Below are 57,671 nucleotides of genomic sequence, written 5' to 3' on the forward strand. Positions count from 1 at the left end.
CAGGGACTCTAAATGGTGAACATGATACATAATTTAAACCTGTATTGTGGAAAAACTCCACTGATGAAGGATCTCCTCCATGTTCTCCACATATTCCTAGTTTAATATCTGGTCTTGTTTTTCTTCCAAGTTCACAAGCCATTTTAACTAGTTTTCCTACTCCAAATTGATCTAATTTTTGGAATGGATCAAAATCATATATTTTCTTATCATAATAATCATTTAAGAATTTCCCTGCATCATCCCTTGAAAAACCAAATGACATCTGTGTTAAATCATTAGTTCCAAAAGAGAAGAAGTCCGCTTCTTTTGCTATTTCATCTGCGGTAATAGCAGCTCTTGGAATTTCTATCATAGTACCCACATGATACTTTAATTCCATTCCTGAATTAGCTATTATTTCATCTGCAGTACTTACTACAATTTCCTTAACAAATGCTAATTCCTTTATTTCCCCTATAAGAGGAATCATAATTTCAGGTACTATATTATATTCCTTTCTCTTTTTAACATCCAAAGCAGCCTCAATAACAGCTCTAGTTTGCATCTCTGCTATCTCAGGATATGAAACCGTCAGTCTACATCCCCTATGACCCATCATTGGATTAAACTCATGCAAAGACTCCACAGTAAGCTTTAAATGTTCGAAGCTTATTCCCATATCCTTAGCTAATTCTTCTATATCTTCATCTTCTGTTGGTAAGAATTCATGTAATGGCGGATCTAAAAATCGTATAGTTACAGGTCTATCTTCCATTGCCTCATATATACCAATAAAATCCTCTCTTTGCATAGGTAAAAGTTTCTCTAATGCTTTTCTTCTCTGTTCTTCAGCATCTGCTACTATCATCTCTCTAACAGCTGGAATTCTATCTTCATCAAAGAACATATGCTCAGTTCTACAAAGTCCTATACCTTCCGCTCCAAATTTAACAGCTTGTCTTGCATCTCTTGGAGTATCCGCATTAGTTCTAACCTTCATAACTCTTAGTTCATCAGCCCATCCCATAAATGTTCCAAAATATCCACTTATCTCTGGATCAACAGTTTTTATAGCTTGACCATATACATATCCTGTTGTTCCATCAAGAGATATATAATCACCTTCATTATATGATTCACCATTAACTTCAAAAGTCCTTTTAGCTTCGATTACCTTTATATCACCACATCCAGCTACACAGCAAGTACCCATACCTCTTGCTACAACAGCCGCATGAGATGTCATTCCACCCCTTACAGTAAGTATACCTTCTGCAGCTACCATACCTTCTATATCTTCTGGTGAAGTTTCTTGTCTAACAAGTATAACTTTCTCCCCTAATTCATGGTGTAATTTTGCTTCTTCAGCTGTAAAATACACTTTACCACAAGCTGCTCCTGGTGATGCTGGAAGACCTTTTGCTATTACCTTGGCGCTTTTTAGTTCTTCCACATCAAAGTTTGGGTGCAATAACGTGTCCAACTGTTTTGGATCAACCTTTAAAATAGCTTCTTCCTTGGTAATTAGTCCTTCACTTACCATATCAACTGCAATTTTTAACGCTGCTTGAGCAGTTCTTTTACCATTTCTAGTTTGTAAGAAATATAATTTCCCTTGTTCTATAGTAAACTCCATATCCTGCATATCTTTATAATGATTTTCTAAATTACTTGCTATGTTAATAAACTGTTCATAGCATTCTGGTAAATCTTCTTTTAACTTTGTTATAGGTTGAGGTGTTCTTATTCCTGCAACAACATCTTCTCCTTGAGCATTAATTAAATATTCACCAAATATGGCATTCTCCCCTGTAGCTGGATTTCTTGTAAATGCAACCCCAGTTCCTGAAGTTTGTCCCATATTGCCAAATACCATACTTTGAACATTTACAGCAGTACCCCAATCTCCAGGTATATCATTTAGTCTTCTGTATACAATTGCCCTTGGGTTATCCCATGAACTAAATACAGCTGTAATAGCTGCTATTAGCTGTTTTCTAGGTTCTTCTGGGAAATCTTCTCCCATTTCTTTTTTGTATATCTCTTTAAATTTATTTACTATTAATTTTAAATCAGATGATTTAAGATCAGTATCAAATTTAGCTCCTATAGATTCCTTAACTTCATCTAAAACATCCTCAAATTTTCTTTTATCTATTCCCATAACAACATCTGAGAACATTTGAATAAATCTTCTATAAGAATCATAAGCAAATCTTTCATTATTAGTTAATCTTGCTAAACCTTCAACAGTCTGATCATTTAACCCTAAATTTAATATTGTATCCATCATTCCTGGCATAGATACTCTTGCACCAGATCTTACAGAAACTAATAGTGGATTATCTATACTTCCAAACTTCTTTTCTGTTACTTTTTCTAATTCATTTAATGAATTATAAATTTGATCTACTACTTCTTCTACAAGTTTTTTCCCATCTTCATAATACTTTGTACATGCTTCAGTACTTACTGTAAATCCTTGTGGAACAGGTATTCCTAAATTAGTCATTTCTGCTAAATTAGCTCCTTTTCCTCCAAGTAAATTTCTCATTGATGCATTACCTTCCCTAAAAAGGTACACATATTTTTTGCTTTCCATAATAACATCCCCTTTGTTAAATTGTCATTTTTATGTAAAGAGTTTTAACCCATTACACTTATCATTTTAGGAATTTTCGCCCATCTTAACTAGTAATTTAGTTATATTAGTTTTTGACACCTTGCCTATTATTTTAAATGAATCCTTTTTATCTGAATCCTCTTTAACAACTACTGGTAAACTATCAACTTCATGTTCTATAATTTTTATTGCTGCTTCATAGGCATTTTCTTCTTCGTCTACAAATACTATATTAGGCATTCTAGTCATAATAATTCCTACAGGAACTTTATGCATATCAGTTCCACCCATTGCAAATTTTAAGAAATCTTTTCTTGAAGTAGCACCCACAAGTAATCCATTATTTTCAACAAATATTGTACCAACATCATTTAAAAACAAATTTAAAATAGCATCGTAAACCGTAGTAGCTTCATTAACTACCACAGGCTTTGACATAATATCTTTTACCTTTATATTCCTTATATGATCATATATCAAACTATAAGAGGGCTTTTTAGAATGTATGTATCCTACTTTAGGCTTTGCCTCTAATATGCCTGTCATAGTAAGAACTGCTAAATCTGGTCTTAAAGCTGCTCTTGTAACTCCAATCCTTGATGCTAATTGTTCACTTGTTATTGGTTCATGTTCCTTGACTAATTTTATAATTTTTTCTTGCCTTTGTGATAGCTTAATTTTAGTCACCCTCTTTCCAAAAAGATAAATATTCTTCAATTTGTGTTTATTATATCATTATATTTACATTAATAGTATAACACTTTTATCTTATTATGCTTATTTATTTGTAATCATCTTTACCTATTTATCTTTTTCTTTTTCATACGTTATTTTTCATATTATAGTAAGTATAATTTAGTTATGTAATAAAGTGGCATTATAATAATACTTTTATTAATACTAATATAACACATTTTCATAATTTTTACTATTTTTTATATAATTTAGTTTTTTTCTTAAATAAATTAACTCTATGTTATTATAGGTAAAATCTAAAAGTCAGCAGATTTATTCTGCTGACATAAATACCTATTGTTTTTCTTTCTTATCTTCATCTTCATTTGATTCTTCAAAATTTACCGTGTATGAATATATACTATCTTCCTTACTATAACTTTCACCTTTTTTAAACTTATCTTTCATATTCGAAGTAGTTTCATGAACCTTTTCTCTTACGTCATTTACAGTGGTTTTTATTATCTTATTTACCACCTCAACTGAGCCATCTGATTTAGTTATTTCAACTGTAACTTGTGTTAAAGCTGCTGCAAATAATATTAAGGTTATAAATGGTGATACAATAAGTGCAGTTAAAGTTACTAATGCACCTGCATTTACAGGTATGTCAATTACAACTTTATCCTCTTTTTTCACCTTAATCCTACTTATATTGCCCTTATTAACTAAATCTTTTAGCCAAGCAATAAATTCATCTTTAGTTACATATGGATTTTCTTTCTTTTTCTTTTCTTCTATATAAATTAGTGCATCTACTACATTTCCATTGCAAACATCCAATGCTTCTTTAGCTTCCGAATATGTAGCACCTGTTCGTTCTCTTATGATATCAATTTTCTCTAATGTTGTTTCATTCATAATTCTCACTTCCTTTTATAAAATTTAATGTTTCCAAGCTTTTAGGTTTTCTAAAATAATTTTGGGAAATTATAGTAGTTAATATCCTTCTTATCTCATATTTTAAATTTTCTGGAATAATTATTCTATAGGATTTATCTATTTGTATATTATTTAAATATTTTAATATATTATAACCACCATAACTAATAGGTATACCCTTAATCTTTTCACAAGTATCACATACACCACCAATATATTGCAAGCTCATATAATTAGAGGATTTTAATTTTCTCTTACATATACAACACTTATCTAAATTTAATCCATACCCAGTAGCCTTTAATATTTTTAATTCAAAAATAACACTTAAAGTTTCTAAATCTACCACATTATTTCTCATAAGATAAAATGAAGTTACAAATTCTTTGAATAGCTGCCTATTACTTTCTTCTTCTTGTATAGCAATATCCACAAGCTCACAAAAGTATGATCCATAAGTTATAGTTTCCAAATCACTTAGCATATTTTGAAATGAATCTATAATCTCTCCCTCATTTAAAGTATACATACCTTTTCCTCTATACACCATATAATTTCCATAACAAAATGGAAGGGTACTAGAAAAAAATTTACTCCTATTTTTTTTAGCTCCTTTAGCTATTACAGATATTTTACCTAATTTTTCAGTAAAAAACCATACAATTTTATCCCATTCTTTATAATCTTGGGTTTTTATAACTATAGCTCTAGTATTAAATATAGCCAGATGACCATCTCCCTATTAATGTATAATTATTTATATCCTAATTCTTTAAGAAGATTACTACTATCTCTCCAATCCTTCTTTACCTTAACCCAAACCTCTAAAAAAATCTTAGTTTGTAAAAACTCTTCTATATCCTGTCTAGCATATTTGGATATTTTCTTTAGCATGTTACCATTTTTGCCTATTATTATACCTTTGTGTGAATCTTTTTCGCAAAGCATATTAGCACTTATTTGATAAATTCCTTTTTCGTTTTGTTTCATACTTAGTATTTCTACTGCTATACCATGTGGAACTTCTTCTTTTAAAAGTCTTAATGCCTTCTCCCTTATTATTTCTGAAACAATAAATCTTTCCTGTTGATCAGTTATCATATCCTCAGGATAATATTTAGGTCCTTCAGGTAAATTTTCCTTTATAAGATTAATTAATTGGTCAACATTTTTACCTTTAACTGCTGATATTGGAATACATTCTAAAAAATTAAATTCTTCTGAATAATTTTTCAAAGTTTCAGCCACTCTCTCATTTTGATTCTCATCTATTTTGTTTACAACTAAAAATACTGGTATATTAGCTCTTTGAAGTTGCTCTAATATATACCTATCACCTTTTCCTATTTCCATATCAGGTGTAGTTAAAAATAAAACAACATCTACTTCTTTCAAAGAATCCTCTGCTATTTTTACCATATATTCGCCTAACTTATGTCTAGGCTTATGTATCCCTGGGGTATCAACAAATACCAACTGGTAATCTTCTCCTGTTAGTATAGTTTGAATATTATTTCTTGTGGTCTGAGGTTTACTTGATACTATAGATAATTTTTCTTCCATTATTGTGTTTAATAATGTTGATTTTCCAACATTTGGTCTTCCTATTATTGTAACAAATCCTGATTTAAACATATTTCCTCCTTATTTTTCCAAATCCTTGTTTGTAAAAGCCCCTGGTAATATTTCTTCAAAAGTTTTTACAATATATTCATTTTCATTTTTTGCAATTATTATTTTAATATCCTCTGTACAAAATTCACTTATTACCTGTCTACAAATTCCACAAGGGAAAGTAAATTCTTTAAAACTTCCTACTACAGCTATAGCCTTTAATTTTCTTTCTCCTTCTGAGATGGCTTTAAATATAGCAGTCCTTTCTGCACAATTTGTAGCCCCAAAAGAGGCATTTTCTATATTACATCCAGTAAATATTTTATTATTATCCGCTAATATAGCCGCACCAACTTTAAAATTTGAGTAGGGTACATATGCATTTTCCCTTGCCTGTAATGCTTTTAAAATTAATTCCTTATAATCTATGTTACCCAATTACAGTTCCTTCCTTTCACTTTATTAAAATTTACTTTGTAAATAAAATTATAACATTAATACATGTTCCTGCAATAATTATTAGTAATTTTATAATTATATTATTTAAAATAATTTATCCAAAAATATTAAATAATACTATAGTTAAAATGACTCCTAGTAGTGCACCAGCAACTACTTCTTTAACAGAATGAACTTTAGAATCCACTCTACTTTGTGCAACAATTGTAGCTAAAAAATAACTAAGTATTATGGGAACTGTATCCTCTGTTATTAATGCTATGGTAGTTGCTATAGAAAAAGAAATAGCGCTATGCCCACTTGGCATACCACCTTTTAAAGGTGTCCCCTCTCCATATATAGCCTTTATCACTAAAGTAACTATGCAAACTATAAATAGTATTATGAATATCATATATGGATCTGAATTTTTTATTTTCTTTATAACTATTAAATTTATATCTTGTAATTTCTTCCAAAATATTATATATCCTACTGCAAATGCATTAATTGCAGTAACTAATACTGCTCCTGCAGCTACATTTTTAGCTATTTTTACTAATGGATGATAATAATTTGTAGTGGCATCAATAGCAAACTCAATAGCAGTATTTATAAGTTCTGCTGTAATTACCATAGTAATAGTTATTAATATTATTAATAACTCACCTTTACTTAAATCATAAAAAAAACATGCAGTTAAAACCAACAATGTTGCAATCATATGTATTCTCATATTTCTTTGAGTTCTTACTGCATACACTAGCCCTTCTATAGCACAATTAAAACTATCTATTAATTTTTTCATAATTCCACCCACTTTGTTAGATTATATATTTAATGAACAGTTTATAAATAAACTGTTCATTAATTTACTTAAAATCTAATATCTTATGAGCCTATCTTTTTAAATTAAATTTATCCATTATCTCTTCTTCTCTTCTTCTCATTAAATTTTTATCTTCATCTTTCATATGATCATATCCTAAAAGATGTAGTACTGAATGTACTGTTAAATAAAAACTTTCTCTTAAAAAAGAATGACCATATTCTACACTTTGTTCCTTTGATCTTTCTAATGATAAAACTATATCCCCTAATACTAATCTATTTTCATCTAAATCCTCATCTTTAAATTCATATCCCTTATAAACTTCTTTAAATACCTTTCCTTCTGGATAATTAAGCATAGGAAAAGATAACACATCTGTAACTTTATCTATCCCTCTATTATCTCTATTAATCTTTTTTATTGATTCATTATCTACAAATATCAAGCTAACTTCATAATCTATCTCTACTTCCTCAATTTTTAAAACATAATTAATAATATTTTCTATACTTTGCTCAAAACTTTCATCTATAATTATTTTTCCCTGCCTATTATCTATATATATCATTCCTTATGATCAGTCCTTTCACTTTTGTTAACCCATTTATCTGTTGGATATTCTATTCTTTGATGATATATTCCCATAAGCACTTTTGTAAAAGTATTTCTTATTTTATCCAAATCCTTTAAAGTTAAATCACAATTATCTAATTGACCTTCATTAAGCCTATCTTTTATTATTTTGTTTACCATTTCTTCTATTTTTCCCTTAGTAGGCTCACTTATAGACCTTACAGCTGCTTCTACTCCATCTGCTAACATAATTATTGCAGCTTCCTTTGTCTCTGGCTTAGGTCCAGGATATCTAAAATTTTCCTCTTTTACTTCCTCAGGATTTTCACTAGAATTCTTTACTGTTAAATAAAAGTATTTAACCAACGTAGTTCCATGATGCTGCTCTATTATATCCCTAATTGCAATAGGTATTTTATGTTCCTTCGCCAGTTCTACACCATCTTTTACATGAGAAATTATTATAAGTGTACTTAAATTAGCAGTTATATTTTTATGAGGATTGTCATTTCCTATTTGATTTTCTTTAAAAAAGTAAGGCCTTTTTATTTTACCCACATCATGATAATAAGCAGCTACTCTAGCTAACACGGGATTCCCCCCCACTTCTTCTGCAGCTACTTCCGCCAAATTTCCTACTAAAACACTATGGTGATACGTACCCGGAGCTTCTACTAAAAGTCTTTTTAATAACTTGTTATTAGGATTTGATAACTCTAAAAGCTTTATAGTAGTAACTATATCAAACGTACTTTCAAAGAAAGGCAAAAATCCAATAGTTAAAACACCAGATACTACACTACCTATAAATGCAAAAGAAGCTTTTTTGGCAACCTCTATTGTATTATTACTAAGTAAAATTCCTGCAGAAAAAGTTAATAAAACATTTATTATCGCAATATAAACTGCTGAATATAAAATATCATTTCTCTGTTGCATTTTCTTTAAAACTATAGATGCCATAATAACATTCATTATAGCCAATATAGTTATTTCCACATTAAATTCCACAGCACAACTTATGAGTATACAATTTAAGCCATTAATTATTAACGCCGATCTATTATTTATAAGAAGATTAAACAGCATAGGCACACAAGCTAATGGTATTAAAAATGCCTTTATACTAAACACTCTAGCTAAAGTTATAGAAATACAGGTTAATATATTTACCAATATAAGTTTACTAAAATCATTATATATTTCTTTATTATGTTTATATAAATATAACCATTCTATTAAAAGAACTAAGCTTATTAAACCTGCTAAACTTATATATATAAATATCTGTGGTTTATCATTATTATTTAGTAGTCCTAACTTATCAAGAATATCTATCTGAGCCTTAGTTACAGGTTCCCCTTCTTTTACTACAATCTGATCCTTTTTTATAGTAACGGGAGGCTTTTTCTTAGCTTCTTCTCTAAGTTCCTCAGTTTTTTCTTTATCATAAAAAAAGTTAGGTTTTATCTGAGAATAAGCTATATTAGTAGCTAAATCTTTCAAAACCTTTTTAGGGAGCTTAGATGTATTTACACTTAACTGTATAAATTCCTGAGCTTTTTTTATATCTTCTCCATTGTTTGTTTCTTTTGTATCATTTATATTTACAGTATCATATAATTGGGACATAATATCTATTAAAAAGTTATTTAAAGTCTTTAAATCTTCTTTACTCAAATTTAATAAAATTGAATAGTCTTCATCATATAATCCTATTTTAGATTGTTCTTTTAATTTACCTACCTTTTCTTTAACTTCACTATTAGAATCTTTTAACTGAATTAATTGATTAAATAAGGAGTTAATATTATCCATTACACTAGTTTTTATTTCTTGATTCTTATTATATTGAAGCGGTACCGCTTCAATAGCCTGTTTAATCTTAGCTTTTGTGGCAATATCATCTACTATTTCCCTTGGAGCTTTTATATCTACTCTAGCAATATCACCCTCTCTTAGGCTATATTTTTGCGTCACCAATGATGTAACCAATACACCATACAAAAATATAAATGTACAAACAAAAACAGCCCCTCTTTTTATAGCATGATTTTTAAACATTTTTTCTAAAGTATTTTTTCTCATAAATACCATCCTTCTGTTTAACTTAGTAGCGCTACTCTATTTTTTAGCTTCTGCTATATTTTCCTCTGCTACTACTAACACTCTTACAGTTATAGTATCATTTTCCTCTTTATAGTCAATAATTTTATCCACTATATTTACACTTTTATTAAAATTTAAGGATATTTTATTTATTATTTCCTTAGAAGTATTATCTATTAATTCTTTTTTATCAGCATCATATTTTTTTTCCTTTACTTCATAAAATTCTTCTATTATAATAGGTCCTTTATTATTTTCTATTTTATCATACTTACTAAAATTATTCACAGATTTTTTTATTGTAAGTACCTTATTCCCTAGTTTAATATATATATTTTTAATTATTTTTCCCGTTCTCTCTCTCTTTATTTTATACTTTTTTACATCTTTTATTTCTTCATGAAAAGTCCTAGCTATTACATTTCCCTTAGCATGAACTGGATACAAATTATGTTCTTTTCCTTGCTCTCCTTTTACAAGAATATCTCCCTTTTTTACTATATCTCCGTTTTTAACTATAGCAGTTCCTGATACAGTATATACTCTAACTACTTCTCCATCACATCTTGCTACTAAATCACAAGTTTCATCTTCTGCAACTGTTTCTGGTGGTATTCTTCTTTCTGATGCAGTAATTTTAAGAGTGGCTCCTTCTATTCTGGCCCTAATCCACATTATATTATTATTATCATCAAGTAATTTTTCTTCCAATGAATAAACATCTAAATTCTTTTTATTTACCCCTTCTTTTATTCCATAAGAAATAAGCTTTCTTCTTATTTCATAAGGCGATAAATTTTTCTCTGTTTCTATATCTATTTTCCATATAAATGTTGATAAATAATATATTATTAATGCAAAAATTAATATACCAAAAATTAATGCTCTTCTTTTTCTTATTTTTAAAAAGAAAAAAGCTATTCCATTTCTTTTTATAATTTTTACTTTTGTACCTGTTTTTTTAGATATATCATCTATTTTAAAATAATCTTTAAAATTTACTTCTAATACAACTGTAGTAATATTCTTTTTCTTTATATTTTTTACATATATATTATTTTTCCAAAGCAAGTTTATAAATTTTTCTGGTATCAATGAATGTATTTCTAGGGTTACAAAACTATTTTTATACTTATTTAAGTTTATCTTACTCATTTCCCTCATACTCTATTGATTTAAATCTTCCTTTTAATGTTATAGTACTTCCCCCTAGAAACAATATCTCAAAATCTTTTCCATATATGGATACCAGACCTATTCTTGAATTAATTTTAACTACTTTTTCATCAAAAACCACTATGCCTTTATGGTTTTCAATTATTATTTCTCCATCTCCTGTTACTATAATTTTAGGTAAATCTAATACTACATCCCTTGGCAAATCTAATTTTTGTGCTAAATTAACTTTAGCTTTATCTAATTTTTCCTCCAATTTCTCACCTTTAAAAAAGTACTTTCATACTAATTTATGAATTTCTAATAATATAAATGACAACCAAATAAAAAAAGACTGAGTTAAATCAGTCTTTATTTTAGAATTAATTATTTAAATTTCTTTTTACTATTTCACTAACAAGCTTACCATCTGCTCTACCTTTAAGTTCTGGTACAACTATAGCCATAACTTTTCCCATATCTTTTATGCTGTTAGCTCCCACTTTATTAATTGCCTGACAAACAAATTCAGTAATCTCTTCTTCTGTTAATTGCTGAGGAAGGTAACTTAACAAGATTTCTATTTCAGATTGAGCAGTTTCCACCAAATCCTGTCTGTTTCCTTTTTTGAATTCAAGCATAGCTTCACGTCTTTGCTTAACTTCCTTAGCTAAAATCTCAATGATTTCATTATCATCAAGTTTTCTTCCTTCAGTTTTTTCTACTAAAAGTATTGCTGATCTAGCCATACTAATAGTACTAGCTTTTAATTTATCGCCTGCCTTTAAAGCTTGCTTCCAATCTTCCTGCAGTCTTTCTTTAAGGGCCATAATTTAGTACCTTCTTTCAAAAGTTCTATTTTATTTAAATTTTCTCTTTCTTGCAGCTTCAGATTTTTTCTTTCTCTTTACGCTTGGCTTTTCATAGTGTTCTCTTTTTCTTACTTCTGAAAGCACACCAGCTCTAGCGCATTTTTTCTTAAATCTTCTTAACGCGTTTTCTAATGATTCATTTTCTCCAACTTTTATTTCTGACATTGATATCCCTCCCTCCGCTAGCTCAATTTAATTAATAAATTAAACAGGCAATGTGGGTTACTACATAGCACATAGTTTATTATATAATAATAGAGCAGATGCTGTCAACAATTTCATTAATTGTTTTAGTTTATTAGGTTAGCCTGGTGGCCATCGCAATGTTCTTCCTCCTAATAAATGAAAATGAATATGTGAAACTGTCTGTCCCCCATCTTCACCACAATTACTTACTATTCTATAACCTGTTTCAGCTATATTAAGTTTCTTAGCTATAATTTTCGCCACAGAAAACACATGCGAAATAACCTTTGCATTATCCTCATTTAAATCATTTATACTTGATATATGCTGCTTTGGTATTATAAGCACATGGACTGGAGCCTCAGGCTTTATATCTTTAAAACTTAACACTAACTCATCTTCATATACCTTTTCTGAAGGTATTTCTCCCTTTATAATCTTACAAAATAAGCATTCTTCCATGATTTCACCTCCTTTAAAAGGATGGAATATAAATATAATTCAACAAATCAATTAATTTTCCTTCTATAATTATTTATAATAATTTTCTTAAATCTATATAATAATTCCTTCTGAAAATCCCTCTTCTACTTTAACAACCGTTGTGTCTAATATTTTACCAGTGATATCTTCATTACATTTTGATATTACTTTTATATAATTTGGTGTATAACCTTCATAATAGCCCTCTTTATCATTATATGGTTGATCGTATAATACTTTTACCTTATCTCCTATAAATTTATTCATAAACTCTTTTTCATTTATCTTATTTAACTCTATAAGCTTATTGCTTCTTTCTTCTTTTATATTTCCATCTATTTGATCATTCATACTTGCAGCCCTTGTGCCTTCTCTAGGACTATATTTAAAAATATGCATCTTAGAAAGCTTAATGTCCTTAAGAAATTTATATGTTTCTTTAAACTCCTCATCAGTTTCCCCCGGAAAACCAACAATTATATCAGTAGTTATAGAGACATCAAGTATATTTTTTCTTAATGATTCAACTATTTTTTTATACTCCTTTGCCGTATAATGTCTATTCATTCTTTTTAAAATTTCATCACATCCACTTTGTAATGACAAATGAAAATGGGTACACAACTTATTTAACTTTGATACTCTTTGTATAACATCTTCAGTGAAAAATCTAGGGCCAATAGAGCCTATTCTAACCCGTTCTATCCCATCTACTTTATCTATTTCCTCTAATATCTTTACAAGGCCCCAATCTCCTTGTAAATCAACGCCATATGAGGATATCTGTATGCCTGATAAAATTATTTCTTTAAATCCATGTTGAGCAAGTTTTTTTACTTCATCTAATACTTTTTCAGGTGATTTACTACAAACAGGTCCTCTTGCAAAAGGTATTAAGCAATATGAACAAAAACTATTACAACCATCCTGTATTTTTAAAAATGCTCTTGTTCTATCTTGATACTCTTCTATATTAAGTTCTTCAAAAACACTATTCTTAAGAACATCCCTTACATCTACAATTTGCCTCTTTTCATCTACACTTCTCTTTACAAGTTCCACAATTTGGCCCTTATTTTTAGTACCTATTACCACATCCACTCCAGGTATCTTGGCTACCTTATCTGGAGCAACTTGTGAATAACACCCTGCTACAGCTATTACAGATTTATTATTAATTCTTCTCGCCCTTCCAATCATCTGTCTTGACTTTTTGTCTCCCATATTAGTTACAGTACAGGTATTTATAACATATATATCAGCATACTCATTAAAATCTACTATATTGTATCCTGCCTTTATAAACTTTTCAGTCATAGCTTCTGTCTCATATTGATTTACTCTACAACCAAGAGTAGTAAAAGCAACTTTCATTAAATATTTCCTCCTAAATCTCCTAATTCGTACATTAGCACTGAAACGGCTGTAAACCCAGCAGTCTCTGTTCTTAAAATTCTTGGACCCAAAGTTACTATATAAGCACCCAAATTTTTTAATAAATAAATTTCTTCTTCTTCAAATCCACCTTCTGGACCTATTATAACTGCTATATTTTTTATGCTTTTATTTTCTATATTCTTTATAACATTTTTTATGCCATAGCCTTCCTCATTCTCATAAGGGACAATTACTAAATCCATTTTTTTTAGTTTCTCTAAAAGAGAAGAAAATTTAATAGGCAAATTAATTGTAGGTATTATGCTTCTTTTACACTGTTTACAAGCCTCTAAAGCAATTTTTTCAAGTCTATCAATCTTTTTGAATTCTCCCTGTTCACCCTTAACAATAACTCTATCAGTTATTATAGGTGTTATTTCTTTCACACCTAACTCACAATTTTTTTGAACAATTAAATCCATTTTACTTGATTTAGGCATCCCCTGAAAAAGATACATGTTTATAGGGCTTTCATTGTTTATTTCTAAGCTTTCTTTTAATTTTACTTTTACCTCTTTTTTATCAATGCTATATATTTCTCCTAAAAACTCTTCTCCATTACAATTATTTACACCAATAATTGTACCTTCACTAAGTCTTAATACTTTATATATATGCCTTACATCATCACCAGTAATTACAACTTCATCATTAATAATATTATCATAAGGTACAAAAAATTTATGCATAGTTTCCACTCCTTAATTTAGTTTTGATACTACACAAACCCATTCACCATCAACATTTACCTCTTCTATGATAAACCCACAACTTTCAAGTTTTGAAATTACTTCGTCTTTTCTGTCCTTAATAATACCTGATGATATAAAATATCCACCTTCTTTAATAAAGGCCTTAACATCTTGTGCTAATAGTATTATTATATCCGCTATTATATTTGCTACAACTATATTTACCTTTCCTTCTACAACCTCCATTAAATTGCCATGAAGTATCTCTATATTATCTAAAGTATTAAGTGCAACATTTTCCTTAGCAGATTCTACTGCCACTGGATCTAAGTCTACACCAATTACTTTTTTAGCTTCAAGTTTTGCTGCAGAAATAGCAAGTATGCCTGAACCTGTCCCTATATCAAAAACTGTGGTATCTTTACTTACATATTTTTCTAATGCTTTTATACACATTCTTGTAGTTTCATGAGTTCCTGTTCCAAAAGCCATTCCCGGATCTAAGTCTATTACTATCTCATCTTCTTTTTCCTTATAAGGTTCCCATATAGGTCGGACTATAACTTTATTCCCAACCTTTGTAGGCTTATAATATTTTTTCCAATTATTTTCCCAATCCTGTTCATTTACTTTGGAATATGTAACTAGTCCTTTACCTTTATTTATACCAAAATTATGTAATTCTTCAATGCTCTCTTTTATATATTTAATGTATCCTTTAAAACTTTCATCCTCTTTATAATATCCTTTTATTATGGCTCCATCCTTAATTTGGAGTAAATTTTCATCAAAATAATCCCAGTCCCCTGGATGTTTCTTTTTAAATTCAACATCTTCTGGATCTTCAATAGATACCCCTTTAACCCCTGTATTATATAATATGCCTGATACAGCCTCTACTGCCTCACTGCTTGTAATTATAGTAACTTCTATCCAATCTTTTTCTGTGTTTTTCATTACATTTCCTCCAATCACTTTTCCCTTGCTAATTATACATTATAACCCATAACTTTTGAATAAATCAAATAAAAAGAATTTGCCTTCCTTAAGGTTAGGAGGGCAAATTCTCATTAATGTTATTTAAAATTTTTCTTTATTTTTTCAAAAAAACTTGCTTTTTCTGAAGGTTCAATTTCTCCACTTGCTTCCATAAAAGCTAATATTGCGTCTCTCTGTTTATGATTTAATGTTTTAGGTATATCCACAACTATTTGAACATATTGATTTCCTCTTCCTCTTCCATTAACATATGGTACACCTTTTCCTTTTAATCTAAATACAGTTCCTGGTTGAGTTCCTGCTGGCACCTCATATTTCACTTCTCCATCTATAGTCTGAACCTTAAGTTCAGTACCAAGAGTAGCCTTAGAGAAACTTATATGTTCATCTATATAGATGTCATTTCCTTTTCTTTTAAATATTTCATGAGGAGCTACTCTTATATTAACATATAAGTCACCTGACGGACCACCATTTGTTCCAGCTTCTCCTTGTCCTCTTATAGGAATCACATTACCTGTATCTACACCTGCTGGTATATTAACTTTTATACTCTTTCTTTTTCTTATAGTACCTTTTCCTTTGCACTGTGGACATGGATTAGAGATAACACTTCCTTTACCTCCACACATATCACAAGTGTTTACACTTACAAAACTTCCAAATGGTGTGTTTCTCTGAGTTTTTACTTGGCCTGTTCCACCACATTTAGAACATGTTTTTGCACTACTTCCTGGCTTAGCTCCAGTTCCTGAACAAGTGCCACATTTTTCACTTTTAGTAAGACTAACTTCTTTTTCAGCTCCAAATACTGCTTCCTCAAAGGTTAAATTTATTGTATATTCTACATCCTCACCCCTTTGAGGACCGTTTCTTCTCTTTCCACCTGTAAAACCACCACCAAAAAAGGATCCAAAGATATCTCCAAAATCTAAATCTGAAAAGTCAAATCCACCAAATCCACCATCAAAACCGGAACCATTAAAATCAGTAGTACCGAATTGGTCATATTGAGATTTTTTTTGTGGATCTGATAATACTTGATATGCTTCATTTATTTCTTTAAATCTTTCTTCAGCCTCTTTATTCCCAGCGTTTTTATCTGGATGGTATTTTATTGCTAGTTTTCTAAAAGCTTTTTTTATTTCATCCTCACTTGCACCTTTTTGTAGTCCAAGAATCTCATAATAATCTTTATTTGCCATCCTTTCACCACCTAATACTTAATTATACAATAAATTAGAAATTCATTCCTCTTTATTACTATTAACTTAAAATTAAGGGAAGAGTCTAAACTCATCCCTTAATCCTTGAATTTTCTCAACTATAATATTATACACTATTTATGCTGATTTAGTTAATATAATTATTTATCATCTTCTACCTTGTAATCTGCATCTACTACATTATCATCTTGGTTACCTGCTGCCTCTTGATTTGGTCCTCCCATATTATTTGGATCAAATCCTTCTGCCCCTTGGGCTCCTGCTGATTCTTGGTAAATTTTTGATGAAATTGCATAAAATGCTTGAGTTAAATCTTCAGTAGCTTTTTTTATAGCTTCTAAATCTTCACCATCTTTTACAGATTTAAGAGCATTTAATTTTTCCTCTATAGTTTTCTTATCTTCATCAGATACCTTATCTTTTAGTTCTTCTAATGTCTTTTCTGTCTGATAAACAACCTGATCAGCATTGTTTTTAACTTCTATTGATTCTTTTCTCTTCTTATCCTCTTCTTCAAACTTCTTAGCATCATTAACTGCCTTATCTATTTCATCATCTGATAAATTAGTTGAAGCTGTGATTGTAATATTAGCTTCCTTTCCTGTTCCTTTATCCTTAGCAGAAACATTTACTATACCATTTGCATCTATATCGAAAGTTACTTCTATTTGTGGAATACCTCTTGGTGCTGGAGCTATTCCTGATAAAGTAAATCTTCCTAGAGTCTTGTTATCTGCTGCCATTTGTCTTTCACCCTGAACTACATGAATTTCAACTGAAGTCTGACCATCTGCAGCTGTTGAGAATACTTGACTCTTTCTTGTTGGAATAGTTGTATTTCTTTCTATTAATGGAGTAGCAACTCCACCTAAAGTTTCAATTCCAAGAGTTAATGGTGTTACATCTAGAAGTAATACATCCTTAACATCTCCTGTTAAAACACCTGCTTGAATTGCAGCACCCACGGCAACACATTCATCCGGATTAACTCCCTTTGAAGGATCTTTTCCTGTAAACTCTTTAACAGCATCTTGAACTGCAGGTATTCTTGTTGAACCACCTACAAGTAAAACTTTGTCTATCTCATTTATAGAAAGACCTGCATCATTTAATGATTTCTTCATTGGCTCTAAAGTAGCCTGAACTAAATCATGAGTTAACTCATTAAACTTAGCTCTTGTTAAATTCATATCTATGTGCTTTGGTCCTGTTGCATCAGCTGTTATAAAAGGTAAATTTATATTTGTTTGCATTGATGATGATAATTCTATTTTAGCTTTTTCTGCAGCTTCCTTTAATCTCTGAAGAGCCATTTTATCATTTCTTAAATCTATTCCATTTTCAGCTTTAAATGTTTCAGCTATATAATCCATAACTTTCTGGTCAAAATCATCTCCACCTAATTTAGTGTTACCATTTGTTGCTTTAACTTCAAATACTCCATCACCTAATTCAAGTATTGATACATCAAATGTTCCTCCACCTAAATCATAAACAAATATCTTTTGGTTCTTATCCATTTTGTCTAATCCATAAGCAAGAGCTGCAGCTGTTGGTTCGTTTATTATTCTTAAAACTTCAAGCCCTGCTATTTTTCCAGCATCTTTAGTGGCCTGTCTTTGGCTATCATTAAAATAAGCTGGTACTGTTATTACAGCTTGAGTTACTTTTTCTCCAAGATAGCTTTCAGCATCTGCTTTTAATTTTTGAAGTACCATTGCTGAAATTTCTTGAGGGGTAAATTCCTTACCATCTATATCCACTTTGTGATTTGTTCCCATATGTCTTTTTATTGATATTATAGTCTTATCTGGATTAGTTATAGCCTGTCTTTTTGCTACTTGCCCAACTAATCTTTCTCCATTAGCCTGAAAAGATACAACAGATGGTGTTGTTCTTGCTCCTTCTGAGTTAGTAATAACTACAGGTTCTCCACCTTCCATAACTGATACACATGAATTTGTAGTACCTAAATCGATACCTATTACTTTTGCCATATTTAACTACCTCCTTAAGTTCCTTTCACCTTAATTTATCCTTTTAGGACTAAAAATATATATTAAATAGAAGTTTTCTATTTTAATTAGCTACTTTAACCATACTAAATCTTATAACTTTTTCTCCTCTTTTAAATCCCTTTTGAAATACCTCTGCTACTTGATTTACATCATAACTTTCATCTTCTATATGCATCACAGCATTATGAAAATTAGGATCAAATCCTTCCTCAGTTGAGATTTCTTCAACTTTTAAATTTTCCAAAGCATCATAGAACTGTTTAACTGTCATTTCAACACCTTTTTTGATATCTTCCATAGTTCCATCAGCTAATAATGCTCTTTCTAAATTATCAAGTACTGGTAACATTTCTTTTAATACATCCTCGCAAGCATCTGAATATATACCTTCTTTTTCTTTAGCTGTTCTCTTTCTATAATTGTCATATTCCGCTGTTACTCTTGTTAGTCTGTCTTTTAAAGTATTTAATTCATTATTCAATTTCTCATTTTTATCCTTTAAAGTATTTTTTTCTTCATTTAATTTTTCTACTTCATTATCTATATTTTCAAATTCATGCTCTTCTTTTACCTCTGCTTCATCCAAAGTTTCCTCATTTTCTACTTTTTCATCATCAAAAACATCCTTTAAATCTTTATCCTTATTTTTTTCCTCTGCCATGCTAACATGCCTCCATTCTAACTTTTTTATATTTAAAAAGGACCACAAAACCTAATTATTTCTATTCATCTTTAAATTCTTCATTTAATATATTATTGACTTCACCAATTATTTTTCCAAGCATTGATACAACCCTAGAGTATTTCATCCTTGTTGGTCCAATAACCCCTATAGTTCCAAGAGGTCTATTTTTCAAACTATATACAGCAGTTATAACGCTACAGTCCCTTGCATCTTCTAGAAAATTCTCTTCTCCAATTCTTATACTTATACGATCAGTACTATTAATTAAGTTTTTAACCTTATCCTTATTATCAATTAAAGCTAAAAAATCTTTAGCCTTTTTTATATCGTTATATTCTGGATAATTGAATATATTTGTAGTTCCTTCCATATATATATCACAATTATCTATACTATTTAAACTTTCATAAAGTACTGGTATAATAGCATCAAATATATCTTCATATCCTTTTAAATCTATTTTTAAAGCATTTATAACTTCTAAATTAATTTGTTCTATAGTCAAATTATTGAGTCTTGCATTTAATATGTTAGTTAATTTTAATAATATATCTGTATCTGCAGGTTTCTTTAATTTTACTAAACTATTCTTTATAATTCCTGTATCAGCTATTATTACTATTAAAATATTATTTCCATCAACATTAATTAATTGAATGGATTTTATACAACTTCTTCTACCTGAATAAGACTTAACTATACAAGTGAGTCTTGTTAACTCAGCTAATATATTAGTAGCCTGTTTTATTACTTTATCCATTTCATATAATGCTGATTTTAAAATATGTGTTCTTATTATTTCCTCTTCTATAGGTGATAAACTTTGTATTTCCATAAGATTATCCACATATAATCTATACCCTTTATCTGATGGCTTTCTACCTGAAGAACTATGCAATTGTTCTAAATAACCCATTTCTTCCAAATCTGCCATTTCATTTCTAATGGTTGCAGAGCTTACTCCTAAGTCATACTTTTTAGCTATGGTCCTGGACCCTACAGGCTCAGCAGTGTCAATGTAATCATTAATTATAGCCTGAAGTATTCTTATTTTCCTTTCATCCATTTCCATAAAATCACCTCTTTTATTAGCACTCGCTCTTGTTGAGTGCTAACTACTATGATTAAAAAATATCATTCTATCTGATATTTGTCAACTATATTAAATAATTAATAGTAGCATTTAAACACATATAAAACATTTATAATAGTTTCTAATGCTATTTTCTCAAAAAAACTATGATTCTCTCAAAAATACTACTATAATTAATTTAATATAAAATCACACATTATTCTATTAGATACTTGTATGCCTTCCTCTGACAAAGATAAACTATTATTATTATTTATCAGCAATCCATTATTTAAATATTTTTCTATTGTATTCCCATATATTTCATATATGTCTAGTTTAAATCTTTTTTGAAATTCCTCAATATTTATACCTTTAATTTTTCTAAGCCCCATAAACATGAATTCCTCCATACTTTCTTTTGTAGAATTTTTATGTTCTTCTAGATTTATATTTTTATTAGCTTTTACATTTATTATATACTCTTCTATATTATCTGTATGTTTATATCTTAATCCATCTAAAAATGAATGAGCTGCACTTCCGCAACCTATATAATCTTTTGTATCCCAATACACTAAATTATGAATACATTCTTTATTAGGAATTGAAAAATTTGATATTTCATATTGATAATATCCCTTATCCTTTAAAAAATCCACACAATATTTATACATTTCACGTTCTATTTCTTCATTAGGTAATTCTAATTTATTTTCTTCATACATTTTATAAAATGGGGTACCTTCTTCAATAATTAAACTATAGCAAGAAATATGTTCTGGTTTTAAATCCACAACATTTCTTAAAGTTTCTTTCCATTTTTTCATATTCTGTCCTGGTAAACCAAACATAATGTCTATATTTATGTTATTAAAGCCTATGATTCTAGCTTTATTATACCCTTCCAAAAAATCCTTTATACTATGAACTCTTCCTATTTTATTCAATATCTCATCTTGCCAAGCTTGTAACCCTATACTAAGTCTATTAACTCCTAACTCTTTTAAGCAAATTAATTTATTATAATCTACGGTTCCTGGGTTTACCTCAACAGTAAATTCAATATTTTTAGTTTTTTCTAATTTATCTATAGGTTTTTTTAACATATTTAAATGCTTAATATCTAAATATGTAGGGGTACCTCCACCTATAAATATGCTTTTAATTTTAGTGTTTTTTATAGAATATAATTCCTTACATAATGCTTCAATATATTCAAACATTAAATCTTCCTTATTACAATGAGATGGAAAATCACAATATAAACATTTTTGTTTGCAAAAGGGTATATGAATATATAAAGCAATTTCTTTATTTGTATATTTCATTTTGAATAATTCTCCCTTAGTTATAAAAATTTTATGTAATAGGTAAAAGTGAAGATAAAATAGATATCATACCATTTCCTCTTCACTCTTCATATTTAAACTATTCTTCCGTTTTAAGAACTGCCATAAATGCCTCCTGTGGCACTTCAACAGATCCAATCTGTCTCATTCTCTTCTTACCTTCTTTTTGTTTCTCTAATAATTTTCTTTTTCTAGATATATCCCCACCATAGCATTTAGCTAAAACATCTTTTCTAAGAGCCTTTACCGTCTCCCTTGCTATTACTTTTGACCCTACTGCTGCCTGAATTGGTATTTCAAACATTTGTCTTGGAATTAATTCTTTTAACTTTTCAGCCATATTTCTTCCTCTAAAATAAGCTCTTTCTTTAGGTACTATCATGGACAAAGCATCTACCATATCTCCATTTAATAATATATCAAGCTTAACAAGTTCTGCTTCTTTGTAACCTTTAAGTTCATAGTCAAGGGATGCATATCCTCTACTTCTTGATTTTAATACATCAAAGAAATCATATATTATCTCATTTAAAGGTATATCATAATTTAAAACTACTCTAGTAGTTTCAATATACTGCATATCTTTGAATACTCCCCTTCTATTTTGGCATAGTTCCATTATTGGTCCAACATAGTCAGATGGAGTTATAATAGAAGCTTTTACTAAAGGTTCTTCCATATAGTCTATTTCCGAAGGATCTGGTAAATTAGCTGGATTAGTAATTTCTAATACTTCTCCATCAGTTTTCCCTATTCTATAGACAACAGATGGTGCTGTAGTAATAATTTCTAAGTTAAATTCTCTTTCAATTCTTTCCTGAATAATATCCATATGTAATAATCCTAAAAAACCACATCTAAACCCAAATCCTAGTGCTATTGAAGTTTCAGGTTCAAAGGACAAAGCTGCATCATTGATTTGCAATTTTTCAAGGGATTCTTTCAGTTCCTCATATTTTGCCCCATCTACAGGATATATTCCACTAAATACCATTGGTACCGCTGGTCTATAGCCAGATAATGCTTTATCTGCAGATCTATTTGCTTCTGTTATAGTATCTCCTACTCTAGCATCCCTAACATTTTTTATTGATGCTGTAATATAACCAACATCTCCAGCTCTAAGTTCATCAACTTTCATATATTGTGGAACAAAAACTCCTACTTCTGTAACTTCATAAACCTTCCCTGTTGCCATTAGCTTTATTTTAGTTCCAGGTTTTACCACACCTTCTTTTATTCTAACATAGGAAACTACTCCCTTATAGCTATCATAATAGGAATCAAAAATCAAAGCCTTTAGTGGTGCATCTTCATCCCCTTGCGGTGCTGGGACTTTAGCAACCACCGCTTCTAAAACATCCTGGATATTTAATCCTGTCTTAGCTGATACTAGTGGTGCATCAGATGCTTCTATTCCTATAACATCCTCAATTTCTTTTTTTATATCATCCGGTCTTGCACTAGGTAAATCTATCTTATTTATAACTGGAACTATCTCTAAATCATGATCTAAGGCTAGATAACAGTTAGCCAAAGTTTGCGCTTGTATACCTTGAGTAGCATCAACTACCAATATAGCCCCTTCACAAGCGGCTAAACTTCTTGACACCTCATAATTAAAATCTACATGACCTGGGGTATCTATTAAATTTAATATGTATTCCTCTCCATTAGGTCTTTTATATATAAGTCTAGCCGCTTGAGATTTTATTGTTATGCCTCTTTCTTTCTCAAGTTCCATAGTATCAAGGGTTTGTTCATCCATTTCTCTTTGTGTTAATGTTCCCGTCTTTTCTAATAATCTATCTGCAAGTGTTGATTTACCATGATCTATATGTGCAACTATTGAAAAATTTCTTATATGTTTTTGTCTTTCGCTCTGCATGAATTTTACCTCCATTGTACAATAATTCAAACTAAATTATAGCATATGTTTAAGGTGATATGTCAATATTTATAGCCGCTATTTTATGCAAAGCATATACTTATATAATAAATTCCATTTTTTTAATTAGATTTACGAAGAATATCTTTGGTTTTTTCTTTTAACCTATCTGAGATATTAACTAATGTCTCTTTAGTTTCCTCAGTAGAAAGTATCACTCTATTCTTAAATCCATCACTTTTATTTTTTATATTACTAAAAACTCCATTTAGAAAATTATTCATATAATTTTTAATGTTATCAATTGATTTTTTATTTATATAAAATATATACTTATCTGTTTCAAACGTTAAGTTAAAAGGTTTTGTATTATAAATAACCTTAAATTTCGAATTGTCTTTTATAAAATTAGGTAAAGTACTGCTTACCTTAATAGCTCCTATAAATATAACTATAAAAAACACTACCAATAATCTTAATACAGTTTTTTTCTTCATAAAAAGAACACCCCTAATTTAAATCCTAATAGATTCTCATAACTATCTATTATTTATTATAAGGATGTCCTTTCTAATTACCTTTTATTCACTTTTTCCCATTCATGTGTTCTGCTATTATTCTTGCCATATATTTAGCGGAATTTTTAGCCTCATCAAAAGTATTTATATGAGAACCCCATTCAATCAATATAGAATTATTACTTTTATTTTGATGATAAAAACTTACACCGTGTTGACGGTATAATATTCCCCTACAAAAGTTTGGATAAAGTTTATTAGATATATTCATCATACTATTTACGTGAGTCATATTATTTTTAAAATGAGGATTCTTACTTGCCATAACAAACATAAATTTCGCCACATTTTCTCCATTTAACTTTGTAGTAACAGCAGTTTTATTTTCTACAGAATCCCTATGTAAATCTATTACAAGCTTAAAATCTCCATACTTTTTCAAATATTTATCTACCGTTACACCAGATCTTTTATAACTTTGCGTATAAGCATTAGCGTCATGTACTGTTTTGTCATGAATTACTGATATACCATAGTTCTCCTCAAGCTGATGGGCTAGTTCATCACCTATAGCACATATATTCTTACTAGGATCTAAACTGCTTACATTTTCTGGTTTATAACTTTCACAAGTGTGCGTATGATATATAAACACTTCAGGTTTTGCTTTATTTATTTGTTTTTTTAAATTAGGTTCATATACGTTAACAGTCTTATTAGGTAGATTTACATCCTTTGTTTTATCTCCTCCATTTTTAGATACAGACTTATCATTTAATTTAAAAGAATTAAATAATGTATCTGTAGACTCTCCTCTAGCAGTAAGTTGTCCATCTTTATCTGTTTTCATACAAGATATTTCCTTACCAATTAAGGACTCAGGATTATATATATCTATTCCAAATAATTTTAACGTTTCCCTTTTAAATGAATATCTATTCTCCCCTATATCCGCTTCATCAAATACCGTAGCTTTTACCAGTGGGAAACTGCTATTTAATACTTGTACATAAAACATGTCTCCTCTAGCACTTTCCTCTTCATTATTAGCCTTTACTGCAAAAGGTATTGTAATAAATACAATAAACCACACAAAAATTATAAGCATATAAGGTTTAAATCTATTTCTTTTTCTCTTCCAGTAACTTATGATATGCTTTTCTTTAAGTTTTTTAAAATCCATAGTATACCCCCTCATAAGTTTATGCATATTAAATTATATGAGGGGTCTTTATTTTTTATACTATTAACTATATTATTATCTTAATTTAAATAGCTATTTATTTGCTTTAACTCTAAGGCTGGTTGAAGTGCTATATTTATTCCCGTGGAAATTACTTTAGAAACACTATCTATAACACTATCCACATCCTTTGGAGTTACCATTAAATTCCCAACATATGGATTTAGTATTTCTTCTATCATTCTTTGTTTTTCATTCCTATCTAATTGATTTAACATGTCATAAAACTTTCCTCCTGTTTTAGCATGTTTTATCATTTCATCTAATACCAAATCAATAGTATCATTTGCAATTGTTGCTGCATCTACAACAGTTGGTACTCCAATTGCAATTACAGGAATTCCTAAAGTCTTTTCACTTATTTCCATTCTTTTATTTCCAACCCCAGCTCCTGGAGATATACCTGTATTTCCAATTTGGATAGTTCTGTTAATCCTTTCAAGTCTTCTAGATGCCAGAGCATCTATACATATTATTAAATTAGGTTTTATTTTATTTACAATAGCTTTAATTATTTCTCCTGTTTCTATACCTGTAAGACCTAGCACTCCCGGCGCCATAGCACATACAGGTCTTATCCCTTCATCTATGCTATCTGGTATAAGCTGTTTTAAATGTCTTGTTATCATAAGTTTTTCCACAACCTTTGGTCCCAATGCATCTGGTGTAACATGCCAATTTCCAAGCCCTACCACCATAGCAGTCATACTATCATCTAGTTTTATCAAAGGAGATATCGCTTTAGCTAATACTCTACTTACATCTTCCATATACTCTTGATCGTAACCAGTAAGTTCAGGGATTTCCATAGTTATGTAATTCCCCTTAGGTTTGCCCATAATTTTTTCCCCTTCATCACTTACAATTTTTACATCTGTTACTTTTATAAAACCATCTCTAAATTCATTCATTTCTACACCAGGTATTTTGCCCTTATTTTTTTCCTCATATATTTCCTTTGCTTCAACAGCTAAATCCGTTCTAATACTTACCATACAGTTCCTTCCCTTCCATACCTATTTTGTCTTATTGTTCCCTAAATATAATATTCATATTCCTCTAAATAAAAGACAAAATCTACTTGAAGTACTAATAAATAAATGATATAATATGCTTTGTTAATAATTTAGACTCATACGCAGATTTCCCCAAAACTGCTGAGACCCTATAAAAATAAAGGGGGTGAAAAAATGGCAAACATAAAATCAGCTAAAAAAAGAATAAAAGTTATCGAAACTAAAACTTTAAGAAACAGAATGGTTAAATCAGCTTTAAAGACTAATATAAAGCAATTTTTAGCTACTGTTGCTGAAGGAAAAGCTGAAGAAGCAAAAGTTGAATTTAATAAAACTGTTAAAGCTTTAGATATGGCAGCTTCAAAAGGTGTTATACATAAAAATAAGGCTGCAAGAACTAAATCAAGACTAGCAGCAAAATTAAATGCTTAATAAATAAACCGGTTTTCAACCGGTTATTTATTTTTATATATTTTTTAAATAGTCATAGCATTTATAATCATCAATTCCAATTCAACTTTCTTATCTATAGTAGAACTTTTCAATTTCTCCTCAGTATTTAAACATATATCTATAGATTTTTTTACTTGTTTTAATGTAAATTTTTTACTTTGATTTAAAAGTTTTTTACATATAAATTCTGGCAATCTTACTTTAGTAGTTATAGTTTCTATACTTTTCCCACTCTCTACTTCATGTTTTATTATATACAAAAGTTTAAACTGTCTTTCTATCATATATACAATTCCTAATATATCTTCACCTTTATATATAAGTTCATTAAAAATTTCCAATGCACCTTTTATTTTTTTATCTCCTATTAAATCTACTAAATCAAAAATATCATCATCATTCTTTTTAGGATACATGTTTTGTATATCTTCTTTCTTTATATCTCTATCTATAGTATAGCAGCATAGTTTTTCAACCTCATTTTCTATAACCCCCATATCATTAGGTAAATTTGAACAAAACAATTTTAATTCAAAATTAGATATAGGTTTATTCTTTTGTAAAAATAAATCTTTTACTTTAATTTCTAACTGCCTTCCTATTATTTTATCAACTTTTACTACACAACACTTTTTCTTTAGCTTATATATTTTATAACTCGGCTTCTCTCTTTTATTTTTGAATACATAGTAGGCTATTAATATACAACTCTCTGGTATATTGTCTATATAATCATTAAAAGCATTAAATAATTTTTTTTTGTTTCCATCATCACCTTCACCTAAAAAATCAGCTCTATATATTAATACAATCTTTTTATCACTCATAAATGGTAAGGTCTCACAAGCATTTAAAACTTTATTAAAATCATCTATGTTGTTTCCATCAAATTTTACATAGTTTAAATCAATAAATTCTTGACTAACTGATGCATATACTAATTTTTTTATATTTTCTTTTATTATTTCTTCATCTATACCACAAAATAAATAGCTTTTATTTATTTCATTCTTTTTTATATTATTCTGAAACTCATATAAATTTATCAAAATTTAATATCCCCCTCAAATAAAACCTTATCGAATAAAATTTTATATAACAAACAATTTTCCAAATTCCTATCCATTATATCATAAGATAAAAGATTTTTACTTTCCTTATTTTTAATAAATATTTTATCCTTATAAAATGATATATAGTACTTATTACTCAACTTTACATTGGCACCATTTTCTATATTGGTTATAACCTTGTTTGGTTTAAACTTTTCTTTTAATTTTAAAACTTCTTTACTTTTATTCATATCATAATTACATACCATTACACAATTATACTTATGTTTTAAAAATGTAGATGTTATTCCTTGTTTTTTTATAAAATATATCTCAGGAAATAATGTATAGTAACTTATATATAAACTTACTACACAATATAAAGGAAAATACTTAAATTTATTATGTCCCTTTCTTATCATGACAAAACTAATATATATCATTATAAAACAAAGCCCTTCTTTAATTCCAGTTTGTATCATATTTGGAGTGATTCTTAATAATATATATATAGCCCCTTCTATTATTATACAAATTAAATTTAACAATTTACATATTGACGCAAATACTATGGGTATCTTTACGAATATCAATGATATATTACCTATTATAACTACTAAAGAATATAGAGGGATTAGTACTATGTTTCCTAATAAAAATCCTACACCTATATCCCCTATAGTAAAACATAAATACGGCAAGGTAAACACTTGAGCACTTAGTGTTAAACTTAAAGATGATCCTATATTATTCGGTAACATATATAATTTCATCCCAATCTTTTTACTATAGATTATAATACCTAGTGTAGATAAAAAAGACAATACAAATCCAATATTCATAAAGTAATGTGGACATGCCAATAATAACATTAAAAATGCCAATGCCAGGGAAGAAATTCTATCATAATTTTTATATAATATCTTAGATAATTTTAATATAACTATCATTATAAATGCCCTTAATGTAGAAGATTTAAAACCCGTAAAAATAGTATAAACAAAAGCCATGCCTATACCTAATGGAATGCCTCCTATCCCTTCACATGTCTTATATATTATAGATAAATGAAATCCTGATACACATATAGCATGTATAACCCCTAATTTTTTTAAATTATTTTTATCCTCTTTTGAAAGCATACTATCATCACCAAAACATAATGACATTATAATAGAGGTTCTTTCCTTATTTAAATTTTTCAAAAATTCCTTTTTTAATTTTTCTTTAAATCTATATGTATTATATATAAAATCTCTATCTTTTATTGAATAGTTTTTAATAAAAAGAGTTCCGACAATGCCTTTTTCATAAATAGGTTCTCTTTTATATTTCCCATTCACAGATATTTTTTCTCCACATTTTACAAAGTCCACTTCGCCTTTTAATACTAAATACCTATTTTTACACTTTCCAATAAGGTAATTTTCTTTTATTTCTAATACTCTTATTTCATTATTTTTACATGGAGTAAAACTAAAGTATAAATTAAAATTTAATACACCCATTAAGAAAAACAATAGTGTTATTATAAAAAAATTTATTTTAGTAGTAGAAAACACTACTAATAAAAAAAATGCAGCTATAACAATTCCTAATAATAAGCTGCTTTTTTTCATTAATGAATACATAGATCCTATTAATAATGCTAAAGAATAATATACTAATGGTTTATTCATAATACTAATTTTTAACCTCTACCGTTATTTTAACTCTATTAATATCACTATTAATGTCTACATCTTTTACCTCAGCCATTAAACTTTTACCATTATTTTTAAAATAGACCCTAACTAGTTCTTGTGCAATATTTAAATCTAATTTTATATGGTTTAAATTATAATCCTCCTGGGGTATATCCAGAAATGCAACATTGCTTCCCAATGCTATAGTTTGAAAAATATTTTCTAACATAATAGAAAACACCTCCATGTTATTATTTTACCCAATTACATGGAGGTTTAAACTGAATAAAGTTTTCTATGAATTCTATATTAAAACTTCATCATATCTTTTTATTTTTTTCTTAATAAATATAACTGCTATCCATACTAATATAATAATAGCAGAATTTTTCCATACTATTAAATTTAATAGATTTTCAATATTATTATTATTAAATAAAAATATAAATAGTATTTGCATAATAACATTTACTGCAATAGCAATATTAGAATATAAATTTTTAAAAATATATTTTTCTGAAAAACTAATCGTATAAAAAACCAAATTTAGATTTAATACTGTATAGCCTAATACTTCATTTATATCCTTTGGCAAATCCTTATTTATATATAAAACCAAACATGACATTATAGCTATAATTAGTCCTTTACACACCATTTCCCATTTATTATCATCTAAAATAGACTTATCTATATTATCTGGCACATAATTGATTTTTTCACTACTATAATCTAAAATAATTGCTATAGACGATAAAGCTATAGTTATGCTATTAGTAAATATTATACTGCTTGGAAGTAACGAATTAACATTTCCCATAATAGAAGACATTAATATATATATAACTTGAGAAATAGAGCATGTAAATATATAAATAATTGATTTTCTTATAACACTAACTAATTGTCTAGAACTTTTTATAATATGTAATAAATTTTTAAAACTTCTATTTTTAATAATAATATCTGCAAGTTTTTTTACAATATTGCTCTTTCCTATGGATATTCCTATATTAGACATTTTTAAATAAGGTAAATCAGTAACTCTTTCTCCAGTCATTACTGTAAAATGTCCATGTTCCTTATAGTATTTTGCTATTTTTGTTTTATGTTTAGAAGACACCCTAGAGAATATGGCCACTTTTTCTATTATTCTCTCAAATTCATCCTCCCCCATATTATCAATTTCTACTCCTGATAAAACCTTTTTTATTCTTCCTAGAACCCCTAAATTTTTACCAAAAGCTTGTCCTGTTAACTTATTGTCTTCTGTTATAATTATTGACTTTATATGCATACTTTTACTAATATTTAATAATTCATTTACTTCTGGTTTTATTGGATTATAAAATCCCATAAGTCCTGCAAACACCAAATTGCTTTCTATATTCTCTTTAAGGCTTGGTTCATAATTAAAATTCCTATATGCAAACCCCATAACAGATAATTCATGGTTAGACATAGCTATATCAGCATTTTTAATTTTTCTAATATCCTCCTCTGTAATTTCTTTCTCTATACCATTTTTTAATATATGCGTACATTTCCCCAACAAAGAATCTACTGCTCCCTTAACATTTGCCCTATAATTTTCATCCACCTTATTTATAGTAGTCATGATTCTTCTCTCTGTATCAAAAGGTACCTCAAATATTCTTTCATGAATTAATTCTAAATTGTTTTTTATTATACCCTGATTCATTCCAAAGTTTATAATACCTATTTCAAATAAGTCATTTCTAAAATTTTTAAATTCATCTCCAATTTTTTTAGTATTATTACAAAGCAATCCTATGTGTATCATTCTTTCTATATTTCCACTTTTATCTATTTCTTCTTTAATATCAATATCTGAATAATTAAGTATTTTTTCATTTACATATATTTTTTCAACATAAGCATTCTCCTCTGAAAATACCCCAACTTTATCCTCACATATAAGAGATGTTTGGGAAATATTTTCAACCACAGATAAATTTTTAAACTTGACACCTTTTTTATTAAAAGAATTTATAATTATATGAGAAGCTATAGCTATAATTATAAATATTGTTTCTGGTATAAATGCTATAAGTATAGATGCTCCATTATATAAAATTTCATTTATATTTTTCCCAGTTAAAAAATTAATTAATCCCATTGTTAATACTGTAATTAAAGCAAAAATACTAAATTTATTTATAAGTTGTTGCAACTTATTTTTCAATAAATATTTCTCCTCTTTTTCCTCAAACATAATATTTAATATATTAGCTATTTGCGTATTCATACCTGTAGCTATAACTACAGCCCTAACAGTTCCATCCATTATGACAGAAGACTTAAATAAAATATTTTTCATCTCACTTAAAGGTATTTCATTGTCTTCAATTTTAGTATGATATTTTTCCACAGTATATCCTTCTCCTGTTACTGCTCCTTCTATAACCTTAAGTGAATCGCATTTTATAATTCTCAAATCCGCAGGAACTATCTCACCATTATTTAAAACCACTACATCCCCTACTACTAAATCTTCTGAAGATATGGTAAGTTGCTTACCATTCCTAATTACTGCAACCTTTTTAGCATCTAATTTTTCAAGTTCTAAAAAACTTTTTTCTTCCTTGTAATCTATAAAAGTTAATAAAAATAAATTCATTAAAATAATTATACATAACATTATTGAAATATATATATGGTTTGTATAAAAAAACATTGCTACAGAGGCTATCAGCGATATTACCCAAAGCTGTTTTATATATTTCAAAAATACAAATAAAAAACTTTTGCTTTTAGGTATAATTATAATATTTTTACCGTTTTGATCCTGTAATGCTTTAACTCTATTTTCACTTAACCCCATAGTAGCATTACTATTTAATTTTTTTATAACTTCATTCCAGCTGCTATTATACCATTTCGTCATTTAATAATACCTCCATATATTTCACCTTTTAATTATAATATTTCAATCTCAACATCTTCTACCAGTGCTTCAGTATTATTTTCTATAAATGCTACAACATTTTGTATTATAGTATTAGCATATTTAGCTTCGTTGCATACACATGCTATACCTAATCCTATAGATTGGTGTATATCTTGATAATCTATTTCAGCTATTGATACATTAAATTTGTTCCTAACCCTTTTAATAATACTTTGAAGTATCATTCTTTTCTCTTTTAATGAATGTACCCATGGAACTTGTAAATACATTCTAGCACTTCCTATAATCATTATCTCATCTCCTAAAAATTTTAATATTGTTTCAATAGATCTACTGAATTTATTAAACTATCTCCATTTTCAAATCTAGTTAAATTTTCAAGAAATATCTGCATAGCTCTTTCCATATATTTATGCGAATCCCCTGATATATGAGGAGTTATAATAACATTTTTCATATCCCATAAAGGGCTTTCAATTGATAAAGGTTCCTCTTCAAATACATCAAGACATGCATACTTTATATTTTTTCTTTGTAAAGCTTTAATTAACGCTTTTTCATTTACTATTTTTCCCCTACCTATATTTACAAAAATGCAATCTTTCTTCATATTATTAAACTCATTGGTAGAGAATAGACCCTTCGTCATATCAGTTAAAGGAAGAGCTACTACCACTACATCAGACTTACTTAATACTATATTTAAATCATCTAATGTATATACGTAATCAACATAATTAACATCACATTTGCTATTTTTCACTCCTAAAACAGTCATATCAAAAGCTTTTGCTTTTTTAGCTATTTCTTTTCCTATACTCCCTATACCTATAATCCCTATAATTTTTCCAAATAATTCATATACACTAGCTTTTCTCCATTCCTTTAAGCTCTTTTGCTCCCCAAAAACATTAAGTGATCTAGTAAAATATAATAACATTCCAAAAACATGTTCTGAAATAGGTATCGAATGTATTCCACTAGAATTAGTTACTATTATATTTTTCTTTTTCAGGTAGTTAAATGGAAGTTTATCTACTCCCGCAGCAAGGGTATGTATCCATTTTAGATTTTTTGCACTATTAATTCTTTCTTTTGTAAAATCATCAATATCTCCCCAACCAACCATTATATCTATATCATTAAACTCATCACTGATTTTATCCAAATTTTCACTTTTTATTGTTATAACTTCATGCTTTCCACCTTGCGAGATAGAATCTATAAACTTTTTATTTAAATTATCAAATACAAGGATTTTCATTTTATCACCCACTAATTATATATTTCAAATAGTAATATTTTATTTATCGTTTAAAAAAAGAATTACTATATGAATCTATTATATTTTTCCCTGTTTATTTCCATATATTTTACTAATTTGTACTAATTTTTTCTATAATTATAAAAATAGATTTATTGCATAAACTACCTATAAGATTTCGTCTAAAATATTTAAGATTTATTTAAGATTTATGTTTAGATTTATTTAAGAAGATTATATTACAATATTATTTATAGCATATTTTTTATACTATTTAGATATTTTAGGAGGTACCAATGGAAAAAATTAAAAGCAATATTTCTCATTTATCAGCATTAATCTCAATTCCTATAATTAATATTTTTTATGGAGTTTTAAATAACAATGAAAGAGGAGCATATATTATTGCTACAGATTTTGATAAATACACACCATTTTTAAAAGAATTTATTATTCCTTATATACTATGGTATCCTTTTATATTCTTTACTCTTTTTTATTTATGCGTTAAGAATAAAAAGGTATACTATAAAACCTTGATAAGTATAAATATTGGACTAATAGTATGTTATATAACATATTTCTTTTTTCAAACTACAGTTCCTAGACCAATGTTGTATGGAAATGATATATTCACTAAGTTGACATTAATAATATACAAACTAGATAAACCATTTAATTGTTTCCCTAGTATTCATGTATTAACCTGTTATTTAGTAATAAAAGGAATATTATATGATACTAACAAACCATTAAAAATTATAGTATGTTCAATTTCCTCCATAATAATATTATCAACTCTATTTGTTAAACAACATGTATTAATGGATTTAGTTACTGCAATTATTATAGGAGAAATTATATTTACATTAGTTGATAAAGTTAACTGGAGATTATTGTACCCTGTAAAAATGGAGTAAAAAAACTGGCTTAAAATAATCTTAAGCCAGTTTTTTTCTTTAACGCTTTTTTTCTTTTTGCCAAAACCATTGTTGTATATTCAATATTATCTCTTTTTCATATTCATTTAGATATATACTATTAATAGCATTAATAATTTCCTTATTTTTGAACAAAATCCCATTTAAAGCCTCTTCTAACCTAATTAGTAAATCAGTATTTACTATATCAGAATATATATTAACTTTCTTAATAAAATTATTATCTAATAAAAATACCATTTGTATTTCTCCAAAATAAAATTTTTTACTAAATGCTATATCAAAACCGATATTTTCCTCAAAAATCCATTGTAATGATAAATCCTTATCTACCAACTCTACTAATTCACTACTTTCTATATTAATTTCAATTTATTTTATCCCAGTTGATCCAAATCCATTTTCTCCCCTGTTAGTATCAGTTAAAGACTCTACTTGCAAAATTTCTGTTTTATATATGGGCTTTATAATCATTTGAGCAATTTTCATATGTTTTTCTACTTTAAAAATTTTTTTACTATGATTTATTAAAATAACTCCAATTTCTCCTCTATATCCCTCATCTATTGTTCCTGGAGTATTTAAAACAGTTATAGAATTTTTAAGTGCCAATCCACTTCTAGGTCTTATTTGAGCTTCAGTATCATTAGGAAGCTGTAGACTTATCCCTGTGTGTATTAATTGTGTTTCCCCAGGCTCTATAATCTTATCTTCCACTGAATATAAGTCCATTCCTGCATCTCCATCATGGGCAAAATCAGGTAATTTAGCTTCTTCATTTATTTTCTTTACAAGTAATTTATACATAATTCTTTGTCTCCTTACTATATCTTCATTTACAAGGTATATAACCCTTGTATCTACAAATATTTTTTATAAAGTAAATTATAATTTCATTACAATAAATAATTGTATTATTATTTATTGTATTTTACAACCCAAATTTAAAATAGGTAGTAAGTAAATCTCACTACCTATTGCAATTAAAGTATAATAAAAACTTGTTATATTATCAAGAATTTTTATTTTTATTATTATGTTTTTTCATCTCATCTACATGTGTTATATCTGGATTACCACCTTTTTTATTTCCTTTTTGGGCTTGCTTTTTATCTTCTCTATGCATAAATTACAACTCCTTTCAATATATATAATTTACAAAAATTATAAAATTTATTTCATAAAAATATATAAAAAATCTAAATAGATTACATCATTATATTAAATTTAATTAAAATACTATGTTTAAAATTAAAAAAATCCCCGCATAAAGCAGGGAAAGAAGAGGTTATCTTATTTAGTATTCTGCCCAACTTTTATATTTATATTCATAATAAAAAACACACCTACTATATGAATTTACTATCTTCATAATAATAGGTGTATAATATGCCATTATATTTACAACATTGAAAAATATAAAAAAACCTTGAATTTTCAAGGACCTTATTTTATAATAATGCCATTTATCAAAAGACATAAAAATTAATCCCCTCATATAAACCTTTTAAGTCAAAGTTTGCTGAAATATTACATTGTCAAATTTACCTTCCAAAACTTCATTTTTGGCATTATCTATTAGAACCCCTATTTTATCCTTATCCGGCTTAAAATAAACAACTTTATTTATTATTTCAGGATCTTCTATATTAAAATATTTATGAATAACACTCATTCTTTGAATAATTTCATTAGTATTAGGGTTATCTTTTCTTTCGTCTTTTAAACTTACTAATGCTAATAATATTAATAATCTTATTTTATTACTTTTGCTTTTATAATATAGTTCTTCATTAATTGCTATAAGTAAGATATCTTTTATCGTTAGGAATTCTAATTGACTATTAGTTTGTGTACAATCACCAATATAGCTAATATATTTAAATATGCTGTCACTTCTCTTTAGTTTTAGCTGTTTTGGGCTATAGTCAACCATCAATCTACCCCCCTTAACACCTTTTATATATGTACATATTCTACATATGTAATAAAATTCCTTCATAATAAAGAAATAATTGATATTTTTCATATAATAGGTAAATTTTCTAATTTTATTATATATTACAATAGATCTATATGCAATTCTAATTTAAATAACCTTTTTTGTCATTTTACTACTATGTTGTATACTAATAAAAACTTTATAGCAATTTTATCCATAAATTTATAGGTTATTATATATGTATTTGTAATTATTAGTAAAAATATAATTAAAAAATAATAACTTAAAACTCATGTTTTAAAAAAATAAATATATAAATAATCAGTATTATCTATTTAATATCTATTTTAGATTTTATCTTTTCAAAAGTTTTTTCTCCTATCCTATCTACTTTTTTTATATCATCAATAGAATTAAATCTTCCCTTTTCCTCCCTATAGTTAATTATATTATCTGCCGTTATATCCCCCACACCAGGTATGGTTTTTAATTCATCCTTAGAAGCCTTATTTATATTTACTTTACTATCTTTTGTTTTTATATTTGATGTAGTTTGCTCCTTTTCAGTTTTATCTATATAAATATGTTCTTCATCTTTTAATATTTGAGCTAAATTCAAAGTGCTTGTATCTGCATTTTTGGTGAAACCTCCTGCAATTTTTAGTGCATCTTTTACTCTACTATCTATTGGTAAATCATAAACACCAGGGCTTTTTACCTCACCATTTATATATATAGTTATTATTTCTTTTTCCCCATCTACAGTATTATTTACAAATATATCTGTTTCTTCAACCTTTTTTGGTTTTGAAATACAATACCCTACAATTAGAAATGTAAAACTTAATAATACAATAATTATTGAACCTACTATTTTCTTATTATGTTTCAATGAAATCACCTCTAAAAATTTAAACTCTATGTTATCATTATTGACTATTTGACAAAAATTATATCGCATCTTTCTATAATTTCTGATATAATTATTTTTAATACAGTTAAGGAGGATAAGATGAAGAGATTACTCATTTTTTTGTTGTTTTTTGTTATATTATTAAATTCAAATATTGTTAAAGCCAAAGATACCTTGCCTAAAGTTTCTGCAGATGGCGCTGTTATCATGGATGCCACTACAGGTAATATCTTATATGAAAAGAATGCTAATTCTACTTATCCACCAGCTTCTACTACTAAGATTATGACTGCATTATTAACTTTAGAAAATTGTAAGTTAAATGATTTAGTTACCGTTGGTAAAACTCCACCCTTGGCAGATGGTAGTAAAATATATATTTTTGAAGGCGAAACTCTTAAAATTAAAGATTTACTTTATGCTCTACTTTTAGGATCTGCTAATGATTGTGCTGAAGCTTTAGCTGAACACATAAGTGGATCAACAAGTGAGTTTGCTAAACTAATGAATAAACGTGCTAAAGAACTTGGTTGTACTAGTACAAATTTTGTAAACCCCAGTGGATTGTATGATGAAAAACATAGAACCTCTGCAAAAGATTTAGCTTTAATCATGAGAGAATTAGTTAAATATCCTGATTATATATCTATTGCTACTACTTCCGCATACAAAATTAGTCCAACTAACAAATGTAAAGAATCCAGACCTTTATGGAATGAAAATAAATTAGTTCAGAAACTATCATCCTCATATTTTAACGGATGTGAAGGTGGTAAAACCGGTTATACTATTCAATCCGAACATTCTTATGTTGCTAGCGCTACTAAAAATAATGAAAGAATTATAGTATCATTGTTACATGACAAAAACAAAACTTTTTTCCCTGATACTATAAACCTTTTTAACTATGCATTTAAAAATTTTAAATTAATTAAACTTTATTCAAAAGGAGATGTAGTTAAGACCGTAAAATCTGAAAATATTCCTATTGAACTAACAGCCTCTGATGACTTTTATTATGTAACAAAAAAAGAAAACCTAGACAAGCCTACTATACAATTAGAAAATAGAAATTTAAATAATGTTACTTTTAAAAAAGGAGATGTAATCTCAAATGCTACTATTAAAATAAAGGATACTAATATTGGTAGTATAAAGTTAGTAAGTAACTGTGATCACGTAGTAAACAAAAGTTTCTTTGCTAATAAAAACTCTAATGTTTTAAAAATAATTATTGTTTGTTGTGTATTTTTAGCAGGAATTTTTATTATAACATTTACAATAAAACTAAAAAGAAAAATAAGAGCTAATAATTAATTTTAATTATTAGCTCTTATTTTTCAATATATTTAATAGTCTTTCCATATCTTCTGGCAATTCACAATGTAACTTTAATAATTGACCTGTTCTTGGATGAGGGAAAGTTAATTTATATGCGTGTAAAGCCTGCCTTTTTATATAGTTACTGTCTTCATAATTCTCACCATATAAAACATCACCAAACAAAGGATGTTTCAAATAATTTAAATGAACCCTGATTTGGTGAGTCCTACCAGTTTCTAATTTAAGATGTACTAAGGAGGAATTCTTAAATCTTTTTAATACCTTATAATGTGTAACACTTTTTTGCCCTCTAGAGTCCACCACTCTTTTCATACTTCCTTCTTCTGATCTATATATTGGTTCATCTATAGTTTCCTCATCTTTTTCTATTACTCCGTGTACTATAGCTATATATTCTTTTTTAAAATTATCCTTTTGCATATCTCTAGCTAATGCCATGTGGGAAAACTGATTTTTAGCAATTATTATAAGGCCTGATGTATCTCTATCCAATCTGCTTACAAGTCTTACTATACATTTTTCCCCTTTTTCCCTAAAGTAATACAATAATCCATTGGATAATGTACCACTTTGATGGCTTTTAGTTGGGTGTACTACCATATAAGGCTCCTTATTTACAACAATAAGATCCTCATCTTCATATACAACTTTTATATTCATCTTTTCTGGTTCAATGTTTTGACTTTCATCCTTTGTGATAGCAATTTCTATTACATCATTTACTTTTAACATATATCTTAAATTAACTCTTTTGCCATTTACCATTATCCTTCCATCTCTTGCAGAAGATTTTATAAGTCTGCCTGACAGCTTTAAATTATTCCTTAAGTATTCCCTTATCTTTTTTGTTTCAATATCTACATAATTGAACTTTAAACTATTACTCATTTTTCACATCCTATGTAAATTACTTGGTCTCTTTAAAATCTTTTCCTAATAAAACAGTTATGGTGACTTTTTCACTATTTGAATCTATAATTTCAACATTCTCTATACCAAAATCTCTTTTTATTATAGAGACTGATTTTTTACTTACTCCACTTACCTGTATCTTTGATTCATTTGTTTTTTTACCATTACCAGTAGTTATATTTACATAACCTTTTTGTTTTAATCTATTTGATAATCTAGCGGCTAATCCATTTATATTTGTACCATTAAGTATATTTACATATGCACCAGACCTATTAAAACTATTAGTTATACCATCATAACTTCCATTACCCTGTAATTCCTTAATTAATTCTTTATTTTGATTTTCGCTATATATAAAATACGATACTTGCCCAATATATTTTGGTGTTCCTTTTAGTGTAGTTACATTCATATTTTCCTTGTCTACTCTACTAAAAGTATAAGCATATTTTATAATTTCTTCTGGCTTCATATTAGTTTCTGCATATTTAGGTAATGTAGTCATTAACCCAGGTATTCTTGGTATTATAGCAGGGCTTTTAATTTTATCTATTACTTTATTTATAAAAATATGTTGGTTCTCTATTCTTCCTAAATCTCCTTCTGCAAATCCTGTACCATCATTATTTTTTCTCCACCTAAAAAATTCCTCTGCTTTTTTCCCATTTAAATGCACTTTTTCACCTTTTTTAAAGTGTATGTGCAAATCCTGAGAAGCATCATCATAATCCATATTGTTTTGTATATCCATATCTATACCACCAATACTATCTATGATTTTTCTAAATCCATTATAATCCACTTTTCCATAATAATTTATATTCACATGTAAAAGTTCTTCTACACAATTTATAAGAGAGCTTACCCCTCCAATAGCATGAGCAGCATTAATTTTTTGAGCTTTTCCATTTATAACTACTCTAGTATCCCTAGGTATAGATACTACATTTAATTTTTTAACTTTAGGGTTATAATTAATTAACATTATAGTATCTGTTCGCTGAGGTTCAGCTTTATTATTTGGATTACCTATATCCACTCCCATAACTAATATATTTACTGGTTCACCTGGAATAACTTCCTTTGTATCAATAGAAGCCAAGCCTCCTTGACCTATTCTGGATTTACTAAATCCTAATAGATAATAATACATAAAAGCACATACTCCTACTATTATAAGTAGTATAGAAATTATAATAGTTCTGATGGTTTTATTTTTTTTACCCTTTTTTCTTTTTTTCATATTATTCACCCACTGTTTTTAATATATAGTTTCTCCCCTCTATAGTATTAAGATGAATTAATTGACCTCTTTCTATAACAAATTTAATTGTTACATTAAAGGATTCAATCATGGCTTTATCTATATCTTTATATGCTATTTTTCTCAACTCATTTACTCCATCATATTTCCTTAATGGTTCTATGTAATCTGCTAAGTATATTATCTTTTCAATCATAGTCATATTTTTTCTACCAGTAGTATGGTATGCTATAGCATTTAATATGTCCTTATTATTAATTTCCATAACTTCCTTCGCTATTATAGAACCAACTAATCCATGTAATAATTGTGGACTTTTCTTACATACATCATCAATCTTATAACCATGTTTTCTTGCTATATTTATTAATTCATAGCCTTTTATATTTTTAGCACAATCATGTACAAGGCCAGCTATTCTTAATTTTTCAATATTTTCACCATAAAATTTACCCATATCTATAGCTGTATCCCTAACACTTATACTATGCTTAAATCTTTTTTGTTCCAAATTTTTTTTTAAATATTCTTCTATTTGTTCTTCACTCCACATTCCTTATATCACTCCTAACAACGTCAAAGAAAGCATTAAATATTTCTACTATAAAGTTTTAACTGCTTTATAGTATTATATACACCCTCAGGTAAAAAATACCTTATATCCTGTCCTTTTTGTATGAGCCTTCTAACCTCAGTAGACGATATATCTAATAGTGGTATATCTAAAAATATTATTTTTTTACCATACCTTTTTTCTACTTTTTCTTTTTGCATTAATATTTCTTGCTTATTATATCCTGGCCTATTAAAGACAACAAAATTACATAAGTTTAAAATTAAACCTATGTTTTTCCACGTATCTAAGTCCATTAAACAATCAACCCCAGTAAGAAAATACCATTCAACTTTATTATATTTTTTTGAAAAATAATTTAAAGTTTCATAAGTATAGCTTAATCCTTTTCTATTTATTTCATAACCACTTATTTCAAATCTTTTTTCATCTCTTATTGCCATTTTAACCAATTCATACCTTATGTACGAATCAGTAACCATCCTTCGTATCTTATGGGGTGGATTACCTGAAGGCATAAATATAATTTTATCAAGATTTAACCCATATAAGGCCTCATAGGCTATATGAAGGTGCCCATTATGGATAGGATCAAAGGTACCTCCAAATATAGCTACTTTCTCCATATAAATCTAACCCCTTAGAAAATATATTTTAAGGTAATTTAATTTTCGGTTTCTTTTTTGAACGTTTATAAATAACTAATTTACTTCCTATAGATTGAATTCCTTCACAATTCAACTCATTACATATAATGTCTGATGCTTCACGTGAAGTTAACCCACTATTGTTTAAAACTTTTATTTTTATAAGTTCTCTTGCTTCTAACGCAGAATCTACTTGCTTTAAAAATGCCTCCTCTATTCCACCTTTTCCTATTTGGAATATAGGTTGAATAGTATTTGCAAGTGATCTTAAATAGCTTCTCTGTTTACTAGTTATCATGTTTTGCCTCCCAATATTACTTTAAACAAATTATGTTACATAATAAAATCAAATTCAAAATCATTAAGTCTTACTGAATCTCCATCTTTAATCCCTCTTTTAATAAGTTCATCCATTATTCCTTTATTTCTTAATACCGTATGGAAATATCTTAATCCATCTGGATCATTTACATTTACACTAGCAAGTAATCTGTCTACAAAACTTCCTTCTAATATATAAACATTTTCTTCCTGAGTTATAGTATAAGTAAATTTCTTTTCCTCTGGTATATACATCTCTCTCTCTTCTATTTCTAAATCCTTAATAGGGATTGTAGATAAAATCCTCGCTGCTTCCTTCATTAACTCTGTTAATCCAATTTTTGTAGCCGCTGATATTTTATATACATTTTTATATCCAATTTCTTCAACTTTCTTCTTAAACTCTTCAAACTTACTATCATCTTGTAATATATCACTCTTATTAGCTGCTATTATTTGAGGTCTATCCCATAATTTTATATTATACTTTTTTAATTCTTCATTTATTTTCAAGAAATCTTCAAAAGGCTCTCTCTCTTCTATACCAGAAATATCTACTACATGAATAAGTAATCTTGTTCTTTCAATATGTCTTAAGAAATCTAAACCAAGCCCTACTCCCTCTGCTGCTCCTTCAATTATTCCCGGTATATCTGCTATAACAAATGATTGAATTCCTGATGTAGATACTACCCCTAAATTAGGCTTTAAAGTTGTGAAATGATAATTAGCAATTTTAGGTTTAGCATTAGAAACTGTAGACAAAATTGTGGATTTACCTACATTAGGAAAACCTATTAATCCTACATCCGCTAACAACTTTAATTCTAAAGTTATATTTATTTCTTCTCCCGGCATACCTGGTTCAGCAAAGCTAGGCGCTTGTCTTGTAGGTGTTGTAAATTTAACATTACCTTTACCTCCCTTACCACCCTTTGCTACTACGAATTTATCATGTTCATGTGATAAATCTGACATTATTTTCCCTGAATTAGTTTCTTTCACCATAGTACCCATAGGAACTTTTATATATAAATTTTCACCATCTTTACCATAACACTTTGACCCCGAACCATTTTGACCTCTCTCCGCAATATATTTCTTCTTGTATGTAAAATCTAAAAGAGTAGTCATATTAGGATCAACCACTAAAATTACATCTCCACCTTTTCCTCCATCTCCCCCATCAGGACCTCCTAACGGTATATATTTTTCTCTTCTAAATGATACTGATCCATCTCCACCATTTCCTGATTTAACATATATTTTGGCTGTATCAATAAACATTCTACATTCACCTCTTTATCTATCTTTTGCTGTATTAATTATAAAAATATTATTCTATAAGCTATATTCTCTCCGTAATTGCATTTGCATAGCTGTAAATCTGATATATCTGTATGTAGTTCATCCCAATTTTCCATCCAGTTAATTTCATCTAGCATAGATTCATCATTTGAAATAAGTAAACTTTGCCCAATATCATCCTCAAAAAAGTATACATATACCATTTCAATCTCTTCATGCTTTATCTCTTTAAATATATTATTTACTAAATCAAATTTTTTATTGTATTCATTTAAAAAAGGTTCTTTATTTAATCTAGAAATTTCTATATCTAAAGACACCTTTACACTACTAAGCCATAACTTTCTAATATTTAATTCTAAAATATAACCTAATATATTATCCCCTAAACTATATAGTTCACTTATTTTATTGCTGCGTTCACTTAATTCCTTTATATATTCTCTAGCATTATCTTCCTTTTGTATTTGCAAATATCCGTATATAATTTGCAATTCATTCATAAAATCATGCCTTTGTTCCCTAAGTATATCTATGAATTCACATAGACTATTCATCTCACTATCCCCTCTATCTAAATTTTAAAAAAAGCACCCCAAAACCAAGGGTGCTTTATTATTATTCAGCTGCAACTACTTCTTCAACTTCTATTGGATAAACAGAAGCTCTTTTCTTATCTCTACCAACTCTTTCGAATTTAACGATACCATCGATCTTTGCAAATAGAGTGTCATCTCCACCTCTACCTACATTAGCTCCCGGATGGATTTTTGTTCCTCTCTGTCTAACTATGATATTTCCAGCTAATACAAATTGACCATCAGCTGATTTAACTCCAAGTCTTTTAGATTCACTATCTCTACCGTTCTTTGAACTACCTACTCCTTTTTTATGAGCACATAGGCTAAGATTAATTAATAACATTAAACTACACCTCCTCTACTTGAACTTTTATATATTCACCATAACTAATTTCTAAATTCTGAAGTCCAATTAATGTAGTTTTCATTAATACTGAACATTTTTTTTTATCTTCAAATGAACAATTACTTAAGTCAAGTGCTATATCTCCATCCTCAGCCTTATAAAATGCATCCTGTATTTTTAGTACTTCTAAAACTCCAAGAATACAAACTTGACCAATAGTAGATACAGAACCGCAAACTACATCATTATATATCATATTGGTTTCTGAATCATAATCCTTATGATATTTTTCATTAGATAAAGCCATTCTATCCGCATGACCTTTAATCTCATAAGATACTATGTAACCTTTTTCTTTTTTAAAGACTATACCAATCATGATTAAGCATTAATGCTTTCTATCTGAAGTTTTGTATATGGCTGTCTATGTCCTTGTTTCTTTCTGTAGTCTTTCTTTCTCTTATACTTGAATACAAGTATTTTCTTAGCTTTATCCTGCTTTAAAACTTTAGCAGTAACTTTAGCTCCTTCAACTACAGGTTTTCCAACTACAAACTCTCCATTTTCTTTACATACAGCAAGAACTTTGTCAAGTTCAACAGTTGATTCAACTTCAGCATCAAGTTTTTCAACGTATATTACGTCTCCTTCTGAAACTTTATATTGTTTTCCACCAGTAACTAAAACTGCGTACATTATAAAAACACCTCCTCAATCCAGTCTCGCCAATTAAGGTACATAAATATAAAAATCTATGTTTTTCTACCTTTTCTGTGCGGTCTACAAAAGCCATTTTAGCATATAAATTATTGTTTGTAAAGTTTTTTATCCGTATACTTTATACATTTTTAAATTTTCTATTTGTGTTCCAAACAACAATGGTTCTACTTTAAAATTTTCATCTCCAGTAACAAAATTAAGATACACACACTTATCTAATGCATTAATATCTTTAATAAAATTTAGTATGTCTCCTTTTATATCATTTTTGTATACTTCATTAATTTCTATATATATATGCTTTATACTTTTTTGTTTATTTACTTTTTTTATTTCATTGTTTATCAAAAAAGATAAGTATGATAACTTCAGTCTTTCACCTTTACCATGGCACATTTTACATTCTTCTTCAATATAATCATATATTGACTTTCCCATTCTTCTTCGTGCTATTTGAACAAGATTTAATTCCGTAAAAGGGTATATTACCGTTTTATTTTTATCACTTTCAAAACCTTCTTTAAGTTTATCTAATACTTTTATCCTATTTTCATCTTCATTCATATCAATAAAATCTATTAATATTATTCCACTTAAATTTCTTAATCTTATCTGATTGGCTACTTCCTCTGCAGCCTGTATATTAGTTATATAAGCAGTCTTTTTCATAGAATTGCCACTAGTATTCTTACCTGAATTTACATCTATTACATACATTGCCTCAGTTTTTTCAATAATTATATACCCACCACAATTTAATTGTACTTTAGTATTTCTAAGCTTTAATATTTCCTTTTCAATACCATAAAAATCAAACAATTCTCTTTCATCTCTATGTAATTCTAAAAATACATTTATATCACTAATAGTAGATATATACTCATTTATTTCATTATAATCTTCTAAATTATTTACATATAATTTTATAGTACTACTATCTAATTTATCTCTTAATATTCTGCCTAAAATTCCACCATTTTTAAGTAATAGTCCAGGCTTTAAAGAGTATGTAGCCTTCTTATATATTCTCTTATATATGTCATATAGCTTTTTTATTTCATCATTTAATAATTCTATAGAAACATTTTTACTGTTAGTTCTAATCATGATTCCTATATCATCGGGTTTTATTATATTTTCTTTTATGTATTTTTTTATATCTTCTTCTATAATTTTTTTAGAAAAGTTAATTTCTGTATTTAATGTATTCAAAACACAATATCTTCCCGGTATAGATATAGCATTTGTTACCTTAGGGCCTTTAGTACCTAAGGATTCCTTCACTACTTGAACTAAAATTTCCTGTCCTTTTTTAAAATTTGTATTTTTAAATCTTCTATCCATATACATATAACAGTTTTCACCACTACCTACATCAACAAAAGCACATTTTATAGCTGGAACTACATTCTTAATAGTTGCCTTATATATTTCACCAGGTACAGGTTCTTTTGTATCTTCTTCAATAAAACATTCTTTAAGTTTATTATTTTTTTTAATTGCTATACGAAATACCCCATGCTGGCGTTCTATAAATATTTCCTTCAAATTTAACACCTACTTCAACAAATAATAAATATAGAAAGAGTTATTCATTAACACTCCAAGTATATTTACACTTTATTATTTAAAATTTATGTTTTAATTACATTTCCCCTAAAAACTTATATAATGGAATGTATTTTTTATTCTTTATTCCATACATTTCTTCCCTTTTAATATCCACAAAAGCATCCTTCAAAACATTAGATGTATTGTTTTGTATAAATTTTGATAATAAATCTGCCGATAAATTTTCTCTGCTTCCTGCACTTATAAGTACATTAAGTGTTAATACATTTTCCTCAATTTTATATTCAAATTTTTTTATCATAGTTTTAATATTTACTTCTTTTTCACCGCTCTTACTTTTTTTTATAATATTCCATTCTTCTTTCTTACCTAACGCATCTATTTCATCATTTAAACCTATAGCATTATTATACTTTATATTTATTAAATATGCTGCTGCCCCTATAGTTGCCATAGCTTGAGGAATTTTTTTTTCATTTTCTTTTATATTCCTAATTTTAATAACTTCTAAGAATTTTATTCCTGAAGGAGCATTTTCATTTAATTTACCTTTAATATATATGGTATTCAATGTCTCTTTAAAAACTATATCCATATACTCTCCACAGGAATACATACCTACAGATAAAGGCTGAGCTATGGATATATTCATATGAGGATTAAAACCATATGAATACTCTACTGGAAGCGCTGCTCTCTTTACAACTTTTTGTAATGTCCTCATTAAATCTAAATGAGATATGAATTTTATATTACTTTCTTTGCTGAATTTTATTAAATATCGCACCATGAAAACACTTCCCTTCTAAATTTCTATTTACTCCACAATTTGTACAACCTAATCTGCAATCTGGTGTAATAAATGCTTGTTTTGCTTTTTCATTCTGATCTATTAAAAATTGTTTAGAAACTCCAACACTGATAAAATCCCATGGTAATATTTCCTCATACCTTCTCTTTCTATACGCATAAAATTCAGGATTCACATTACAAACTTTAAAAGCATTCATCCAAATATTATAATTAAAATACTCCGACCACCCATCAAATTTAGCCCCATTTTTAAAGGCTTCTACTAAAACATCACAAACTTTTCTATCTCCTCTAGCAAATATAGCCTCTAAGAAACTTACTTTAGAAGCATGATAATTATAATTTATAGCTCTACTTTTTATTGAATCTTTAACCGCATACACCTTATCCATTATCTCTTCCTCCCTTACTTGAGGAGCCCATTGAAATGGAGTAAATGGTTTTGGCACAAAAATAGATGAGCTTACAGTAATTTTCAATCCTTTTTTTCTTTTATTTTTAGGAATTTTATAGTATTCATCTACGACTTTACCTGCTGTTTCTCCAATTCCCTTTACATCTTCTAATCTTTCATAAGGTAATCCTATCATAAAATAAAGTTTTATTGTAGACCACCCAGATTGAAATGCACTACCAGTAGCCTTTAATAAATCCTCTTCTGTAACACCCTTATTTATTACATCCCTCATTCTTTGTGTTCCTGCCTCTGGCGCAAAAGTAAGTCCTGTTTTTCTAACCTTTTGTATTTCGTTTATTAAATCAACAAAAAAAGAGTCAATTCTTAAAGAAGGTAATGATACCCCTACCTTCTCCTTCTCATATTTTTCAACTAATGAATGTATAAGGTTTCCAATATCTGAATAATCACATATACTTAATGATGTCAAAGATATTTCTTCATATCCAGTATTCTTTAATAATGCCTCTGAAAGCTCCATAAGTTTATCTGTAGTTTTTTCTCTAACGGGTCTATAAATCATTCCTGCCTGGCAAAATCTGCATCCTCTTGTACAGCCTCTAAATGTTTCAAGAGTTATTCTATCATGTACTATTTCAGTATATGGAACTATAAGTTTATCTGGATATTCCACATTATTAAAATCCTTAATTATTCTCTTAGTTATTTTTGACGGTACATCCTCATATTTAGGTTTAAATTCTTTTATTGTACCATCTTCATTATAATATACATCGTAAAGGGAGGGTACATATATCCCTTGTATTTTACAAACTTTTCTTAAATATTCTTTTTTACTTTTCCCTTTAAAATTTCTATATAAATCTAAATATTCGTTTGTAACCTCTTCTCCTTCTCCCAAAACAAAAAAATCGGCTATATCATAAAGGGGCTCTGGATTATAGGCACAAGGACCACCACATACTACTATTGGATCATCTTCTCCTCTTTCTGAAGCCCTTATTGGTATACCCGCCATATCTAACATATTTAATATGTTAGTATAACTCATTTCATATTGAAGAGTAAAACCTAAAAAATCAAATTCTCTTAGTGAATCTTTAGTTTCTAATGTATACATTGGTATATTATTTTCTCTCATTTGTTTTTCCATGTCTGGCCATGGTGCAAAAGCTCTTTCACAATAAGTATCATTTCTTTGGTTAATAGAATAATAAAGTATTTTTGATCCTAAATGCGACATACCTACCTCATACACATCTGGAAAACAAAAAGCATATCTAATATCCACAGTCTTTTTATCTTTTTTATATGAATTTAATTCTTCTCCTATATATCTTGCTGGTTTCTCTACTTTACATAGAATATCATCTGAAATAAAGTTCATCAAAAATACCTCCTCTTAGGTTATTCAATTTTATATTCTAACACATAAATAGTTAAATTGAAAATAATTTATATTTCTATTTTATCCTGAATTCTCATAAGTTCCTCCAAGGTTATATTCCCATATATTTTTAGAGCTTCTACAACTTCCTCTTCATAAATTACATCCATAACCTTCATCTCATCATCTAGCACTAAAAAAACATTATATTTATTTTTTTCTACTATACTTAAAATATTAATTAAACTTTTTTTATAATGTACTGAAATACTTTTATTTTCCATATAACCTCTTTTTATAAATTTATATCTCTTTTTTATTATGTCCCCCATAATTAAATATACTACCCTCTCCCTCTCTTTTAATGAAGAAACTATTATAAGTAATGCAATTAATCCAAAATTTATATTAGTTACTCCTGCAAAAAATAAAAAAAGATAATAAAATATAAAAATAATTCCTATACTAATACTTATATATATAGTTATATTATTAGCAACTTTAAAAATTGTTTTACACCTAATAATATCTCTAAGAATTCTACCACCATCTAGTGGATATGCAGGAACTAAATTAAATACTCCTATTATCATATTACATTGAAATAAAACATGATAAATCTCTACGTTATAAATATGATATAGTTTATAAAAAAGTATCCCAAAAATTATATTAAATAAAGGAGCTGACGCTGCAATTATTATATCTTCCTTCGGAGATGCTTCGTCTATATCTTTTAATTTTAAAACTGCCCCCACAGGCAGTATTTCTAAATCAAATCCACCAAATCCTAAAAACCTAGCAGTTATATAATGAACAATCTCATGTAAAAATACCACTAAAAATGATATGGCAATTTTTTCTCTTATTCCTATAAAAATTAGTATTACTATATATGGTATAAAATACTTATTTACTCTAACCAATTAATATATTCACCCTACTTAATTGCTATAAATTCAGATGGGTTCTTGCTTTCTCCCATGTATAACAGTTCAAAATGTAAATGTGGTCCTGTAGATTTACCAGTATTACCACTCTTTCCAATAATACTTCCTTTTTTTAATTCATCACCTTTTTTTATAGATAATTCATTTAAGTGAGCATATTTTGTTTCTATACCCTGTCCATGATCAATCAAAACATATTTACCTAATTCCACGTCTTCTCCACAATCTTTTACTTTACCATCATATACCACTTTTATATCTGTATTTTCCTTTACATCTATATCTATACCTTCATGAAACTTTTTGCTCTTAGTAACAGGATCTTCTCTATATCCATAATTAGAAGTAATATTGCCTTTTACTGGCATTGTAAATTCTGCTTTTACTTTTTCCTTTATAGTTCTACCACCTGTAACCTTTGCCTTTATATTTTCAATAAAATCCGTAGCCTTATCTTGAAATTTACTTATATTCAAAGTCTTTACCTTAGCATATATAGCATTGTAATCATAACTTTTCTCCACAATTTTTTTAGAGTAATTATAAACAGCTTGAGTTTGAGGTGTAACTATCAGTCTACATATTATAACTATGAAAAAAAGAACTACGGCCCCTGATAGATCTCTAATAATCCTCTTCACTAAATAATTAGAATTATTACTACTCTTTTTTTTATTAAGTGAATTCATATTATAACTACTTCTTTCTCTTTTTCTTCTAAGATTCCTATAGTAATCCTCATATTGAGAATTGTAACTTCCCATACTTCTCCCTCCCAATATTTTTTTATATAGAAGTATCTACCTATATATATATATTTAGGATAATTTTTAAATATTACAAAATAAAGAACGCATATTACTTAAAGTAGTATGCGCTTAGAACCTTGAATTAAAAACTATGGGATTTTAATGCTTTTACAAAAATTTCAGCTGAACCCAAATTAGTTGCAAGTGGAACATAATGTACATCACATAATCTTAAAAGTGCTGTTACATCTGGTTCATGTGGTTGAGCAGTTAGTGGATCTCTTAAAAAGATAATAAAATCAATTTTTCCTTCTGCTAACTTCCCTCCTATTTGCTGATCTCCTCCTAAAGGCCCAGAAAGAAACCTATTAACCTGAAGTCCAGTATTCTCATTTATTAATTTGCCTGTAGTACCTGTGGCAAATAATTCATGTTCTAAAAAAACTTCCTTATATCTTTTTATAAAATCAATCATTTCTTCTTTTTTCTTATCATGCGCTATTAATGCAATTCTCATATTTTGTCCCCCTAAAAGTTTATTTTCTTTCTTCTCATTCCTACATTCAAAACTAAACCAATGGCCATAAAGCTGCTCAATATAGAACTGCCGCCATAACTCATTAATGGCAGCGTTATACCTGTTATAGGCATTACACCTATAGTCATACCTATGTTTTGTAATATAGAAAATAACATTGTAGATAAAATACCAATAGTCAATACTGAACCTAAAATATCCTTAGATGTTTTGGCTATTTTTACAAATTTATATAAAATAATCATATATAACGTGAGAAGGAAAATAGCTCCTATAAGTCCCCACTCTTCACCTACTACAGCAAATATAAAATCCGTGTGACTTTCTGGAATAAATCCTCCTGCTACTTGCGTTCCCTTCAAAAATCCTTTACCAAATAGCCCCCCAGAACCTATGGCTATACAGGACTGCCTCAATTGATGTCCTGAGCCTAATTCGTCTCCTCCAGTTACAAAAGATATTAATCTCACTTTCCAATATTCATGCATTAAAGGCGAATTCCATACAATAACTATTAATATGAATATAGCTAAAAAACCTCCACCTATAACTTTGTTATCAAGTCCCGCAGCATAAAAAATTCCTAATGCTGTAAAAAAACATACCATTGTCATTCCCATATCAGGCTGAATAACAATAAGAACCATAGGTATTATTGCATAAACAGCTAGAATACAAAAATTCTTAAAATTATTTATATTTCCTTCCATATCATCTAATCTCTTTGCCAACATTATTACCATACCTAATTTAGCAAACTCTGATGGCTGTCCTAATGTTATGGAACCAATTTTCATCCATGATCCTGCACCATTAACTGTGGACTTAAATATAGTATCATTTAACAATAGAAGTACTACTCCTGACCAATATATTATATTGGCATATCCAGCAATTAATGAATAATCAAAAGCTAATATAAAGTACATTATTATGAAGCTAAGTACAATCCAAATAATTTGCGACTTAAATACAGAAGCTCCAATTGCACTATAAATATTTATAGCTCCAAATAAAGATATAATTAAAGCTATAAATATTATGCTAAAATCTAATTCTTTAAGTAATTTTCTATTAATCTTTAGCTTCTCTAGCATACTTTGAATCCCTCCAATACAATATTGATTATATCAGTATAAAAAAAAAAAAGCTATGTATAAATAATACATAGCAAAAATTTATCTTCTTTTCTTCATTTTCTTTATTGGTATACTAGCAATTAATGCTGGAGAATTCCCTTCCTGCTCCTCTGTACTAGTCATTTTTATCTCCAATTCCTCTTTATCTATATCTGCATATTTAGAAATTACCATCATAATTTCTTCCTTTATATTTTGAAGAAGCTCTGGTGACAAGTCAGCCCTATCATGTATCAATATAAGTTTTAATCTTTCTTTAGCTACTTCTTTGGAGGCAGATTTCGAAGAAAATATACCGAAAAAATCCACAGCTATCCCTCCCTATTTAATGCCAAAAAGCTTTTTTAGAGAATGTAAAAACCCAGTTCCACCAGCATTTAACTCTAAAAATGGAACTTGTTCTCCTATTATTCTATTAGCAATATTCTTAAATGCTTGTCCTGATAAAGCCTTATCGTTTAGTACTATTGGTTCACCTTTATTAGTTGATACAGTTATACTTCTATCATCTGGTACTATGCCTATCAATTTTACAGCCAAACTATCTAATATATCACTTACATCTAACATATCTCCAGTTTTAACCATTTCACTATTTATTCTATTTATTATTAATTGATGATCCTCTACACCTTTAGACTCCAATTTACCTATAACCCTATCTGCATCTCTTACTGAGGTTACTTCAGGATTTACAACTACTAAAGCTCTATCTGCTCCTATAATTGCATTTTCAAACCCCTGTTCAATGCCAGCTGGACAATCTATAATTATAAAATCATATTCATCTTTAAGTCCATTTACTAAACTTAACATTTGTTCTTTTGATATATCAGTTTTGTCTCTGGTTTGGGCTGTTGGTAATAAAAATAAGTTAGGAAATCTTTTATCTTTTATTAATGCCTGTTTTAACTTGCACTTATCTTCTATTACATCCATTAAAGTAAATACTATTCTATTTTCCAATCCCATTAGTACATCTAAATTTCTAAGTCCTGTATCTCCGTCTACAACCACAATCCTTTTGCCCATAGCAGCTAAAGCTGTACCTATGTTAGCTGTTGTAGTTGTTTTTCCTACTCCACCTTTTCCAGATGTTATAACTATTGCTTCTCCCATATATCTTCCCTCCGTTAAAAAAATTTATTAGGTAAATAGGGTTCAACTATTATTGTATTTGCTTTAATTTTTGCTACTTCAGGATATTGAGGTTTTATATTATCATCCGGAGCCCTAGTTGCCATATCTCCTATTTGAAGTATTTGTGGTTGAAGATAAAAGGCTGCTACCATAGCCCTATGATTTCCTCCAACGCCAGCATGTACATAACCTCTTAAAGCTCCAAATACTATTATATTACCACCTGCATATATTTCTGAGCCTGAATTTACATCCCCTATTATAACTAAATTTCCTGGGTAATTAATAATTTGTCCACTTCTTATAGTCCTTCTTATAAATTTAGTCCTTCCTTCATATATTCCAGAAAAAGCCTTGGTTCTTCTTTCTCCAGAATCTTCAATAATACAATCCCTTATAAGAAATTCATCAAAAAGTATATCCTTTAGCCTTCTTAAATCTCTTTCATTTATATATCTTAACTCAGTTGTAATCTTAAGAGTACAGCCTTTAAAAAACAATTTTCCTTTAGATAGCTTTTCAATTAACACTTCGAGCATTTCATCAAAATCTTTAAATTTATTCATATTTATAACTGCATTAAGACCTTCTCTATTTCCTTTAATTATTATACTATCTTCCAACATATATTTAACCCCCAAAAGTCGGCATATGTTTATATTTCAACAAATATTTTTTATTTCCTTCTGTTTGTTATGTTTTTCTTTATTAATATGTCCAATTTTAAAATATCCACACTATATATTATATAAAATAATTTATAGTGTGGATATAGTTCATATTTATTTATATTATATTTTATTCATATTTAGTAACTTTCAGTCTTATTTGAATCCTTAGTACTTCCTTTTTTTTGTGAATTTGATGATTTATTTACATCTGATTTATCTTTATTAAAGTAAGCTTCATACATAGCCCTTGCTACAGGTGCTGCAGAACCTCCATGTCCACCATCAAATATAATAACAGCTACGGCAATCTTAGGCTTATCTACTGGCGCAAAACCTATGTAAACACCATAGGATGTTCTTCCGTAAGCATCCTGCTCATTACTAAATGTAGCTGATCCAGTTTTACCTGCTGTCTTAATTGGAAAGTCTCTAAATACTGATGCTGCAGTACCATCTACTCCCTCATTAACCCTAGCCATTCCTTCCTTTACAGCTTCTAAATTTTTTTTACTTACATTAGTCTTTTCCACAACCTCTGGCTTAATGGTCTCAACCACATTATCATCTGCATCTTTTATTTCTTTTACTAGATGTAGTTTGTATCTATCTCCTCCATTAGCAACAGTACCAACAAAATTAACTAATTGTAATGGGGTAAAGTTATTAATACCTTGACCTATAGACGCATTATACATATTAGCACCTATACCTAACTGAGAATTAGCATCAGATATTGTAACATAGTATATAATGTCTACGATTTTTTTTATCTGCTCTCCACTAATGTTTTTTCCTTTATAAATAGGATCTTCATTAACTAACTCAGTTATCATCCTTATATAATTGTTAGTGTTAAACTTTTTAGTCCCCAATTTAATAGAATCCTGTATAGAATTTTTAATTTGTCTTTTTAAATCTTTAACCTTATCTGAATCCTTCCCACTATCATATAAATTTATAGAAGGAAATTCATTTCCTCTTGAATCTTTTCCAGATTTTAATGTAGACATAGTTTGCCATAAATATTGAGTAGCATATACATTAGATAAAGTATATGTATTAAATACCTGTCCAAATCTCTCAGGGATTTCTATTCCTGTAGAAGCTTTTTCATTTGAATTTGGCGGAACCCCTAATCCAAATTTCCAAGCATATTTTGCAAGTATATCATCTCCAAAACTTTCTCTTAATAATTTACCTACTGTCATAAAATAAGGATTACTTGAAACCTCTAATGCTCTATATAAATCCACGGAACCATAGGCACCTGCAGCAAAGTTTTTTACAAAATTCTTTCCGTCATCAAATACACCCGTGTCATTTATAGAGTATTCAGGAGTTATAACTCCCGATTCTAATCCCGCAATAGCTGTCATAGCCTTAAATGTAGATCCAGGAGGAACTACAGACATAGTAGCATAATTATAAAATGGCTTTGGATATATATCATATAAATCTTCCCTAATAGTTTTATTATTTTTTATTCTTTTATCTAATGGGAATAATTTTTCTACAACTTCATCTAACGTACTCCCAGGATAATAATTCATTAACCCCTTGCTTTGTATATACTGTTTACCAAACTCAGTTAAATCAGGATTAAAATATTGTTTGTAAAGTTCCGGTGTTAACTTTCCTGGTACTACAAATACATTAGGGTCAAATCCCGGCCTACTTGCCAAAGCTAAAATCTCCCCTGTATCTACATCTATGGCAACAGCAGCTCCTCTGTTTGCATTAGAAGTATTAACATCTCCACCGTTAGGGTTTTTCTGTAAATTTTCCATTACAGAATCTAATGTTTCTTCTGCAGCTTTTTGTATATCATTATCTATAGTTAGTTTAATAGTCTGCCCAGGATAAGACTCTCTACTTCCTAATTCCTCTATAACTCTTCCCTGTTTATTTAATTTTACTATCCTTCCGCCCTTAGATCCTTTTAATCTATCTTCATAAACAGATTCAATTCCGGCAGTACCTATATAATCCGTACTTGTATCATATCCTTTTTCTTCATACTTTTTGCTATCATTACTTATTTTTGATATATACCCTAAAAAAGCAGAGCCTAATTCCCCGTTAGGATAATATCTTAAAGGCTGAGTTGATACATCTATTCCTGGAAGATCATTTAGTCTTTCCAAAAATGAAAATGCAGATTCTGATTTTATATTACTTGATATTACTATTGGTTTATAACCTGAAAAACTTTGAATTCGTATAGTATCTCTAATTATCATATATCTTCTTTGTAACTCTAAATCATACTCTAGTTTATCTACTCCATACTTTTCTACCATACTTTTTAAAACTTTCTCTGCATCATTAGCCTTTTTAGTGTTTTTATATTCATTTAATAATTTTTTCAATTCATCTGCATTACTAATCTTAAATCTTTTTACTAATAGATCATATGCATCTATAGAATTTGTTTTATATAACTGAACTAGATTTTTAAAATC

The 57,671-nt window shown here is 28.3% G+C and carries 61 protein-coding genes (2 of these 61 cut by a window edge); 3 read left to right on the plus strand and 58 right to left on the minus strand.

What is annotated here, in order from left to right; translation table 11 throughout:
* The 26 genes from ppdK to gpr form a co-directional block, all read right to left on the minus strand.
* A protein-coding gene (gene ppdK, locus EJL03_RS03285; RefSeq protein ID WP_125152551.1) for a pyruvate, phosphate dikinase crosses the window boundary here: on the minus strand, window positions 1-2,584 show its 5' portion. The gene continues 50 nt to the left of window position 1, outside the view; 2,584 of the gene's 2,634 nt are visible here — the first part of the coding sequence; it begins with the start codon at window positions 2,582-2,584; the stop codon falls past the left edge of the window.
* 66 nt (window positions 2,585-2,650) lie between these two features.
* Window positions 2,651-3,292, minus strand: coding sequence for a transcriptional regulator CcpN (gene ccpN, locus EJL03_RS03290; RefSeq protein ID WP_125152552.1), 642 nt, complete (start codon window positions 3,290-3,292; stop codon window positions 2,651-2,653).
* Window positions 3,293-3,634: 342 nt separating this feature from the next.
* On the minus strand, window positions 3,635-4,201 hold the full coding sequence (locus tag EJL03_RS03295; protein WP_125152553.1) for a DUF4342 domain-containing protein: 567 nt from the start codon (window positions 4,199-4,201) through the stop codon (window positions 3,635-3,637).
* Window positions 4,194-4,949 carry a DNA repair protein RecO gene (gene recO / locus EJL03_RS03300; RefSeq protein WP_125152554.1) on the minus strand — a complete coding sequence of 252 codons (756 nt, stop codon included), beginning with the start codon at window positions 4,947-4,949 and terminating at the stop codon, window positions 4,194-4,196. The genes EJL03_RS03295 and recO overlap by 8 nt, the downstream gene beginning before the upstream one ends.
* 26 nt (window positions 4,950-4,975) lie before the next feature.
* A complete protein-coding gene (gene era / locus EJL03_RS03305; protein ID WP_125152555.1) occupies window positions 4,976-5,857 on the minus strand; it encodes a GTPase Era in 882 nt (293 codons plus the stop codon).
* A gap of 9 nt (window positions 5,858-5,866) precedes the next feature.
* Entirely contained in the window at window positions 5,867-6,265 is a 399-nt protein-coding gene (locus tag EJL03_RS03310; RefSeq protein WP_125152913.1) for a cytidine deaminase, read from the minus strand.
* A gap of 124 nt (window positions 6,266-6,389) precedes the next feature.
* Window positions 6,390-7,082, minus strand: coding sequence for a diacylglycerol kinase (locus EJL03_RS03315; RefSeq protein WP_125152556.1), 693 nt, complete (start codon window positions 7,080-7,082; stop codon window positions 6,390-6,392).
* 91 nt (window positions 7,083-7,173) lie between these two features.
* Entirely contained in the window at window positions 7,174-7,674 is a 501-nt protein-coding gene (gene ybeY, locus EJL03_RS03320; RefSeq protein ID WP_125152557.1) for an rRNA maturation RNase YbeY, read from the minus strand.
* Window positions 7,671-9,767: an HD family phosphohydrolase gene (locus tag EJL03_RS03325; RefSeq protein ID WP_125152558.1), complete on the minus strand. Its 2,097-nt coding sequence runs from the start codon at window positions 9,765-9,767 to the stop codon at window positions 7,671-7,673. The genes ybeY and EJL03_RS03325 overlap by 4 nt, the downstream gene beginning before the upstream one ends.
* A gap of 36 nt (window positions 9,768-9,803) precedes the next feature.
* Window positions 9,804-10,934 carry a sporulation protein YqfD gene (gene yqfD / locus EJL03_RS03330; protein ID WP_206427340.1) on the minus strand — a complete coding sequence of 377 codons (1,131 nt, stop codon included), beginning with the start codon at window positions 10,932-10,934 and terminating at the stop codon, window positions 9,804-9,806.
* A gap of 1 nt (window position 10,935) precedes the next feature.
* Complete coding sequence (yqfC, locus tag EJL03_RS03335; protein WP_125152560.1) at window positions 10,936-11,220, minus strand: sporulation protein YqfC; 285 nt, start codon at window positions 11,218-11,220, stop codon at window positions 10,936-10,938.
* A gap of 106 nt (window positions 11,221-11,326) precedes the next feature.
* Window positions 11,327-11,776, minus strand: a complete 450-nt coding sequence (locus EJL03_RS03340; RefSeq protein ID WP_206427341.1) for a GatB/YqeY domain-containing protein — start codon at window positions 11,774-11,776, stop codon at window positions 11,327-11,329.
* Window positions 11,777-11,803: 27 nt separating this feature from the next.
* Window positions 11,804-11,980: a 30S ribosomal protein S21 gene (gene rpsU, locus EJL03_RS03345; RefSeq protein WP_010292600.1), complete on the minus strand. Its 177-nt coding sequence runs from the start codon at window positions 11,978-11,980 to the stop codon at window positions 11,804-11,806.
* A gap of 138 nt (window positions 11,981-12,118) precedes the next feature.
* Window positions 12,119-12,463 (minus strand): histidine triad nucleotide-binding protein, encoded by a 345-nt coding sequence (locus tag EJL03_RS03350; protein WP_125152562.1) that lies wholly within the window; start codon window positions 12,461-12,463, stop codon window positions 12,119-12,121.
* Between the two features lie 93 nt (window positions 12,464-12,556).
* Complete coding sequence (gene mtaB, locus EJL03_RS03355; RefSeq protein ID WP_125152563.1) at window positions 12,557-13,858, minus strand: tRNA (N(6)-L-threonylcarbamoyladenosine(37)-C(2))-methylthiotransferase MtaB; 1,302 nt, start codon at window positions 13,856-13,858, stop codon at window positions 12,557-12,559.
* Complete coding sequence (locus EJL03_RS03360; RefSeq protein WP_125152564.1) at window positions 13,858-14,610, minus strand: 16S rRNA (uracil(1498)-N(3))-methyltransferase; 753 nt, start codon at window positions 14,608-14,610, stop codon at window positions 13,858-13,860. The genes mtaB and EJL03_RS03360 overlap by 1 nt, the downstream gene beginning before the upstream one ends.
* Before the next feature lie 12 nt (window positions 14,611-14,622).
* Entirely contained in the window at window positions 14,623-15,570 is a 948-nt protein-coding gene (prmA, locus tag EJL03_RS03365; RefSeq protein WP_125152565.1) for a 50S ribosomal protein L11 methyltransferase, read from the minus strand.
* Between the two features lie 119 nt (window positions 15,571-15,689).
* Window positions 15,690-16,817 carry a molecular chaperone DnaJ gene (dnaJ, locus tag EJL03_RS03370; RefSeq protein ID WP_125152566.1) on the minus strand — a complete coding sequence of 376 codons (1,128 nt, stop codon included), beginning with the start codon at window positions 16,815-16,817 and terminating at the stop codon, window positions 15,690-15,692.
* 161 nt (window positions 16,818-16,978) lie between these two features.
* Window positions 16,979-18,835, minus strand: coding sequence for a molecular chaperone DnaK (gene dnaK, locus EJL03_RS03375; protein WP_125152567.1), 1,857 nt, complete (start codon window positions 18,833-18,835; stop codon window positions 16,979-16,981).
* Window positions 18,836-18,917: 82 nt separating this feature from the next.
* Window positions 18,918-19,517, minus strand: a complete 600-nt coding sequence (grpE, locus tag EJL03_RS03380) for a nucleotide exchange factor GrpE (protein WP_125152568.1) — start codon at window positions 19,515-19,517, stop codon at window positions 18,918-18,920.
* A 61-nt stretch (window positions 19,518-19,578) separates the two neighbouring features.
* Entirely contained in the window at window positions 19,579-20,613 is a 1,035-nt protein-coding gene (hrcA, locus tag EJL03_RS03385; RefSeq protein WP_125152569.1) for a heat-inducible transcriptional repressor HrcA, read from the minus strand.
* Between the two features lie 194 nt (window positions 20,614-20,807).
* Complete coding sequence (gene hemW / locus EJL03_RS03390) at window positions 20,808-21,944, minus strand: radical SAM family heme chaperone HemW (protein WP_125152570.1); 1,137 nt, start codon at window positions 21,942-21,944, stop codon at window positions 20,808-20,810.
* A gap of 100 nt (window positions 21,945-22,044) precedes the next feature.
* Window positions 22,045-23,853: a translation elongation factor 4 gene (gene lepA / locus EJL03_RS03395; RefSeq protein ID WP_125152571.1), complete on the minus strand. Its 1,809-nt coding sequence runs from the start codon at window positions 23,851-23,853 to the stop codon at window positions 22,045-22,047.
* A gap of 122 nt (window positions 23,854-23,975) precedes the next feature.
* A complete protein-coding gene (locus tag EJL03_RS03400) occupies window positions 23,976-24,350 on the minus strand; it encodes a hypothetical protein (protein ID WP_125152572.1) in 375 nt (124 codons plus the stop codon).
* Window positions 24,351-24,438: 88 nt separating this feature from the next.
* Window positions 24,439-25,554 carry a stage II sporulation protein P gene (locus tag EJL03_RS03405; RefSeq protein ID WP_125152573.1) on the minus strand — a complete coding sequence of 372 codons (1,116 nt, stop codon included), beginning with the start codon at window positions 25,552-25,554 and terminating at the stop codon, window positions 24,439-24,441.
* An 80-nt stretch (window positions 25,555-25,634) separates the two neighbouring features.
* Window positions 25,635-26,609 (minus strand): GPR endopeptidase, encoded by a 975-nt coding sequence (gene gpr, locus EJL03_RS03410; protein ID WP_125152574.1) that lies wholly within the window; start codon window positions 26,607-26,609, stop codon window positions 25,635-25,637.
* A gap of 195 nt (window positions 26,610-26,804) precedes the next feature.
* On the opposite strand from gpr, the gene rpsT reads away from it, so the two are divergent.
* The gene (rpsT, locus tag EJL03_RS03415; RefSeq protein ID WP_125152575.1) at window positions 26,805-27,062 is read left to right on the plus strand and encodes a 30S ribosomal protein S20; all 258 of its coding nucleotides are present in this window, start codon (window positions 26,805-26,807) and stop codon (window positions 27,060-27,062) included.
* 44 nt (window positions 27,063-27,106) lie between these two features.
* Here the strand turns inward: rpsT and holA are convergent, their stop codons facing one another.
* The 6 genes from holA to EJL03_RS03445 form a co-directional block, all read right to left on the minus strand.
* A complete protein-coding gene (gene holA, locus EJL03_RS03420; protein ID WP_125152576.1) occupies window positions 27,107-28,132 on the minus strand; it encodes a DNA polymerase III subunit delta in 1,026 nt (341 codons plus the stop codon).
* Window positions 28,129-29,814, minus strand: a complete 1,686-nt coding sequence (locus EJL03_RS03425; RefSeq protein ID WP_125152577.1) for a ComEC/Rec2 family competence protein — start codon at window positions 29,812-29,814, stop codon at window positions 28,129-28,131. The genes holA and EJL03_RS03425 overlap by 4 nt, the downstream gene beginning before the upstream one ends.
* A gap of 4 nt (window positions 29,815-29,818) precedes the next feature.
* Complete coding sequence (locus EJL03_RS03430) at window positions 29,819-30,049, minus strand: hypothetical protein (protein WP_125152578.1); 231 nt, start codon at window positions 30,047-30,049, stop codon at window positions 29,819-29,821.
* 75 nt (window positions 30,050-30,124) lie between these two features.
* On the minus strand, window positions 30,125-32,728 hold the full coding sequence (locus EJL03_RS03435; RefSeq protein ID WP_125152579.1) for a P-type ATPase actuator domain-containing protein: 2,604 nt from the start codon (window positions 32,726-32,728) through the stop codon (window positions 30,125-30,127).
* A gap of 32 nt (window positions 32,729-32,760) precedes the next feature.
* A complete protein-coding gene (locus EJL03_RS03440) occupies window positions 32,761-33,042 on the minus strand; it encodes a DUF503 domain-containing protein (RefSeq protein ID WP_125152580.1) in 282 nt (93 codons plus the stop codon).
* Between the two features lie 20 nt (window positions 33,043-33,062).
* The gene (locus tag EJL03_RS03445) at window positions 33,063-34,016 is read right to left on the minus strand and encodes a D-2-hydroxyacid dehydrogenase (RefSeq protein WP_125152581.1); all 954 of its coding nucleotides are present in this window, start codon (window positions 34,014-34,016) and stop codon (window positions 33,063-33,065) included.
* A 296-nt stretch (window positions 34,017-34,312) separates the two neighbouring features.
* Between EJL03_RS03445 and EJL03_RS03450 the strand changes: the two genes are divergently transcribed.
* Window positions 34,313-34,936, plus strand: coding sequence for a phosphatase PAP2 family protein (locus tag EJL03_RS03450; RefSeq protein WP_125152582.1), 624 nt, complete (start codon window positions 34,313-34,315; stop codon window positions 34,934-34,936).
* Between the two features lie 39 nt (window positions 34,937-34,975).
* Here the strand turns inward: EJL03_RS03450 and EJL03_RS03455 are convergent, their stop codons facing one another.
* From EJL03_RS03455 to EJL03_RS03470, 5 genes are all read right to left on the minus strand, one after another.
* Entirely contained in the window at window positions 34,976-35,293 is a 318-nt protein-coding gene (locus tag EJL03_RS03455; protein WP_164508992.1) for a lipoate protein ligase C-terminal domain-containing protein, read from the minus strand.
* 36 nt (window positions 35,294-35,329) lie between these two features.
* A complete protein-coding gene (gene dut, locus EJL03_RS03460; protein WP_125152584.1) occupies window positions 35,330-35,764 on the minus strand; it encodes a dUTP diphosphatase in 435 nt (144 codons plus the stop codon).
* 490 nt (window positions 35,765-36,254) lie between these two features.
* Window positions 36,255-36,437 carry a hypothetical protein gene (locus EJL03_RS15950; RefSeq protein ID WP_164508993.1) on the minus strand — a complete coding sequence of 61 codons (183 nt, stop codon included), beginning with the start codon at window positions 36,435-36,437 and terminating at the stop codon, window positions 36,255-36,257.
* Between the two features lie 27 nt (window positions 36,438-36,464).
* Window positions 36,465-36,893 (minus strand): hypothetical protein, encoded by a 429-nt coding sequence (locus EJL03_RS03465; protein ID WP_125152585.1) that lies wholly within the window; start codon window positions 36,891-36,893, stop codon window positions 36,465-36,467.
* 337 nt (window positions 36,894-37,230) lie between these two features.
* Window positions 37,231-37,791, minus strand: coding sequence for a helix-hairpin-helix domain-containing protein (locus EJL03_RS03470; RefSeq protein ID WP_125152586.1), 561 nt, complete (start codon window positions 37,789-37,791; stop codon window positions 37,231-37,233).
* A gap of 120 nt (window positions 37,792-37,911) precedes the next feature.
* Here EJL03_RS03470 and EJL03_RS03475 point away from each other — a divergent pair, with 120 nt between their 5' ends.
* Window positions 37,912-39,129: a D-alanyl-D-alanine carboxypeptidase family protein gene (locus tag EJL03_RS03475; RefSeq protein ID WP_125152587.1), complete on the plus strand. Its 1,218-nt coding sequence runs from the start codon at window positions 37,912-37,914 to the stop codon at window positions 39,127-39,129.
* A gap of 9 nt (window positions 39,130-39,138) precedes the next feature.
* Here EJL03_RS03475 and EJL03_RS03480 read toward each other — a convergent pair whose 3' ends face one another.
* From EJL03_RS03480 to EJL03_RS03580, 21 genes are all read right to left on the minus strand, one after another.
* Complete coding sequence (locus EJL03_RS03480) at window positions 39,139-40,044, minus strand: RluA family pseudouridine synthase (protein WP_125152588.1); 906 nt, start codon at window positions 40,042-40,044, stop codon at window positions 39,139-39,141.
* A 19-nt stretch (window positions 40,045-40,063) separates the two neighbouring features.
* A complete protein-coding gene (locus EJL03_RS03485) occupies window positions 40,064-41,314 on the minus strand; it encodes an LCP family protein (protein ID WP_243108634.1) in 1,251 nt (416 codons plus the stop codon).
* Window position 41,315: 1 nt separating this feature from the next.
* On the minus strand, window positions 41,316-41,888 hold the full coding sequence (yqeK, locus tag EJL03_RS03490) for a bis(5'-nucleosyl)-tetraphosphatase (symmetrical) YqeK (RefSeq protein WP_125152589.1): 573 nt from the start codon (window positions 41,886-41,888) through the stop codon (window positions 41,316-41,318).
* Between the two features lie 35 nt (window positions 41,889-41,923).
* The gene (gene nadD, locus EJL03_RS03495) at window positions 41,924-42,535 is read right to left on the minus strand and encodes a nicotinate-nucleotide adenylyltransferase (protein ID WP_125152590.1); all 612 of its coding nucleotides are present in this window, start codon (window positions 42,533-42,535) and stop codon (window positions 41,924-41,926) included.
* 28 nt (window positions 42,536-42,563) lie between these two features.
* Window positions 42,564-42,854, minus strand: a complete 291-nt coding sequence (gene yhbY / locus EJL03_RS03500; protein ID WP_125152591.1) for a ribosome assembly RNA-binding protein YhbY — start codon at window positions 42,852-42,854, stop codon at window positions 42,564-42,566.
* A gap of 35 nt (window positions 42,855-42,889) precedes the next feature.
* Complete coding sequence (gene obgE, locus EJL03_RS03505; protein WP_125152592.1) at window positions 42,890-44,164, minus strand: GTPase ObgE; 1,275 nt, start codon at window positions 44,162-44,164, stop codon at window positions 42,890-42,892.
* Between the two features lie 38 nt (window positions 44,165-44,202).
* Complete coding sequence (locus EJL03_RS03510; RefSeq protein ID WP_125152593.1) at window positions 44,203-44,742, minus strand: Spo0B domain-containing protein; 540 nt, start codon at window positions 44,740-44,742, stop codon at window positions 44,203-44,205.
* Window positions 44,743-44,803: 61 nt separating this feature from the next.
* The gene (gene rpmA / locus EJL03_RS03515; protein WP_125152594.1) at window positions 44,804-45,109 is read right to left on the minus strand and encodes a 50S ribosomal protein L27; all 306 of its coding nucleotides are present in this window, start codon (window positions 45,107-45,109) and stop codon (window positions 44,804-44,806) included.
* A 4-nt stretch (window positions 45,110-45,113) separates the two neighbouring features.
* The gene (locus tag EJL03_RS03520) at window positions 45,114-45,491 is read right to left on the minus strand and encodes a ribosomal-processing cysteine protease Prp (RefSeq protein WP_125152595.1); all 378 of its coding nucleotides are present in this window, start codon (window positions 45,489-45,491) and stop codon (window positions 45,114-45,116) included.
* A 2-nt stretch (window positions 45,492-45,493) separates the two neighbouring features.
* Window positions 45,494-45,808 carry a 50S ribosomal protein L21 gene (gene rplU, locus EJL03_RS03525; protein ID WP_125152596.1) on the minus strand — a complete coding sequence of 105 codons (315 nt, stop codon included), beginning with the start codon at window positions 45,806-45,808 and terminating at the stop codon, window positions 45,494-45,496.
* Between the two features lie 129 nt (window positions 45,809-45,937).
* Window positions 45,938-47,380 (minus strand): Rne/Rng family ribonuclease, encoded by a 1,443-nt coding sequence (locus EJL03_RS03530; protein WP_125152597.1) that lies wholly within the window; start codon window positions 47,378-47,380, stop codon window positions 45,938-45,940.
* 97 nt (window positions 47,381-47,477) lie between these two features.
* Window positions 47,478-48,191, minus strand: coding sequence for a TIGR03936 family radical SAM-associated protein (locus EJL03_RS03535; protein WP_125152915.1), 714 nt, complete (start codon window positions 48,189-48,191; stop codon window positions 47,478-47,480).
* Complete coding sequence (locus EJL03_RS03540) at window positions 48,157-50,022, minus strand: TIGR03960 family B12-binding radical SAM protein (protein WP_125152598.1); 1,866 nt, start codon at window positions 50,020-50,022, stop codon at window positions 48,157-48,159. Before EJL03_RS03540 ends, EJL03_RS03535 begins: the two co-directional genes overlap by 35 nt.
* Before the next feature lie 68 nt (window positions 50,023-50,090).
* Window positions 50,091-50,948 carry a M50 family metallopeptidase gene (locus EJL03_RS03545; RefSeq protein ID WP_125152599.1) on the minus strand — a complete coding sequence of 286 codons (858 nt, stop codon included), beginning with the start codon at window positions 50,946-50,948 and terminating at the stop codon, window positions 50,091-50,093.
* Window positions 50,949-50,962: 14 nt separating this feature from the next.
* Window positions 50,963-51,736 carry a peptidoglycan DD-metalloendopeptidase family protein gene (locus tag EJL03_RS03550; RefSeq protein WP_125152600.1) on the minus strand — a complete coding sequence of 258 codons (774 nt, stop codon included), beginning with the start codon at window positions 51,734-51,736 and terminating at the stop codon, window positions 50,963-50,965.
* A 127-nt stretch (window positions 51,737-51,863) separates the two neighbouring features.
* Window positions 51,864-52,238 carry a methylglyoxal synthase gene (gene mgsA / locus EJL03_RS03555; RefSeq protein ID WP_125152601.1) on the minus strand — a complete coding sequence of 125 codons (375 nt, stop codon included), beginning with the start codon at window positions 52,236-52,238 and terminating at the stop codon, window positions 51,864-51,866.
* Between the two features lie 11 nt (window positions 52,239-52,249).
* Window positions 52,250-53,356, minus strand: a complete 1,107-nt coding sequence (rodA, locus tag EJL03_RS03560; protein WP_125152602.1) for a rod shape-determining protein RodA — start codon at window positions 53,354-53,356, stop codon at window positions 52,250-52,252.
* An 81-nt stretch (window positions 53,357-53,437) separates the two neighbouring features.
* Entirely contained in the window at window positions 53,438-53,707 is a 270-nt protein-coding gene (gene minE / locus EJL03_RS03565; protein WP_125152603.1) for a cell division topological specificity factor MinE, read from the minus strand.
* Window positions 53,708-53,719: 12 nt separating this feature from the next.
* A complete protein-coding gene (gene minD / locus EJL03_RS03570; RefSeq protein ID WP_125152604.1) occupies window positions 53,720-54,517 on the minus strand; it encodes a septum site-determining protein MinD in 798 nt (265 codons plus the stop codon).
* A gap of 14 nt (window positions 54,518-54,531) precedes the next feature.
* Window positions 54,532-55,164, minus strand: coding sequence for a septum site-determining protein MinC (gene minC / locus EJL03_RS03575; RefSeq protein ID WP_125152605.1), 633 nt, complete (start codon window positions 55,162-55,164; stop codon window positions 54,532-54,534).
* A gap of 182 nt (window positions 55,165-55,346) precedes the next feature.
* A protein-coding gene (locus EJL03_RS03580) for a penicillin-binding transpeptidase domain-containing protein (RefSeq protein ID WP_125152606.1) crosses the window boundary here: on the minus strand, window positions 55,347-57,671 show its 3' portion. The gene runs 582 nt beyond the window's last position; the window shows 2,325 of its 2,907 coding nt (coding positions 583-2,907); its start codon lies off the right edge, out of view; its stop codon occupies window positions 55,347-55,349.

Origin of the sequence: Clostridium rectalis, assembly GCF_900626095.1 — a bacterium.
Classification (GTDB): Bacteria; Bacillota; Clostridia; order Clostridiales; family Clostridiaceae; genus Clostridium_AS; species Clostridium_AS rectalis.

Bases quoted from the DNA above. Each gene is read 5' to 3' on its own strand.
- EJL03_RS03295 (WP_125152553.1), bottom strand. From the start codon at position 4,201: ATGAATGAAACAACATTAGAGAAAATTGATATCATAAGAGAACGAACA.
- era (WP_125152555.1), bottom strand. From the start codon at position 5,857: ATGTTTAAATCAGGATTTGTTACAATAATAGGAAGACCAAATGTTGGA.
- EJL03_RS03315 (WP_125152556.1), bottom strand. From the start codon at position 7,082: ATGAAAAAATTAATAGATAGTTTTAATTGTGCTATAGAAGGGCTAGTG.
- ybeY (WP_125152557.1), bottom strand. From the start codon at position 7,674: ATGATATATATAGATAATAGGCAGGGAAAAATAATTATAGATGAAAGT.
- EJL03_RS03325 (WP_125152558.1), bottom strand. From the start codon at position 9,767: ATGAGAAAAAATACTTTAGAAAAAATGTTTAAAAATCATGCTATAAAA.
- rpsU (WP_010292600.1), bottom strand. From the start codon at position 11,980: ATGTCAGAAATAAAAGTTGGAGAAAATGAATCATTAGAAAACGCGTTA.
- EJL03_RS03350 (WP_125152562.1), bottom strand. From the start codon at position 12,463: ATGGAAGAATGCTTATTTTGTAAGATTATAAAGGGAGAAATACCTTCA.
- mtaB (WP_125152563.1), bottom strand. From the start codon at position 13,858: ATGAAAGTTGCTTTTACTACTCTTGGTTGTAGAGTAAATCAATATGAG.
- EJL03_RS03360 (WP_125152564.1), bottom strand. From the start codon at position 14,610: ATGCATAAATTTTTTGTACCTTATGATAATATTATTAATGATGAAGTT.
- prmA (WP_125152565.1), bottom strand. From the start codon at position 15,570: ATGAAAAACACAGAAAAAGATTGGATAGAAGTTACTATAATTACAAGC.
- dnaJ (WP_125152566.1), bottom strand. From the start codon at position 16,817: ATGGCAAATAAAGATTATTATGAGATTCTTGGACTACAAAAAGGTGCA.
- dnaK (WP_125152567.1), bottom strand. From the start codon at position 18,835: ATGGCAAAAGTAATAGGTATCGATTTAGGTACTACAAATTCATGTGTA.
- grpE (WP_125152568.1), bottom strand. From the start codon at position 19,517: ATGGCAGAGGAAAAAAATAAGGATAAAGATTTAAAGGATGTTTTTGAT.
- hrcA (WP_125152569.1), bottom strand. From the start codon at position 20,613: ATGGAAATGGATGAAAGGAAAATAAGAATACTTCAGGCTATAATTAAT.
- hemW (WP_125152570.1), bottom strand. From the start codon at position 21,944: ATGAAATATACAAATAAAGAAATTGCTTTATATATTCATATACCCTTT.
- lepA (WP_125152571.1), bottom strand. From the start codon at position 23,853: ATGCAGAGCGAAAGACAAAAACATATAAGAAATTTTTCAATAGTTGCA.
- EJL03_RS03400 (WP_125152572.1), bottom strand. From the start codon at position 24,350: ATGAAGAAAAAAACTGTATTAAGATTATTGGTAGTGTTTTTTATAGTT.
- EJL03_RS03405 (WP_125152573.1), bottom strand. From the start codon at position 25,554: ATGGATTTTAAAAAACTTAAAGAAAAGCATATCATAAGTTACTGGAAG.
- gpr (WP_125152574.1), bottom strand. From the start codon at position 26,609: ATGGTAAGTATTAGAACGGATTTAGCTGTTGAAGCAAAGGAAATATAT.
- rpsT (WP_125152575.1), top strand. From the start codon at position 26,805: ATGGCAAACATAAAATCAGCTAAAAAAAGAATAAAAGTTATCGAAACT.
- EJL03_RS03425 (WP_125152577.1), bottom strand. From the start codon at position 29,814: ATGAATAAACCATTAGTATATTATTCTTTAGCATTATTAATAGGATCT.
- EJL03_RS03430 (WP_125152578.1), bottom strand. From the start codon at position 30,049: ATGTTAGAAAATATTTTTCAAACTATAGCATTGGGAAGCAATGTTGCA.
- EJL03_RS03435 (WP_125152579.1), bottom strand. From the start codon at position 32,728: ATGACGAAATGGTATAATAGCAGCTGGAATGAAGTTATAAAAAAATTA.
- EJL03_RS03440 (WP_125152580.1), bottom strand. From the start codon at position 33,042: ATGATTATAGGAAGTGCTAGAATGTATTTACAAGTTCCATGGGTACAT.
- EJL03_RS03445 (WP_125152581.1), bottom strand. From the start codon at position 34,016: ATGAAAATCCTTGTATTTGATAATTTAAATAAAAAGTTTATAGATTCT.
- EJL03_RS03450 (WP_125152582.1), top strand. From the start codon at position 34,313: ATGGAAAAAATTAAAAGCAATATTTCTCATTTATCAGCATTAATCTCA.
- dut (WP_125152584.1), bottom strand. From the start codon at position 35,764: ATGTATAAATTACTTGTAAAGAAAATAAATGAAGAAGCTAAATTACCT.
- EJL03_RS15950 (WP_164508993.1), bottom strand. From the start codon at position 36,437: ATGTCTTTTGATAAATGGCATTATTATAAAATAAGGTCCTTGAAAATT.
- EJL03_RS03465 (WP_125152585.1), bottom strand. From the start codon at position 36,893: ATGGTTGACTATAGCCCAAAACAGCTAAAACTAAAGAGAAGTGACAGC.
- EJL03_RS03475 (WP_125152587.1), top strand. From the start codon at position 37,912: ATGAAGAGATTACTCATTTTTTTGTTGTTTTTTGTTATATTATTAAAT.
- EJL03_RS03480 (WP_125152588.1), bottom strand. From the start codon at position 40,044: ATGAGTAATAGTTTAAAGTTCAATTATGTAGATATTGAAACAAAAAAG.
- EJL03_RS03485 (WP_243108634.1), bottom strand. From the start codon at position 41,314: ATGAAAAAAAGAAAAAAGGGTAAAAAAAATAAAACCATCAGAACTATT.
- yqeK (WP_125152589.1), bottom strand. From the start codon at position 41,888: ATGTGGAGTGAAGAACAAATAGAAGAATATTTAAAAAAAAATTTGGAA.
- nadD (WP_125152590.1), bottom strand. From the start codon at position 42,535: ATGGAGAAAGTAGCTATATTTGGAGGTACCTTTGATCCTATCCATAAT.
- yhbY (WP_125152591.1), bottom strand. From the start codon at position 42,854: ATGATAACTAGTAAACAGAGAAGCTATTTAAGATCACTTGCAAATACT.
- obgE (WP_125152592.1), bottom strand. From the start codon at position 44,164: ATGTTTATTGATACAGCCAAAATATATGTTAAATCAGGAAATGGTGGA.
- EJL03_RS03510 (WP_125152593.1), bottom strand. From the start codon at position 44,742: ATGAATAGTCTATGTGAATTCATAGATATACTTAGGGAACAAAGGCAT.
- rpmA (WP_125152594.1), bottom strand. From the start codon at position 45,109: ATGTTATTAATTAATCTTAGCCTATGTGCTCATAAAAAAGGAGTAGGT.
- EJL03_RS03520 (WP_125152595.1), bottom strand. From the start codon at position 45,491: ATGATTGGTATAGTCTTTAAAAAAGAAAAAGGTTACATAGTATCTTAT.
- rplU (WP_125152596.1), bottom strand. From the start codon at position 45,808: ATGTACGCAGTTTTAGTTACTGGTGGAAAACAATATAAAGTTTCAGAA.
- EJL03_RS03540 (WP_125152598.1), bottom strand. From the start codon at position 50,022: ATGAACTTTATTTCAGATGATATTCTATGTAAAGTAGAGAAACCAGCA.
- EJL03_RS03550 (WP_125152600.1), bottom strand. From the start codon at position 51,736: ATGGGAAGTTACAATTCTCAATATGAGGATTACTATAGGAATCTTAGA.
- mgsA (WP_125152601.1), bottom strand. From the start codon at position 52,238: ATGAGAATTGCATTAATAGCGCATGATAAGAAAAAAGAAGAAATGATT.
- rodA (WP_125152602.1), bottom strand. From the start codon at position 53,356: ATGCTAGAGAAGCTAAAGATTAATAGAAAATTACTTAAAGAATTAGAT.
- minD (WP_125152604.1), bottom strand. From the start codon at position 54,517: ATGGGAGAAGCAATAGTTATAACATCTGGAAAAGGTGGAGTAGGAAAA.
- minC (WP_125152605.1), bottom strand. From the start codon at position 55,164: ATGTTGGAAGATAGTATAATAATTAAAGGAAATAGAGAAGGTCTTAAT.